At 60.2% G+C, this 56,423-nt stretch carries 52 protein-coding genes, 1 tRNA gene and 2 pseudogenes (1 of these 55 only partly in view); 33 read left to right on the plus strand and 22 right to left on the minus strand.

Annotation, left to right across the window (positions count from 1 at the left end):
- The first annotated feature begins 27 nt into the window (after window positions 1-27).
- From xylF to K0H48_RS11070, 3 genes are read left to right on the plus strand one after another with little or no spacing between them, the layout of a single operon-like run.
- Complete coding sequence (xylF, locus tag K0H48_RS11060; RefSeq protein WP_219267495.1) at window positions 28-1,029, plus strand: D-xylose ABC transporter substrate-binding protein; 1,002 nt, start codon at window positions 28-30, stop codon at window positions 1,027-1,029.
- Window positions 1,030-1,034: 5 nt separating this feature from the next.
- Window positions 1,035-2,579 carry a D-xylose ABC transporter ATP-binding protein gene (gene xylG / locus K0H48_RS11065; RefSeq protein WP_219267496.1) on the plus strand — a complete coding sequence of 515 codons (1,545 nt, stop codon included), beginning with the start codon at window positions 1,035-1,037 and terminating at the stop codon, window positions 2,577-2,579.
- On the plus strand, window positions 2,580-3,716 hold the full coding sequence (locus K0H48_RS11070) for a sugar ABC transporter permease (protein ID WP_219267497.1): 1,137 nt from the start codon (window positions 2,580-2,582) through the stop codon (window positions 3,714-3,716).
- A gap of 170 nt (window positions 3,717-3,886) precedes the next feature.
- Here K0H48_RS11070 and K0H48_RS11075 read toward each other — a convergent pair whose 3' ends face one another.
- Window positions 3,887-6,442 (minus strand): hypothetical protein, encoded by a 2,556-nt coding sequence (locus tag K0H48_RS11075; protein ID WP_219267498.1) that lies wholly within the window; start codon window positions 6,440-6,442, stop codon window positions 3,887-3,889.
- Window positions 6,443-6,741: 299 nt separating this feature from the next.
- Between K0H48_RS11075 and K0H48_RS11080 the strand changes: the two are divergent.
- Window positions 6,742-7,029: pseudogene (locus K0H48_RS11080) on the plus strand (hypothetical protein); the annotation flags it as partial.
- Between the two features lie 203 nt (window positions 7,030-7,232).
- Here K0H48_RS11080 and K0H48_RS11085 read toward each other — a convergent pair.
- Entirely contained in the window at window positions 7,233-8,732 is a 1,500-nt protein-coding gene (locus K0H48_RS11085) for a CoA-acylating methylmalonate-semialdehyde dehydrogenase (RefSeq protein WP_219267499.1), read from the minus strand.
- Window positions 8,733-8,841: 109 nt separating this feature from the next.
- Here K0H48_RS11085 and K0H48_RS11090 point away from each other — a divergent pair, with 109 nt between their 5' ends.
- The 14 genes from K0H48_RS11090 (at window position 8,842) to K0H48_RS11155 (ending at window position 26,753) form a co-directional block, all read left to right on the plus strand.
- Window positions 8,842-9,780 carry a LysR family transcriptional regulator gene (locus K0H48_RS11090; RefSeq protein WP_219267500.1) on the plus strand — a complete coding sequence of 313 codons (939 nt, stop codon included), beginning with the start codon at window positions 8,842-8,844 and terminating at the stop codon, window positions 9,778-9,780.
- Window positions 9,781-10,285: 505 nt separating this feature from the next.
- Complete coding sequence (locus K0H48_RS11095; protein WP_219267501.1) at window positions 10,286-10,594, plus strand: hypothetical protein; 309 nt, start codon at window positions 10,286-10,288, stop codon at window positions 10,592-10,594.
- A 532-nt stretch (window positions 10,595-11,126) separates the two neighbouring features.
- On the plus strand, window positions 11,127-12,992 hold the full coding sequence (locus K0H48_RS11100) for a 3-dehydroquinate synthase (protein WP_219267502.1): 1,866 nt from the start codon (window positions 11,127-11,129) through the stop codon (window positions 12,990-12,992).
- A 5-nt stretch (window positions 12,993-12,997) separates the two neighbouring features.
- Window positions 12,998-13,867: a UbiA family prenyltransferase gene (locus K0H48_RS11105; RefSeq protein WP_219267950.1), complete on the plus strand. Its 870-nt coding sequence runs from the start codon at window positions 12,998-13,000 to the stop codon at window positions 13,865-13,867.
- A complete protein-coding gene (locus tag K0H48_RS11110; RefSeq protein WP_219267503.1) occupies window positions 13,864-14,547 on the plus strand; it encodes an EboA domain-containing protein in 684 nt (227 codons plus the stop codon). The genes K0H48_RS11105 and K0H48_RS11110 overlap by 4 nt, the downstream gene beginning before the upstream one ends.
- Before the next feature lie 32 nt (window positions 14,548-14,579).
- Window positions 14,580-15,464: a TatD family hydrolase gene (locus K0H48_RS11115; protein WP_219267504.1), complete on the plus strand. Its 885-nt coding sequence runs from the start codon at window positions 14,580-14,582 to the stop codon at window positions 15,462-15,464.
- Entirely contained in the window at window positions 15,461-16,681 is a 1,221-nt protein-coding gene (gene eboE, locus K0H48_RS11120) for a metabolite traffic protein EboE (protein ID WP_219267505.1), read from the plus strand. Before K0H48_RS11115 ends, eboE begins: the two co-directional genes overlap by 4 nt.
- Complete coding sequence (locus K0H48_RS11125; RefSeq protein WP_219267951.1) at window positions 16,671-18,107, plus strand: alkaline phosphatase family protein; 1,437 nt, start codon at window positions 16,671-16,673, stop codon at window positions 18,105-18,107. Before eboE ends, K0H48_RS11125 begins: the two co-directional genes overlap by 11 nt.
- Complete coding sequence (locus tag K0H48_RS11130; protein WP_219267506.1) at window positions 18,086-19,225, plus strand: hypothetical protein; 1,140 nt, start codon at window positions 18,086-18,088, stop codon at window positions 19,223-19,225. The genes K0H48_RS11125 and K0H48_RS11130 overlap by 22 nt, the downstream gene beginning before the upstream one ends.
- A gap of 10 nt (window positions 19,226-19,235) precedes the next feature.
- Window positions 19,236-21,599: a hypothetical protein gene (locus K0H48_RS11135; RefSeq protein ID WP_219267507.1), complete on the plus strand. Its 2,364-nt coding sequence runs from the start codon at window positions 19,236-19,238 to the stop codon at window positions 21,597-21,599.
- A 59-nt stretch (window positions 21,600-21,658) separates the two neighbouring features.
- Window positions 21,659-22,582, plus strand: coding sequence for a hypothetical protein (locus tag K0H48_RS11140; protein WP_219267508.1), 924 nt, complete (start codon window positions 21,659-21,661; stop codon window positions 22,580-22,582).
- A gap of 11 nt (window positions 22,583-22,593) precedes the next feature.
- The gene (locus tag K0H48_RS11145) at window positions 22,594-23,880 is read left to right on the plus strand and encodes a hypothetical protein (protein ID WP_219267509.1); all 1,287 of its coding nucleotides are present in this window, start codon (window positions 22,594-22,596) and stop codon (window positions 23,878-23,880) included.
- 3 nt (window positions 23,881-23,883) lie between these two features.
- A complete protein-coding gene (locus K0H48_RS11150; RefSeq protein ID WP_219267510.1) occupies window positions 23,884-25,692 on the plus strand; it encodes a hypothetical protein in 1,809 nt (602 codons plus the stop codon).
- A gap of 11 nt (window positions 25,693-25,703) precedes the next feature.
- Window positions 25,704-26,753: a hypothetical protein gene (locus tag K0H48_RS11155; RefSeq protein ID WP_219267511.1), complete on the plus strand. Its 1,050-nt coding sequence runs from the start codon at window positions 25,704-25,706 to the stop codon at window positions 26,751-26,753.
- A 260-nt stretch (window positions 26,754-27,013) separates the two neighbouring features.
- On the opposite strand, the gene K0H48_RS11160 is transcribed toward K0H48_RS11155, so the two are convergent.
- Complete coding sequence (locus K0H48_RS11160; protein WP_219267512.1) at window positions 27,014-27,310, minus strand: putative quinol monooxygenase; 297 nt, start codon at window positions 27,308-27,310, stop codon at window positions 27,014-27,016.
- 372 nt (window positions 27,311-27,682) lie between these two features.
- Here K0H48_RS11160 and K0H48_RS11165 point away from each other — a divergent pair, with 372 nt between their 5' ends.
- A complete protein-coding gene (locus tag K0H48_RS11165; protein WP_219267513.1) occupies window positions 27,683-28,063 on the plus strand; it encodes a DUF1090 family protein in 381 nt (126 codons plus the stop codon).
- A gap of 121 nt (window positions 28,064-28,184) precedes the next feature.
- Here the strand turns inward: K0H48_RS11165 and K0H48_RS11170 are convergent, their stop codons facing one another.
- Genes K0H48_RS11170 through K0H48_RS11180 form a run of 3 tightly spaced genes read right to left on the minus strand, consistent with a single transcriptional unit; the run spans window position 28,185 to window position 29,245 of the window.
- Window positions 28,185-28,517 (minus strand): hypothetical protein, encoded by a 333-nt coding sequence (locus tag K0H48_RS11170; protein WP_219267514.1) that lies wholly within the window; start codon window positions 28,515-28,517, stop codon window positions 28,185-28,187.
- 17 nt (window positions 28,518-28,534) lie between these two features.
- On the minus strand, window positions 28,535-28,831 hold the full coding sequence (locus K0H48_RS11175) for a hypothetical protein (protein WP_219267515.1): 297 nt from the start codon (window positions 28,829-28,831) through the stop codon (window positions 28,535-28,537).
- A gap of 42 nt (window positions 28,832-28,873) precedes the next feature.
- Entirely contained in the window at window positions 28,874-29,245 is a 372-nt protein-coding gene (locus K0H48_RS11180; RefSeq protein ID WP_200431798.1) for a hypothetical protein, read from the minus strand.
- A gap of 274 nt (window positions 29,246-29,519) precedes the next feature.
- On the opposite strand from K0H48_RS11180, the gene K0H48_RS11185 reads away from it, so the two are divergent.
- The 3 genes from K0H48_RS11185 to K0H48_RS11195 all read left to right on the plus strand — a co-directional run bounded on the left by K0H48_RS11185 (window position 29,520) and on the right by K0H48_RS11195 (window position 33,159).
- A complete protein-coding gene (locus K0H48_RS11185; RefSeq protein ID WP_219267516.1) occupies window positions 29,520-30,965 on the plus strand; it encodes a serralysin family metalloprotease in 1,446 nt (481 codons plus the stop codon).
- A gap of 1,004 nt (window positions 30,966-31,969) precedes the next feature.
- Entirely contained in the window at window positions 31,970-32,401 is a 432-nt protein-coding gene (locus K0H48_RS11190) for a hypothetical protein (RefSeq protein WP_219267517.1), read from the plus strand.
- Window positions 32,402-32,748: 347 nt separating this feature from the next.
- Complete coding sequence (locus K0H48_RS11195; protein WP_219267518.1) at window positions 32,749-33,159, plus strand: VOC family protein; 411 nt, start codon at window positions 32,749-32,751, stop codon at window positions 33,157-33,159.
- Between the two features lie 819 nt (window positions 33,160-33,978).
- Here K0H48_RS11195 and K0H48_RS11200 read toward each other — a convergent pair.
- Window positions 33,979-34,455 (minus strand): hypothetical protein, encoded by a 477-nt coding sequence (locus K0H48_RS11200; protein ID WP_219267519.1) that lies wholly within the window; start codon window positions 34,453-34,455, stop codon window positions 33,979-33,981.
- A gap of 286 nt (window positions 34,456-34,741) precedes the next feature.
- Window positions 34,742-34,832: transfer RNA gene (locus tag K0H48_RS11205), tRNA-Ser, on the minus strand.
- Window positions 34,833-34,984: 152 nt separating this feature from the next.
- Here K0H48_RS11205 and K0H48_RS11210 point away from each other — a divergent pair.
- Entirely contained in the window at window positions 34,985-35,656 is a 672-nt protein-coding gene (locus K0H48_RS11210; protein ID WP_058419884.1) for a Bax inhibitor-1/YccA family protein, read from the plus strand.
- Between the two features lie 74 nt (window positions 35,657-35,730).
- Here K0H48_RS11210 and murB read toward each other — a convergent pair whose 3' ends face one another.
- The 8 genes from murB to K0H48_RS11250 all read right to left on the minus strand — a co-directional run bounded on the left by murB (window position 35,731) and on the right by K0H48_RS11250 (window position 42,585).
- Complete coding sequence (gene murB / locus K0H48_RS11215; protein ID WP_219267520.1) at window positions 35,731-36,750, minus strand: UDP-N-acetylmuramate dehydrogenase; 1,020 nt, start codon at window positions 36,748-36,750, stop codon at window positions 35,731-35,733.
- Window positions 36,747-37,211, minus strand: a complete 465-nt coding sequence (locus K0H48_RS11220) for a low molecular weight protein-tyrosine-phosphatase (RefSeq protein WP_219267521.1) — start codon at window positions 37,209-37,211, stop codon at window positions 36,747-36,749. Before K0H48_RS11220 ends, murB begins: the two co-directional genes overlap by 4 nt.
- Window positions 37,211-37,975, minus strand: coding sequence for a 3-deoxy-manno-octulosonate cytidylyltransferase (gene kdsB, locus K0H48_RS11225; RefSeq protein ID WP_219267522.1), 765 nt, complete (start codon window positions 37,973-37,975; stop codon window positions 37,211-37,213). Before kdsB ends, K0H48_RS11220 begins: the two co-directional genes overlap by 1 nt.
- Window positions 37,972-38,157 (minus strand): Trm112 family protein, encoded by a 186-nt coding sequence (locus K0H48_RS11230; RefSeq protein WP_003174668.1) that lies wholly within the window; start codon window positions 38,155-38,157, stop codon window positions 37,972-37,974. The genes kdsB and K0H48_RS11230 overlap by 4 nt, the downstream gene beginning before the upstream one ends.
- 23 nt (window positions 38,158-38,180) lie before the next feature.
- Window positions 38,181-39,191, minus strand: a complete 1,011-nt coding sequence (lpxK, locus tag K0H48_RS11235) for a tetraacyldisaccharide 4'-kinase (protein WP_069787177.1) — start codon at window positions 39,189-39,191, stop codon at window positions 38,181-38,183.
- Entirely contained in the window at window positions 39,191-39,619 is a 429-nt protein-coding gene (locus K0H48_RS11240) for a biopolymer transporter ExbD (RefSeq protein WP_219267523.1), read from the minus strand. Before K0H48_RS11240 ends, lpxK begins: the two co-directional genes overlap by 1 nt.
- Entirely contained in the window at window positions 39,616-40,251 is a 636-nt protein-coding gene (locus tag K0H48_RS11245; protein WP_016969293.1) for a MotA/TolQ/ExbB proton channel family protein, read from the minus strand. Before K0H48_RS11245 ends, K0H48_RS11240 begins: the two co-directional genes overlap by 4 nt.
- A gap of 108 nt (window positions 40,252-40,359) precedes the next feature.
- Window positions 40,360-42,585: a DNA internalization-related competence protein ComEC/Rec2 gene (locus K0H48_RS11250; RefSeq protein ID WP_219267524.1), complete on the minus strand. Its 2,226-nt coding sequence runs from the start codon at window positions 42,583-42,585 to the stop codon at window positions 40,360-40,362.
- A 134-nt stretch (window positions 42,586-42,719) separates the two neighbouring features.
- On the opposite strand from K0H48_RS11250, the gene K0H48_RS11255 reads away from it, so the two are divergent.
- Entirely contained in the window at window positions 42,720-43,235 is a 516-nt protein-coding gene (locus K0H48_RS11255; RefSeq protein ID WP_138814977.1) for a DUF2062 domain-containing protein, read from the plus strand.
- 3 nt (window positions 43,236-43,238) lie between these two features.
- On the opposite strand, the gene K0H48_RS11260 is transcribed toward K0H48_RS11255, so the two are convergent.
- Window positions 43,239-44,597, minus strand: a complete 1,359-nt coding sequence (locus tag K0H48_RS11260; protein ID WP_219267952.1) for a sensor histidine kinase — start codon at window positions 44,595-44,597, stop codon at window positions 43,239-43,241.
- Window positions 44,584-45,309, minus strand: coding sequence for a response regulator transcription factor (locus K0H48_RS11265; RefSeq protein WP_219267525.1), 726 nt, complete (start codon window positions 45,307-45,309; stop codon window positions 44,584-44,586). Before K0H48_RS11265 ends, K0H48_RS11260 begins: the two co-directional genes overlap by 14 nt.
- Before the next feature lie 218 nt (window positions 45,310-45,527).
- On the opposite strand from K0H48_RS11265, the gene K0H48_RS11270 reads away from it, so the two are divergent.
- The 4 genes and pseudogenes from K0H48_RS11270 (at window position 45,528) to K0H48_RS11285 (ending at window position 50,356) form a co-directional block, all read left to right on the plus strand.
- Entirely contained in the window at window positions 45,528-48,281 is a 2,754-nt protein-coding gene (locus K0H48_RS11270) for a response regulator (RefSeq protein WP_200431811.1), read from the plus strand.
- 176 nt (window positions 48,282-48,457) lie between these two features.
- Window positions 48,458-49,447, plus strand: coding sequence for a 2-hydroxyacid dehydrogenase (locus K0H48_RS11275; protein ID WP_219267526.1), 990 nt, complete (start codon window positions 48,458-48,460; stop codon window positions 49,445-49,447).
- Window positions 49,448-49,518: 71 nt separating this feature from the next.
- Complete coding sequence (locus K0H48_RS11280) at window positions 49,519-49,959, plus strand: hypothetical protein (RefSeq protein ID WP_219267527.1); 441 nt, start codon at window positions 49,519-49,521, stop codon at window positions 49,957-49,959.
- Window positions 49,956-50,356 (plus strand): annotated as a pseudogene (locus K0H48_RS11285) (META domain-containing protein). Before K0H48_RS11280 ends, K0H48_RS11285 begins: the two are co-directional and overlap by 4 nt.
- Window positions 50,357-50,473: 117 nt before the next feature.
- Here the strand turns inward: K0H48_RS11285 and K0H48_RS11290 are convergent.
- Window positions 50,474-50,935 carry a TlpA disulfide reductase family protein gene (locus K0H48_RS11290; protein WP_058419872.1) on the minus strand — a complete coding sequence of 154 codons (462 nt, stop codon included), beginning with the start codon at window positions 50,933-50,935 and terminating at the stop codon, window positions 50,474-50,476.
- Between the two features lie 117 nt (window positions 50,936-51,052).
- On the opposite strand from K0H48_RS11290, the gene arsC reads away from it, so the two are divergent.
- Genes arsC through K0H48_RS11305 form a run of 3 tightly spaced genes read left to right on the plus strand, consistent with a single transcriptional unit; the run spans window position 51,053 to window position 52,408 of the window.
- Window positions 51,053-51,406, plus strand: coding sequence for an arsenate reductase (glutaredoxin) (gene arsC, locus K0H48_RS11295; RefSeq protein WP_219267528.1), 354 nt, complete (start codon window positions 51,053-51,055; stop codon window positions 51,404-51,406).
- Complete coding sequence (wrbA, locus tag K0H48_RS11300) at window positions 51,403-52,017, plus strand: NAD(P)H:quinone oxidoreductase (protein ID WP_219267529.1); 615 nt, start codon at window positions 51,403-51,405, stop codon at window positions 52,015-52,017. The genes arsC and wrbA overlap by 4 nt, the downstream gene beginning before the upstream one ends.
- The gene (locus tag K0H48_RS11305) at window positions 52,001-52,408 is read left to right on the plus strand and encodes a DUF2069 domain-containing protein (protein ID WP_219267530.1); all 408 of its coding nucleotides are present in this window, start codon (window positions 52,001-52,003) and stop codon (window positions 52,406-52,408) included. The genes wrbA and K0H48_RS11305 overlap by 17 nt, the downstream gene beginning before the upstream one ends.
- 124 nt (window positions 52,409-52,532) lie before the next feature.
- On the opposite strand, the gene K0H48_RS11310 is transcribed toward K0H48_RS11305, so the two are convergent.
- A complete protein-coding gene (locus tag K0H48_RS11310) occupies window positions 52,533-53,204 on the minus strand; it encodes a DNA-3-methyladenine glycosylase I (RefSeq protein ID WP_099548017.1) in 672 nt (223 codons plus the stop codon).
- Between the two features lie 67 nt (window positions 53,205-53,271).
- The gene (gene ttcA, locus K0H48_RS11315; RefSeq protein ID WP_219267531.1) at window positions 53,272-54,096 is read right to left on the minus strand and encodes a tRNA 2-thiocytidine(32) synthetase TtcA; all 825 of its coding nucleotides are present in this window, start codon (window positions 54,094-54,096) and stop codon (window positions 53,272-53,274) included.
- Between the two features lie 373 nt (window positions 54,097-54,469).
- Here ttcA and K0H48_RS11320 point away from each other — a divergent pair, with 373 nt between their 5' ends.
- Together K0H48_RS11320 and K0H48_RS11325 are read left to right on the plus strand one after the other, a co-directional pair.
- A complete protein-coding gene (locus K0H48_RS11320) occupies window positions 54,470-55,072 on the plus strand; it encodes a Yip1 family protein (protein ID WP_138814965.1) in 603 nt (200 codons plus the stop codon).
- A gap of 127 nt (window positions 55,073-55,199) precedes the next feature.
- Complete coding sequence (locus K0H48_RS11325) at window positions 55,200-55,694, plus strand: SprT family zinc-dependent metalloprotease (protein WP_056861886.1); 495 nt, start codon at window positions 55,200-55,202, stop codon at window positions 55,692-55,694.
- Window positions 55,695-55,779: 85 nt separating this feature from the next.
- Here K0H48_RS11325 and K0H48_RS11330 read toward each other — a convergent pair whose 3' ends face one another.
- On the minus strand, window positions 55,780-56,423 hold the 3' portion of the coding sequence (locus tag K0H48_RS11330; RefSeq protein ID WP_219267532.1) for a CaiB/BaiF CoA-transferase family protein. 532 nt of this gene lie beyond the right edge of the window; only the last 644 of its 1,176 coding nucleotides appear in the window; its start codon lies beyond the right edge, outside the window; the stop codon is at window positions 55,780-55,782.

Here is a 56,423-nt window from a genome sequence, read left to right on the forward strand (position 1 = left end):
CCAACAACAATAAAAGGACGCACCACCATGAAAGCATTCAAACGCACCCTGCTCGCCACTGCCCTGGCCCTGCTCGCCCTGCCGGTGATGGCCGATTCCGCCCACCCGAAAATCGGCTTCTCCATCGACGACCTGCGCCTGGAGCGCTGGTCCCGCGACCGTGATTACTTCGTCGCTGCCGCTGAAAAACTCGATGCCAAGGTGTTCGTGCAGTCGGCCGATGCCAACGAGCAGAAGCAAATCTCGCAGATCGAAAACCTCATCTCCCGTGGAGTCGACGTGATCGTCATCGTGCCGTTCAACGCCACCGTGCTGACCAACGCCGTCGCCGAGGCCAAAAAAGCCGGGATCAAGGTGGTGTCCTATGACCGCCTGATCCTCAACGCCGACATTGACGCCTATATCTCCTTCGATAACGAAAAAGTCGGTGAGATGCAGGCCAACGGCGTGCTGCAAGCGGCGCCCAAGGGCAATTACTTCTTGCTCGGCGGCGCGCCCACCGACAACAACGCCAAGGTGCTGCGCGAAGGCCAGATGAAGGTGCTGCAACCGGCCATCGACAAGGGCGATATCAAGATTGTCGGCCAGCAGTGGGTCAAGGAATGGAACCCCACCGAAGCCCTGAGCATCGTTGAAAACGCCCTGACCCGAAATAACAACAAGATCGACGCGATTGTGGCCTCCAACGATGCCACCGCCGGCGGCGCGATCCAGGCCCTGGCCGCGCAGAAGCTCGCGGGCAAGGTGCCGATCTCCGGCCAGGACGCTGACCTTGCGGCCATCAAGCGCGTGATCGACGGCACCCAGACCATGACCGTGTACAAGCCACTCAAGCTGATCGCCACCGAAGCCGCCAAGCTCTCGGTGCAGCTGGCGCGTAATGAAAAACCCACCTACAGCTCGCAATACGACAATGGCAGCAAAAAGGTCGACACCATCCTGCTCACGCCAACCCCGCTGACCAAGGCCAATATCGACCTGCTGGAGAAGGACGGTTTCTATACCAAAGAGCAGATTGCCGGGCAGTGACCGCCATGGCCGACTACTTGCTGCAAATGAACGGCATCGTCAAAAGCTTTGGCGGCGTCAACGCGCTGAACGGCATCGATATCAAGGTGCGGCCGGGGGAATGCGTCGGCCTGTGCGGCGAAAACGGTGCCGGCAAATCCACCTTGATGAAGGTGCTGTCGGCGGTCTACCCCTATGGCACCTGGGACGGTGAAATCCTCTGGGACGGGCAGCCACTCAAGGCCCACTCGATCAGTGAAACCGAGGCCGCCGGCATCGTTATCATTCATCAGGAGCTGACCCTGGTGCCGGACTTGTCGGTGGCCGAGAACATCTTCATGGGCCACGAACTGACCTTGCCCGGCGGGCGCATGAACTACCCGGCCATGCTGCAGCGCGCCGAAGCGCTGATGCGCGAACTCAAGGTGCCGGACATGAATGTGGCGCTGCCGGTGTCGCAGTACGGCGGCGGCTATCAACAGTTGGTGGAAATCGCCAAAGCCCTGAACAAACAGGCGCGCCTGTTGATTCTCGACGAGCCCTCCTCGGCCCTGACCCGTTCGGAAATCGAGGTGCTGCTCGACATTATCCGAGGCCTCAAGGCCAAGGGCGTGGCCTGCGTGTACATCTCCCACAAGCTCGATGAAGTGGCCGCCGTGTGCGACACCATCGCGGTGATTCGCGACGGCAAGCACATCGCAACCACGGCCATGGCCGACATGGATATTGCACAGATCATCACGCAGATGGTTGGCCGCGAGATGAGCAACCTCTACCCCACCGAGCCCCATGCCGTCGGCGAGGTGATTTTCGAAGCGCGCAACGTCACCTGCTATGACGTCGACAACCCCAAACGCAAACGCGTGGACGATGTGTCCTTCGTGCTCAAGCGCGGGGAAATCCTCGGCATTGCCGGGCTGGTGGGTGCCGGGCGCACGGAACTGGTGTCGGCCCTGTTCGGCGCCTACCCTGGCCGCTACAGCGCCGAGGTGTGGCTGGACGGGCAACTGATCGACACGCGCACGCCGCTCAAATCGATCCGTGCCGGGCTGTGCATGGTGCCCGAAGACCGCAAGCGCCAAGGCATCATTCCCGACTTCGGGGTGGGCCAGAACATCACCCTGGCGGTGCTCGACCGCTATGCGCATATGACCCGCATCGACGCCGAAGCCGAACTGGGCAGCATCGACCAGCAAATTGCGCGCCTGCACCTCAAGACCGCCAGCCCGTTTTTGCCGATCACCAGCCTGTCCGGCGGCAACCAGCAAAAGGCCGTGCTGGCAAAAATGCTGATGGCCAAGCCCCGGGTGCTGATCCTCGACGAGCCCACACGCGGCGTGGATGTGGGCGCCAAGTATGAGATCTACAAACTGATGGGCGCGCTGGCCGCCGAGGGTGTGGCGATCATCATGGTTTCTTCGGAACTGGCCGAAGTGCTGGGGGTTTCCAACCGCGTGCTGGTGATTGGCGACGGCCAGTTGCGCGGCGATTTCATCAATGAAGGGCTCACCCAGGAACAGGTGCTCGCCGCCGCGCTCAGCCAACACAATAAGAATGGGAAAACCGCGTAGATGAATCAGGTCAAACACCTTTTTACCCGCTACAAAATGCTCGCCCTGGTGATCGCCGTGGCAATCATCTGGGTGTTTTTCAGCTGGCAGACCGAGGGCGGTTTTCTCACACCGCGCAACCTGTCGAACCTGCTGCGGCAAATGTCGATCACCGGGATCCTGGCGTGCGGCATGGTGCTGGTGATCATCAGCGGCGAGATCGATTTGTCGGTGGGTTCGCTGCTGGGGCTGTTGGGCGGGCTGGCGGCGATTCTGGACGTGGTCTACCACATTCCGCTACTGGCCAACCTGAGCCTGGTGGCGCTGTGCGGCTTGATGATCGGCCTGGCCAACGGCTACATGACCGCCTACCTGCGCATCCCCTCGTTCATTGTCGGCCTGGGCGGCATGTTGGCGTTTCGCGGGATTTTGCTGGGGATTACCGGCGGCACCACCATTGCGCCGGTGTCGCCGTCGCTGGTGTATGTGGGCCAGGGGTATTTGCCGCATTCGGTGGGCGTGGGGCTGGGCGTGTTGCTGTTTGCCTTGACCCTGTTCCTGACCTGGAAGCAACGGCGCAACCGCGCGCTGCATGGCCTGGCGGCGCATTCGTTGGTGCGTGACCTGTTGCGCGTGGCTGTGATCGGCGCCGTGCTGGCCGGCTTCGTCACCACCCTCAACAGTTACGACGGCATCCCCGTGCCGGTGCTGCTGTTGCTGGTGCTGCTCGGCGTGTTCAGCTACGTCACCAGCCAGACCGTGTTCGGCCGCCGCGTGTACGCAGTGGGCAGCAATATGGAAGCCACCCGCCTGTCAGGCATCAATGTGCAGGCGGTAAAACTGTGGATCTTCGGCATCATGGGCGTGATGTGCGCCCTCGCCGGCCTGGTCAACACCGCACGCCTGGCTGCCGGCTCACCGTCGGCGGGCAATATGGGCGAACTGGATGCGATTGCCGCTTGTTTTATCGGCGGCACCTCCATGCGCGGCGGCTCAGGCACGGTGTATGGCGCGTTGCTCGGGGCGCTGGTGATTACCAGCCTGGATAACGGCATGTCGATGCTGGATGTGGACAGCTATTGGCAGATGATTGTGAAGGGCAGCATTCTGGTGCTGGCGGTGTGGGTGGATGTGAGTACGCGGGCGGGCAGGCGCTGACAGGGTCGCGCCAATGTGGGAGCTGGCTTGCCTGCGATAGCGGTGTATCAGTGCCAGCCAGTTGGCTGACACTCCGCGATCGCAGGCAAGGTGATCGACGGCTTACGTGAGTGACTTGAACACAAGCACCGACGCCGCCGTAGTGTGCGTGGCTACTGCGCTGTCAGCGTTCAAGAAATGCTGCTCCCGTCGAAAATGTTATACGTAAGCTCGGGAACCTTGGAGGGTTTGGACAGGTAGACAAATAACTTATTGTCTGCCTCTTGGACGGCCAGGACTTGCATAGGCTCACCCGGTGCTACGGCGACATGGTCAGGCAAAAAGCTGGTTGATAAGTTCTTTTTGGGTATCGACTGATCAAACACATACACAACCTGTTGAGTGGCGTTACCGCGTTCCCCTGCTTCCTCCGTAGCCCAACTTTCCCATTCAGTGGCATTACGGACGGTCGCCGAAGCAGACTGTACACCTGAGTCTTTAAACACCTGACCTACGCCATTCTTGATCTTTTCAGCGCCCTCTGGCGTGACGAAAGCAGAACGATAGGCTTTGCCTTCGAAACTGTTTAACTCATCGAATTCTTCAAGGAACATATCCAGCTCAACGGTGCGTTCACCTGTTCGCAACGATTCATTGATAGCATTGCTATCCTTATCTATATATTCCCCCACCTCGTCAAAATCTTCTGCGTTACTTTCGTTAATGAGCTTCGTCAGTGTGTCTGCAAAGGTTTGGCGTTGTGCTTGGGTAACGGGGGCTGCTGCGTTGCTTTGCTCAGTAATAACAGCGTCTAGCGCTTCACTTGCCTGGGCATATTCCAATGGAATGAACGCTGACTCGACACCACCACCCACAACGCCCCTGAGTTGCCAAACGCCCGCCTCATCGGGCTTCGCGATAATGCCACTGTTTACCCACTTCGATGGATCAACCGGGTCTGGATTACGCAACAAATAATGCACGCCATCCCCACCATCAGGCGTGTCAGCGACAAAGTACTTTTGCCCTCTAAACTCAATTTCGCGCATCTGCGCAAAGGTTGCAGGTGCGTCAGTAGTTGGGTTTACTGTTGGCGGTGATTCAACAACTACTTCAGCGGTATTTTGCGAAGCGCTGGGGGTTCGCATCAGTTCCAAGTCGCTGTTCGAAGAGTCCGGACTCCATGTGTAATTTTTGCCCGGCGCTGAGACCTCAGAGGCGTTGGCTACCCCACGCAGTCCCTCACTCAGCGCAACCTCGTGCGCCAGTTGCAAGCTTGAAATCACCGCTGCGGCAGTGCCGCCAAGGCGATCGGATGACGTCTTGCCATAGATGGAGTCATGGATACCAAAGACGATATTGCCCGCGTTACCGACACCAGGCAGATAACCGAAGGTATTGCCCCAAAGGCTTTTTGCGGCCTTCCAGTTTTGCTGCGAGGAACCAAACACTTGAGTTTGGTCGGACCACACCGCGTTTTTAGCATTCACCTCCTGGTAGTGAGCGGCAATACCGGTATCCAGGTTGCCGTATTTCAACCGATAACCGCTGTCGCGCGACTCGGTGTAATTAAATGTCTCCCACACGGGCACAGCCTGATCTTTAACGAGGCTTCGATAGCCAGGGTAGGTGGCATGGTTACCTGCAATTAAATTATCCAGCACATCGCCCGCCTTGGGCCAATGCGCATCTTGGGTACCTTGCCTGTCGCCGGCATTGAAACTGCGCAGCAAATGATTACGGTTTTTTTTAGCCCAACCGGCAAAGTCCCGATCGTTCCATATTTCGGTGACCCCGCCATTCTTCAAATCGATCATCACGCCCTTATGGGGTCTGCTTTCTACATCGCCTTTGAACTCTAAGAACGGAACAAAGGCATACCCTGCCAATGGGTAGCCATAAATATTCGGCACAATGACCTGCCCGTTCCTGCGTAACGTGCGCTTGACGGCCATTTGCGCGGCTTCGCTTAACTGCTCGAAACCTACCTTGTCATTGGCCAGGCTTTGCAAGGTGCCCCGTACGGCATAGGCATCCGCTTTGCCTGAACGCTGAGCCAATGCTCCCGTCGTGTCGCGCATGGGCTGGGATATCTCAAGCTCCCAATGACGCTGAAGTTTGTTGCCCATCGACTGCAGATCCGCGACCTTGCTTCTGTCCTGGGGCTCAATATGCATAGATTGGACGTTGACCGTGCCGCCTTGCTCGACTTGATCGTGCGCAAACGTGCCGGCGGCAATTTCCCACGCAAAGTAGGTACGCGTATTTTCATTGGTTACATGGGAGGCCCCGTTAAGCTCCCTTACTGACGAGGTGAACCTTACGTTGATTTTTTCATGAGGGTCATAGCCTGCGGCCAGTAACCCACCACTGAAGTAGCCCGCAGGTTCGAGAAATTGGCGAGCCTGCTGGAATTTGACGTTGCGTTCGCCATCGCTGCCATTTTCTATATTGTTGATCGCCGCAACGACACGATCAGCATAGGCATCGATTCGCCGCATACGCTCAGGTAGCTTATAGGCCGCAGTGGGCGCAGTAACGTGGGCGGCACCATAAATGAGCGACTTGTAAAAAATATCTTGTGACAGGGGAGCAGCGCTCATTTCTGAATTAAAACTGACAGAGGTACTAATGCCGCCTACTGTGAAACCAACTGTTTGAACATTATTAGAGTCCTGCGTACCGGCCGCTGGTTCAAGAGCAACCGTTATCGCAGATTGTATAAATGGAAACAGATTTAAACTCATATCAGGATACCCTTTCAGAATATTTACCCTCCCAAAACCTTGAGCACGAACATGAGTTAAACAACTATCACTCTCTGTTCAAATCATATGAAGTTGGGAGCCAGTCCCGGGTGTACTTTTGCCCCTTTGGCATTATTTCCACACCAGTAATAAGATGAGTCGTACCGAAGAATGAACGAGTTCCTTCGATAGAAGTCACGTTTGTTACCTGCTGTTTTTGCACCGCACAGCGTGGAAGTTGAACAGGACAGGCTATCGGTGCACTTGATTGTTGAACGCTCGGTGGGTGGCCTGTCGTCATGCTTTGTAAAGGGCCAGCAAGACGTGTCGGTTCCTTGATCAGACAGGTACTAAACGATGAAAAAATTGTCCCCGACCCACCTAACAATTCCGCCAAAGACCGCGCCGCCTTCAACCGCGCCATCGACCATTACCTACCCACCCCCGGCGTTCACAGTGTTATCGAAGACCTGAGCTTCGAAGATGCCCTGCTCTACACCGCCAGCTTGCTCGACAGCGCTTCGGCCACCACGCTCAATTGCAGTGAAATGCTCGCCAGCCCCGAACGGGCGAAGATGCTGGCGGTGTGACATTTGCTCGAGCTGGCAAGGACCACGGTGGATCGCTCCATCGAATGCCTGAAGCCCGCCAGGGCTATGGCTTAAACGCGGTAAAAAAATATGGGAGCTGGCTTGCCTGCGATGGCGGTGTATCAGCCAGAACATCTGGTACTGATATACCGCCATCGAAGGCAAGCCAGCTCCCACAATTGACCTGCGGTGTATTTAAGTTACTTGGACACCGGCATCGCAAACTCCGCGCCCTGCTCGATGCTCTCCGACCAGCGCTGCATGATCGACTTCTGCTTGGTGTAGAAGCGCACGCCTTCCGTGCCGTAGGCATGCATGTCGCCAAACAAACTCTTCTTCCAGCCACCAAAACCATGCCAGGCCATCGGCACCGGAATCGGCACGTTGATGCCGACCATGCCCACTTCGATGCGCCGGGCAAACTCGCGGGCAATGTTGCCGTCGCGGGTAAAGCAGCTGACGCCGTTGCCGAATTCATGGTCGTTGACCAACTTGATCGCCTCGGCAAAGTCATTGACACGCACGCAGGCCAGCACCGGGCCGAAGATTTCTTCGCGGTAGATGCTCATGTCTTTCGTCACGTGGTCGAACAAGGTCGCGCCGAGCCAGAAACCATTTTCCAAACCTGCCTCGGTCGGCACGTAGTCACGCCCATCAAGCAGCAGTTTTGCGCCGGCTTGCACGCCTTGTTCGATGTAGCCGCTGATGCGTTCCAATGCGGCGCGGGACACGATCGGGCCCATTTCAGCCTTCAAATCGCGGCCGTCGGTGATACGCAGGTGCTTGGCGCGCTCGGTCAAGGAAGCGATGACTTTGTCACCCACATCACCGACCAACACGGCGACGGAAATCGCCATGCAACGCTCGCCGGCACTGCCGTAGGCGGCGCCCATCAGCGCATCCACGGTTTTTTCGATATCCGCGTCGGGCATCACCACCATGTGGTTTTTCGCGCCGCCCAGGCCTTGCACGCGCTTGCCGTTGCGCGCGCCGGTCTCGTAGATGTATTGCGCAATCGGCGTGGAGCCGACGAAGCTCATGGCCTTGACGTCCGGGTGTTCGAGCAGAGCATCCACCGATTCCTTGTCGCCCTGCACCACGTTGAACACGCCTTTGGGCAGGCCGGCTTCACGCAGCAGTTCGGCCATGAACAGCGAGGCGCTCGGGTCGGTCGGGCTTGGCTTGAGGATAAAGGTGTTGCCCGCCGCAATGGCGATCGGGTACATCCACATCGGCACCATCACCGGGAAGTTGAACGGCGTGACGCCCGCTACAACACCCAAGGGTTGGCGCATCGTCCAGTTGTCCATGCCACGGGAAACCTGGTCGGAGTGCTCGCCCTTGAGCAGGTTGGGAATGCCGCAGGCGAATTCCAGAATATCGATGCCACGGTCGACTTCGCCCTGGGCATCGGTGAAGACTTTGCCGTGCTCGGCGACGATGATGCGCGCCAGGTCGTCCTTGCGTTCACGCAGCAAGTGCAGGTACTCGAACAACACGCGAGCGCGGCGGATTGGCGGTGTGTCGGCCCAACCGGCGAACGCGGCCTGGGCAGCGGCGACGGCTTCGCCGACGGTCTGGCGGCTGGCCAGGGCGACGCGGCCGGTGATTGTGCCGGTGGCTGGGTTGTAGACGTCTTGATAGCGATCATCGCGGCTCACGCGTTGGTCGTTGATGTAGTGCTCGATCGTGCTGGTCATGGCAGTTGATCCCAGGTGGGTAGCGTTGAGGCACACGATAGGCTTTCAGTTTGTTCCAAACCAGAGCAGAATCCAGAACTTATTGTCCTTGTGAGCGAACAATAGCATCATGGAAAAATCCGAGATCGAAGGGCTGTGGACCCATATTCACTGGTTGTCGGTGCTCGAAGAGCAAGGCACCTACACCGCCGCCGCCGCGCGCCTGGGGGTGAGCAAGTCGGCCGTCAGCCAGCGCATCTCGGACCTGGAAAAAGCCACCGGCACCCGGCTGGTCACCCGCACCACGCGCAGTGTGCGGCTCACCGATGCGGGGCTGTCGTTGACCCGCGAAGTGCGCAGTGCTTACGAGCATATCGCCCGCAGCTTCTCGTCGGTGCGCGACTCGGCCGGGGAGATTCGCGGGCTGGTGCGCCTCACCGCGCCGGTCGCATTTGCGCGGCAGCAATTGGTGCCGCATCTGTCGGCGTTTTTACAGCTGTACCCGCAAGTGCGCATACAGCTGGACGTGTCGGATGCCCTGAGTTCACTGGCAGCCGAAGGTTACGACCTGGCGGTGCGCCATGGCTTCCAAGTGCCCGAGACCCATGTGGCCTGGAAGTTGTGCGACACCGGCTCGGTGCTGGTCGCCACCCAGGACTACCTGCAACGCCACGGCGAACCCCGCGAGCCTGCCGACCTCAGCGCCCACAACTGCCTCTACTACCCACGCGGCGCCGATCAGCCGGCCTGGACATTCGAGCGCGGCGGCAAAAAAGTCGAACGTCTCACCGTGCCCATCGCCGGCAGCTTTTCCACCAACAACAGCGAAGCCTTGCGCGACTCGGCGCTCAACCACCTGGGCATCGCCCTGCTCCCGGATTTCAGCGCCCAGGCGGCGCTGGCCAGCGGCCAGTTGGTGCAAGTACTCAAGGGCTGGACGCTCAAGGGCGCATTTGCCGATGAGATCTACTTGATCCGCCCGTATTCACCCCATGTGCCGAAGTCGGTGAGTGCGTTGGTGGGGTATTTGAAGGACAAACTGTCGGGTGGGTTTCGGTTTGTGGGATGAGGCAGAGCCCGCGAGGCATGTCCTTTCTAGAGGCTATGGCTTAAACGCGGTCAAAAAATGTGGGAGCGGGCTTGCTCGCGAATGCGGTGGGTCAGCCACACATGTGCTGACTGACACTACGCTTTCGCGAGCAAGCCCGCTCCCACATTGGATCTGTGGCGCTGCTCCGTGTGGCTGATCAGTCAGTGGCCTTTCGACATGGTTTGTAAAGGGCCAGCAAGGCGCGTCCCTTTTAATTGCAGGACGTTTCCTAGACAATCCCTGCCGCCTTGTGCCTGTTGGAATCGATGGCTAGTCTGCGATCCGTCACTGCTCATCAGTGATCGGGTTTAGTCGCCCGGTTTCAGAACAGGCGCATCGTCCTCCGAAGTTTATGGTGGCTGTGCGCAGGGCGCCTTCGGGCGCGCCGGGTTCCTGTTCTGACCGGTCGACTAACCTGCGTACAGCTGCCACCCTCGTTTAGTCGCGAAGCGTGTCGGCTCCTTGACCAGACAGGTACTAAACGATGAAGAAAATTGTCCCCGACCCACCCCGCAATTGCGCCAAAGACCGCGCCGCCTTCAACCGCGCCATAGACCATTACCTGCCCACCCCCGGCGTTCACAGCGTGATCGAAGACCTGAGCTTTGAAGACGCCTTGCTCTACACCGCCAGCCTGCTCGACAGCGCTTCGGCCACCACGCTCAATTGCAGCGAAATGCTCGCCAGCCCCGAACGGGCGAAGATTCTGGCGGTGTGGCATTTGCTCGAGCTGGCCCGCACCACGGTGGATCGCTCTATCGAGTGCCTGAAACCCACCAAGGCAATGGCCTAAACGCGGTAAAAAAATGTGGGAGCGGGCTTGCTCGCGAATGCGGTGGGTCAGCCACACCTGTGCTGACTGACACTGCGCTTTCGCGAGCAAGCCCGTTCCCACAATGGACCTGCTGAGTATTTGAGTTATTTGGATGCGCTGCATTAAACGGAATAGTTCTCGACCACTACGAGCGCCTAAACTTGTTATAGCCAGCCGCAATAATTAACCAAACAAACCCCACCGTTATGTAATCAACTTGTTACTTGCAAAGCCCCTCACCAACAGCTTCTTGACGCCGACAAAAAAGCCATACAACTAATTGTAAATATTGAACAATCATCGCCGCTCCTGCTCCACTCAAACGCCCTTTTTAAACTCCCGCCCGCACAAACTTGCAAAACAACCACAACCGGCTACGTTCATGAATACCGTGAAAGCCATCAGCCATTACGCACAAAACCTGCCAGCCAGGTGAGGGGTTTTATTGCTCTAAAAAAAGCGCAAGCACAGACACGGAACTTAAGTCTCAACACTCAAAAGGGATGCTTTGATGAAGCGCAGCCAGTGGTATCGTGCATGCTCGAAAAAGGCGCCAGCCGAACATTTTTGGCTGTCATTGGTGTGCTTTTCTGCGCTGGTGATTGCCAGCTTCCTGTTGTTTGAACAACAGATCCAAGACTTCCTGATTCACCTTAACCTCTACCAACCGTCTACACCTGCCCAGGCGTTTAACCTGGCACTGTTGCTGGTCGCCCTGCTCGCGCTGGACGTGGTGCTGCCGGTGCCGTCGAGCATGGTGGCGTTGCTGGCGGTGGCCATGCTCGGCAGCATTGGCGGTTACCTGGCGATCTTTATCGGGCTGTGCCTGGGCGCAGGCCTGGGGTATGCCCTGGGCGCCGGTTATTTTCGTTTGCTGTCGGGCCGCCTTGGCTTGCATCAGCGCTCGCCCGGGCAGTTGGGGCACCGGCTGGGCACGCTGTCGTTGATTTGCCTGCGCGGTGTGCCGGTGCTGGCGGAAACCTCGGTGGTGGCCGCCGGGATGCAGCGCTATCCGCTGCGGGCGTTTTTGCTGATCACTACCTTGGCCAATGCCGGCCTGGCGCTGGCTTACACGGCCATTGGCACGTTCCTGATCGAACAGAATTCATTGCTGGTCACGGTGCTGGCCAGCATGGTGTTGCCACTGGTATTTGTGGCGATCTACAGCTTGCTCAAGCGCAAGCCCAAAGTCGACCAGCCTTTGCGCGGGCGGTTCGAGGTGACTTACGACTACCCGGTGATCTTCACCGACCACCTGTTCGACCCACTCAACCCGTGCCTGCACCACCAGCTCATCACCCAGCACAGTGCGCCGGTCACAGTGATGGTGTTCGCCGATGAGCAACTGCTGCACAGCGCCCCTGCGTTGCGCGACCAGATCGACGCCTACTTCGCGGCCCATGCCGATCTGCAGTTGCTCGCCACGCCCATCGCGGTGCCGGCGGGTGAACTGAGCAAGACCTCAGAGGTGTTGCAGCAACTCTACGGCGACATGCTGCAACACGGCCTGGACCGGCATTGCTACGTGCTGGCCCTGGGCGGCGGCGCGGTGCTGGATGCGGTGGGTTACGCCTGCGCGACCTTCCACCGGGGCATCCGGCTGATTCGTATTCCCAGCACCGTGCTGGCCCAGAACGATGCCGGTATCGGCGTCAAAAACGGCATCAATGCCTTCGGCCAGAAGAACCTGCTCGGCGCGTTCTACCCCGCCAACGCGGTGATCAACGACTTCCAGCTGCTCACCAGCCTCACCCGCCGCGACCAGATCGCCGGGCTCGCCGAGGCGGTGAAGGTGGCGCTGATCAAGGACGCCGCGTTCTTCGAATGGATGGAAGCCAACGCCAGCGCCCTCGCCCACTTTGACCACACCGCCAGCCGCTACGCAATTCGCCGTTGCGCCGAGCTGCACCTGGGGCATATCACCGGTGCCGGTGACCCGTTTGAGCGCGGCAACGGTCGCCCGCTGGATTACGGGCACTGGGCTGCGCACAAGCTGGAAAACCTCAGCCACCACCGGCTGCGCCATGGCGAAGCAGTAGCCGTGGGCATGGCCCTGGATGGGCTTTACGCAAACGCACTCGGCCTGTTGAGCGATACCGAGACCGAGCGCGTGATGAACCTGCTGGACACCCTGGGCTTCAACCTGTGCCCGCCGGAACTGAGTGCGACCGATGCCCAGGGCCGCTCGCCGCTGTTGCTCGGCCTGGAGGAGTTTCGTCAGCACTTGGGCGGGCAACTGTCGATCCCCATGCTCACCGGCATCGGCCAGTCGGTGGACCTGCATGAAATCGACAGCGTGAAGATGCACGCAGCGCTGCAACGGCTGGCGGCCCACAACAGCCCGGCACTGCCTGCCACCGAGGGCTACGCGCGATGAGCCCGATGAAAACCTGGATGACCCTCGGCCGCGTGTCCAACCTGCCCACGGTGTGGACCAACACCCTCGCCGCCGCCCTGCTCGCCAGCAGTGCCGGGGCCCTGGCGCCGCCCTCGTCGTTGGTGTGGGGGCTGCTGCTGATCACCTTGTCGCTGCTGTACCTGGCCGGGATGTTCTTGAATGACCTGCTCGACGCCGACTGGGACGAGCAACACCACAACCCGCGCCCGATCACCCTGGGACTTGCCAGCCGCCAGCAAGTCGGTTTGGCCACAACCTTGCTGCTGGTACTTGCGGCAGCGGCGGTACTGGGCCTGAGCCGTTTGATCGACACGCCGCATTGGCTGCTCGGCGGCGTGGTGCTGCTGGTGGGTTGCATCTTCGGCTACAACCTGCTGCATAAAAAATACGCCCACAGCGTGTGGTTGATGGGCGCCTGCCGCTCGGCGCTGTACCTCACGGCCGCCGCCAGCCTGGCGGTGCCGTCGGAGCCGATCTGGCTGTGCGCAATTCTGCTTGGCGTGTACATCAGCGGCCTGACCTACCTGGCCCGCCAGGAGCATCGCAACCAACTGATCAGCCGCCTGCCATTGCTGTTGATGCTCAGCCCGCTGGCGCTGGCGCTCTACTCCAACAACCTGTGGTTCTGGCCGGTATTGCTGCTGTGGCTGGGCTGGTTGGGCTGGCATTACTGGAAACACCTGGCTCACCCGCAACAGCGCCAGGTGCGCGCGTTTATCGGCGCAGGTTTAGCCGCACTGCCGTTGTTCGATGCACTGGTGCTGGCAGTGGCCAACCAGCCGTTGGGCAGCCTGTTGTGTGTGCTGGTGTTTTTCCTGCTTCCCCACTTTCAGCGCTGGATCAAACCGACATGAACATGCGCCCGGATTCTCTCGCCGACCTTCGCTTGAGCCTCACCCAACAGCTGGATGCCACGCAACTGCATTGGTGGTTGCAGGCACATGCACAGCTTGAAGAACAACCGCATGCTTCCACGGCGGCGCTGCTGAGCGGCCAGTGCAAACGCCAGTTGCCTGCCGCCGTTGTCGCGCCAGCCCGGGCACTGGTGGTGGCCAAGGCGCTGGAACACACGCCGGCAGACGATCACCTGCCGCTGCTGCGCCAACTGTTCCTGTGGGGCGATGACCAGGAAAAAATCGCCCTGCTCAGCGCCCTCGACTGGCTCGACCGCGACGGGTTGTGCCTGGAGCTGGCGTTGCAGGCCGGGCGCACCAGCAACCCCCAGGTGTTTGCCGCCCTCGCCCTCGACACCGCCTACCCGTCACGTCATTACCCGGAACGCGCCTTTCACCAGCTGGTGCTCAAGGCACTCGGCATGGGGCTCGACATCGGGCGCCTGGTCAATCTTGCTCACCATCACAGCGTGACGCTCAACCAGCTCGCCCTCGACCTTCTCGACGAACAACTCGCGGCCTCGCGCACCGTGTCCCCAGGCTTACCCAAAGCGATCGCCTTTGACCTGCTCAGCCCGGCGCAGTTACAGCGCCTGCGCGGCCTGAACCTGCCACCCGAATGGCACGCCTACCTGAACTGATGCACATCGCCTTCCCTTGACGAGGATTCACCATGCTCAAGTACTTCGATCCGCATATCCATATGGTCAGCCGCACCACCGACGACTACCAGAACATGGCCGCCGCCGGCATCACCGGGGTGATCGAGCCGGCGTTCTGGCAAGGCCAGGCGCGCACCAGCCTGGGCAGTTTCGTCGACTATTTCGACACGCTGCTGGGCTGGGAACGCTTTCGCGCGAGCATGTTCGGCATCCACCACTTCTGCACCATCGGCCTGAACCCCAAGGAGGCCAATGACCTGTCGATTGCCAACGAAGTGCTGGAGATTCTGCCGCGTTATCTGGTCAAGGATGGCGTGGTGGCGGTGGGGGAAATCGGCTATGACGACATCACTCCCGAAGAGGACCGCTTCCTCGCCGCACAACTGGAGCTGGCCAAGCAATTCAACCTGCCGGTGCTGGTGCACACGCCGCATCGCGACAAGATTGGCGGCACCAAACGCACCCTCGCCGTGATCCGCGAAGTGGGAATTGCCGAACACCTGGTGATTATCGACCACCTCAACGAACTGACCTTGCCGCTGGTGCTCGACAGCGACTGCTGGCGCGGCCATTCGATCTACCCCAACACCAAGATGTCGGAGCAGCGCATGGTCGCGCTGTTGCAGGAATACGGCACCGAAAAAATGGTGGTCAACAGCGCAGCAGACTGGGGCATCAGCGACCCGCTCAAGGTGCCCAAGACCGGCCAGGCGATGCTCGCGGCCGGGTTCACGCACGCCCAGGTCGAACAAGTGCTGTTCCATAACCCAGTGGACTTCTTTGCCCAGAGCGGCCAGCTCGACAAAGCCCTGGTAAGCACGCCGCTGCCCATCGACCAGCGCAAGCAATGGCAAGAAAACTCGGCCCTGCGTGGCCAGGACCCGGTGATCAAATGAGCGCCGTCAACGGCTGGACGGCCAGCCAGATCGGCTATTGCAGCAACGTGCACCCGGCCCGCGACCTGGCCGCGCTGCGCGCTTCCATCACCGAGCATTTCCAGGGCGTGCGCAGCTTGCGCGGGCTGGCCCAACAAGACAGCGGCCTGTGGATCTGCGCCCAGGCGGCGGCGCAATTACAGCACGCCTCGGCGCGCACGCAGTTTGTGCAGTTGCTTAAGCAAAGCGGCGTGCGCTTGACCTCACTGAACGGTTTCCCCTACGGCGATTTCCACCAGGGCGCGGTGAAGGCCGAGGTGTATTTGCCCAGCTGGGCCGACCCGCAACGGCTGGCGTACAGCCTGGACCTGGCGCGCATCCTTGCCCATGCCCTGCCCGACGATTGCCGCCAAGGGGTGATTTCCACGGTGCCGCTGGGCTATGCCGCAACCTGGAGCAAAGCGCGGCAACTGCGCGCCGATGAACACTTGACCCAACTCACGGAGGCACTGGCCACGCTGCACCGCAGAACCGGCAAGAAAATTGTGTTCTGCCTGGAGATGGAACCCGACTGTGTGCTGGAAAACACCGAGCAGACCCTCGCGTTCTTTCAGCGCCGACAGGCCATGGACCCGAACCATGCCTACCTGGCGCTGTGTTTTGATGTGTGCCACCAAGCGGTGATGTTCGAGGATTGTTATCAATCCCTGGATCGGCTGCGTGCGGCCGGTGTGCCGGTGGGCAAGGTCCAGCTGTCCAATGCGATGATCTGCCACTTGCCGCCCGACGATGCCGTTCGGCGCAAAGCCGTGCTCGACACCCTCGCAAGCTTTGCCGAAGCCACCTACCTGCACCAGGTCAAGGCACTCGATGCACAGGGCGGCCGCGTGGCCTGGCCCGACCTGCCGGCAGCCTTGCAAGGGTGCGCCGGGTTCAACGAGCTGCGCATTCACTTCCATATCCCGCTGTTCAGCGAACACCTGTTGTTGCCCGAACTGCGCGGCAGCCAGGTGGCGCTGGCGCAGACCTTCGACTACCTGGCCGCCCACACCGAGTTCCGCCCGGTGCTGGAGGTGGAAACCTACAGCTGGGGCGTGCTGCCCGCGCAACTGCGACCCACCACGCAACAGGCGCAGCTGGAAGGCATCGCCGCCGAGCTGCGTTGGGTAGAAGGCCAATTGCGCCAGCGCAACCTGCTGCAAACTTTGATGCAGGAGGCGTATGCCGATGCGCTCTGAGCAACCGCTGCTGCTGATCAATGTGGTCGGGCTGACGCCGTCGCTGTTGGGTGAGGCGACGCCGCAGATCAACGCGCTGCTCAAGACCGCCCAGATGGCCAGCCTGCAACCGGTGTTCCCCGCCGTGACGTCCACGGTGCAGGCCTCGATCCTCACCGGTGCGCCGCCGTCACAGCATGGGATTGTCGGCAATGGCTGGTACTTTCGCGACCAGGCCGAGGTGCGTTTCTGGCTGCAACCCAACGCGCTGATCCAGGGCGAAAAGGTCTGGCACACCCTCAAGCGTGAAATGCCGGGCTTTCGCTGCAGCCAGTTGTTCTGGTGGTACAACATGTACGCCGATGTGAGCGCCTCCATCACGCCGCGCCCGCATTACCCGGCCGATGGGCGCAAACAATTTGGCCTGTACTCGTCGCCGCCAGGGTTGCATGAGCAGATCGAGGCGCAGATTGGCGAGTTCCCCTTCCACGGTTTTTGGGGGCCGGCGGCGGGCATCGCGTCGAGCCGCTGGATCGTCGATTGCGCCATGGCCGAGTTCCAGATCAGTCACCCGCACCTGCAGTTGATCTACCTCCCCCATCTGGATTACAGCCTGCAGCGCGTGGGGCCTGAGCACCCGTCGATTGCTGCTGAAGTGCGTGCCATCGACCACGAAGTCGGGCGCTTGCTGGCCTTCGCCGAGGCCCAGGGCGCGGCGGTGATGCTGCTGTCTGAGTACGGCATCGAAGCCGTCACGCAGTCGGTGTCGATCAATCGCGTGTTGCGCGCCGAAGGCTTGTTGCAGGTGCGCCAATCCTTGAGCTGGGAATTGCTCGACCCCGGCGCCAGCGAGGCGTTTGCGGTGGCGGACCATCAGGTCGCGCATGTCTACGTAAAGCACGCGCAGGACATTCCGCGCGTTAAAGCCTTGTTGCAGCGCCAGCCCGGCATCGAGCAGGTGCTGGACAAGGCCGAACAACGCGCCTGGCAGCTCGACCATCCACGCAGCGGCGAGCTGGTGGCCGTGGCTGCGGCCGGGTTCTGGTTCGATTACTACTACTGGCTGGATGAGCGCAAAGCGCCGGACTTTGCGCGCACCGTGGACATTCACCGCAAGCCCGGCTACGACCCGGTCGAGCTGTTTATCGACCCGGCGATTCGCTTGCCCAAGCTCAAAGTGGCGCGCCGCCTGCTGCAAAAAAAGCTCGGCTTTCGCTACTACATGGACCTGATCCCACTGGACACGGGGTTAGTCCGTGGCAGCCACGGCCGCCTGCCCGGCAGCACGCAGACCGGCCCACTGCTGATCTCCAATTGCGACCTGGCGTTGCCGCAGCAACTGGCGGCGACGGCAGTCAAGCAACTGCTCCTGGAGCACTTCCTGGGGCGCCCTCACCTCGAACTGGCGAATGCCAAGGAGCTTTCATGCGGCGAGCCTTATCTATAACGGTCCTGAGCGCACTGGCCGGATTGGCCCAGGCACAGGACACCAACCCCTTCGACTGCAGCAACTTTTTGCAGTTTGGAGGCAATCTCGACGCCACCCGGGCCGCCTTCACCCAAGGCCCCGACACCCTCGCCTGGAACTGGTTTGCCTGCCTGAACCAGCCTGCCGGCGCGCAAAGCCCTGACCGAGTCTGGGAAACCCTGAAACCGTCGGACCAAGTCTACCTGCCTAACGGCGCCCAACCGCTGCCCTACGGCCAAAGCGTGCCACCACCCGCCGCCGTGCTGACCCAGGCCCAGGCGATGGGCATGAACCCCAACCGCATCTTGCATAACCTCAACGCCACGCAACAGGTGGACGGGCTGATCCTGCAAATGGGCGGCCAGGTGCCGGCGGCCGAAAAAGGCCAGGCGGTGCGCTTCCAACTGCTGATGGGCCAGGACACCTTCAACTACATCGTGCAGCAGAAGGTTTACAACGTGAATGGCCAGGCCGCACTCACCAGCGACCTGAACTTCCCCTCCACTGCCTGGGAGCTGAAAGCCGCGTGGCTGTGGATCGGTAACGACACGGCCTACCAGCAACAATTGGCCAGCCAGGGTTACTACATTGCCCAGGCCTACTACCAGCAGGGCAAGCAGTATCAGGTCGGCTATGCGGCGCTGAGCGGCTTGCATGTGATCAACAAGCTGAACCCGGACTGGGTGTGGACCACCTTCGAAAACCGTAACAACAGCCAGTACACGGTGACCAACGCGGCACCTGCCGCGCCGATGACCAACAGCACCGGGCCAACAGCGGCGGCGCAGCCGGTGAACGCCACCTTCCAGGCCCAATACCCGGCGTTGGCGCAGTACGAACTGATCGGCGTGCAATCCAACACCACGCCCACTTTGCTCGCTAACTCCCAGCTGGAATCAGCGTTCCAAAGTGAATCCTCCTGCTTTGCCTGCCATGGCACCGCGGCCTATTCGCCCAAGCAGGGCTACTTCAATTTCGCCTTGAACAAAGACGGCGGCATCGTCTACCCCACCGCGCCGCTGCCCGCCTCCGACTTTGTCGGTTACCACAAACTGGACTTTGTCTGGTCGCTCAAACGCGCCCAGTGGCAACGTTAAGGAGCCTCACATGAGCGTCTTGAATTTCCCGCGTATCTACCTGGGCGGCCATATGTTCTGGAACCCGCCGACTGCCAACAACAACGACATGTACCCGCTGTACGATGCGGTAAAAATGCAGATGAACTGGCCTTTCTTGAAGGCCTTCGACATCACCCCGCTGAACGCCGTCAGCACCTTGTTGCCCTGGACCATCGCCCCGCTGCCGCCCGCCAGCGTGCCCGACTACGTGATGCAGGTGCCGGGCAATGCCGGGCAGTTGACCACGTCGATGATCCCCGGCGAGTGGAACCTGTTCGGCGACAATGCCTGCGGCACCGTGAGCTACAACCAGACCCAGTCGGTGATCACCGGCGGCGAGTTGCCGGGCGGCGGCTATGTGGGCCAGGACCCGCTGATCAACCAGAGCTTCCAGCTGCTCGGCAACCCCTTCGGCGGTGCGCCCAGCTCGCCGGCGCGCTTTGTCGACGTGAGCCCCTGGCAGAACACTTTTACCGCGCTGTACTTCGACAAACTGGTGCTGGGCAATGCCGAGTGCGGCCTGACGCTTAATCGCCAGTTCCGCATGCTCGACCGTTTTCTCAACTTCAACTGGGCCAACCTCGGCGGCCTGGCCTACGTGACCACCACCTGGCAAACCTGTTTCCCCAAAGAGAACCTGGAATGGGTGATCGGCAATTCGGTCTTGCTGCAAAACCTGCAAACCCAAATGGCGCAACAAAATGCCAAGGGCTTGATGTTCCGTTTTTCGACCTATCTGACGTGCTACGACAAGAACGGCATCCTCAACAACTACCCGCCGATCGACACCCACTCCTCCAGCACGGCGGCCCAAGCCCAGGTGCAGGCCATGTACCAACAGGGGCTGGATAACGTCGGCGATATCTTCTTCAACCCGGCCTATAGCCGCACGGTCGGCACCCTTGGCCTGTGGCTGGAAGATGAGTTCCCTACCGCCCCCGCAGGACGGCGCCTGGTGCCGGCAGGTGCAGTGCCCATCTACAAGACCTCGCCGGGCACGGCTACCCAGGCGCAGCTCGGGGTGATCTCGGCGCAGGCCCATAACAACACCTTGTCGCTGGACCTGGGCAATGCCTTCCCGTTCTACCCGATCGACAAGGCGGCGGACATCCCGGTCGCGGCCAAATTCCAGGCCGGCAATTACCAGATCGGCATCCGCCAGGGCACGCAATTCAGCCCGCTGGCCAGTTTTGGTTATGACGATTATCAACAAGCAGCCTTCGACAAACGCTCGGGCATTCTCGACCTGCCGTTGGGCGTGGACGCCCAGGCACTCCTGCAAACCGGCACCCTGGAATTGCAACAGCCCGGCACCACGCCCGTGATCGCCGCGACCCAGCAGATGTGGACCGCCGAAGTCGTCGAGAGCGCCAGCTTTATCGACGTGGGCGACACCAGAACCCTGCAAGTGATGGTGCAATACGACGGCCTGCCCGCACCCGCCGGCACCACCTTGTGGGTGGCCGAATACGGCAATGCCTACATGCTGTGTACCACCGACTATTACCTGGCCTTCAGCAACGCGGCTAACTTCACGCTGTTTAACAACGACCCGGCCAACCCGGCGAATAACAGCGCCAACTGGCCGCAATTCCAAGGCGCGACTACCCTGCGCAGCCACGTGACCGAGGGCACCGGCCGCCAGTTGATGGCGACACGGCTGGCGGTTTCGGCCGATCAAATGACGCCGATGACCTACCAGGAATTTTTGCCCACACCTGCCGCCGTGGCTTTGAGCCCGACGCTCACGTTCGCCAACCCGATCGCCATGCAAGGCACCTTGCAAGACCCGCTCAACAGTACGGTGCAGTACAGCCTTGCGAAGATCCAGACCGACGCCAACGGCATCGCCAACCTGACCGTCACGGCCCAGGCGCCGGGCTTTCCGACCTTGCGCTTCTTTGTGCAGGAAGGTCAGCAAACCCCGACGATCCCGTTCAGCTTCCCGCTGCCCACGGCCTTCACCGACTTTCTCGCGCCGCTGCGGGTGCTGCCGCTGGAGCCGCAGTTGCAGCAGAACTTCGTCGACGCCTGGAACCTGATTTATCAGCGCGAAAACGCCGGCCAACTGATCTGGGAGACCTTCATCTACCCCTTCATCCTGCAGCCGTTCTATTACCTGTACCCGATCATGAGCAAGTTCATGCCGCTCAATTCCTTGTCGCGCATTGAGGGCGCGGTGGACCAACTGATTGTGTTGATCAGCAAGCCCTATCAGGAAGAAAGCACCCTGGCGATGCCCATCACGCGGGACATGCCGCAAAGCCGTCGAGCCGTGCTGGAGCTGTGGGCGAACGCCCTGGTGAAACGCAACTACCCACCCGTGCAACTGAGCATGAGCGACTACCACTGAGCCACACACAGGAGCGCCGGGTGGCCCCGCGGCTGCCCGGCACCACACAGGAGTGTCCCATGAACACCAGCCTTTTGAGCCGACTGTTGCTGCTGCTTGTGCTGCTCAGCCCCGCCGCATTTGCCGCCGACGACAGCGGCGCCGTGTACTTCACCAATGGCGTGCACAACAACGAGGGGTGCAACCCACAGAACGGCAATTGCATCGCCAAGCGTTTACCGGGCGAGCCATCCGATCCGTTTTTCCCGGCGCAATGGATCAGCGACTGGACGATGTACCGGGTGATCAATAACTACGCGAAAAACCCGCCGCCCTACAGCAACCCGCCTTCAACCCTCACACCTGCCGACTACACGGTCTCGCGCGGGACAAGCTATTACGACACCACCTATATCCCGCCAGATGGCGACGGCTTCGGCGCGATGATGGAGCACTACGAGAAGTACTGCCTGCCGATCTTCCCGATCAAGAACAACAACTACACCTGCTCGTTCGTGTCCCTGGGCAACAAGGCGTACTTTTTGACTTACCCGCAGGACCGCCCGAAAGACATGCCCGCGTGCTGCATGTTTTCGCCGATGAACCACCCACCGCGCCAGGACTTTATCGAGCACCTGCCCTACAGCGCCGAGCGCAGCAAAAACCTCAACGCCAGCGTGCAGGCCTATGCCCTGGACCTGCAATCACCGGCGGGGCCGATCCTGTTTGGCTATGCCTTCAACAAGCGCCAGACCGGCGCACCACCCTACCGCTGGCCGCAGTCGTTCTTCTTTTCCGGCGACACCAGCGTCGCCAATGCGCCGATCGTGAGCCAGAACTACACCAATTTTCGTATCGCCAAACCCGACCCCAGGCAGACCTGGGACCAAGTGGCCGCGATGTGCCCGTCGAACCCGCCGCCGTGCCAGTTGTTCGAGCCGCCGGCATCCCAGAGCAACGGCCATAAGGCGCAATGGAACCAACTGATGCAGCGCAAGCCTTGAGGAAGATCATCATGAAAACCCTACTGAGTGTGATGCTGCTGGGGCTGGTCAGCCTGCCGGCCTTGGCACGCGAAGAACCGCAGCCGTCGATGCTGGCCACACAGCTCAACTGCCAGCCGCCCACCAGCGCCCCGGCCGCCAATGCGCCGCAGGACCAGTTCGATCAATACAGCTGGCAGATGTTTGTCGCCCTGAACTGGCCGGCCCAGGACGGGCAGCGCGGCACGCCCAACTGCAACAAGCAGCCAGGCGATGCGGGCTACACCGTGTGGCAAACCTACAAGACTGTCAGTGAGATCTTCCTGCCGGGCGCCGCCAACCCTGGGCCGTGGAACAGCCCGCTGACGGCGCGCAGCCTGGGCATTATCAATATTGCTGCGCTGAAGAACAGTTCGCTGGTCAACTCCATCGACCAGGCGGTCGGCGGCTGGCTGATCGACCAGGCGGGCAACCCGACCTACTACGATATCTCGGCCAACCAGGCGTCCTATAACTACATTGTCGGCAACCGCTTCTACAACGCGAATGTGGTGTCCAAAGCCAATAACATCAGCTTCCCCAATGGGGTGATCGAGATCAAATCGAGCTGGCGCATCCTCACGCCCAAGGACAATGCCAGCCATTACCTGACCCAGATTGCGCGCGTGGCCACGTTCAATAATCAGGGCCAACGCACCGGGGTGACCGAAGCGTATCTGGGGCTGGTGGGTCTGCATATCATCACCAAGGTCAATGGCTACCCGCAGTGGATCTGGTCGACCTTCGAGCAGATCGAAAACGTGCCGCCCAAGGCCAAGGTCAATGGCCAGTGGGTCGATCAACCGGTCTCCGGTACGGCGTATTCCTACTACAACCCGTTGGCCCCGGCCGCCACGCTCAACCAGTCGCCGTGCAACTGGCAGACCCAGGGCACGCAACTGGTCTGTGTGCCCAAGCCCGGCACCACGTTCCAGACGCCGAACCCGCTTAACCGCGTCACGCCGATTGCCGACGCCACACGCTGGGTGAACGCCAATTACCAGGCCAACCCCGGCCTGCAACGCAGCGTGTTGAAGTACTACCAGCTCATCACCACCCAGCGCCCGCTGATGCCCAACAACCCGAGCAACCCGTTGGGCCAGCCGACGCCGGCGCTGTCGGCGAACGTGACCATGGAGAGCTACATCCAGCCCAACAGCAGTTGCATGAACTGCCATTCCATGGCGACGCCGGTGAAGAGCCCGTTCAAGTCTGATTTCTCTTACCTGTTCAAATTCGCCAACCCGCCCGTCACCCCACACGCCACGGACAAGGAATAGACCATGAGCATCCTCAATGGACCACGACTGAATTTCTGGGGTGGCATCCGCACGGACGTGAGCTTGCCGAATAACTCGCCGACCATCCCGTTCAACGGCAACCCGAACTGGCCGCTGTTCGACCTCACCACCTCGACCCTGGCGCCGGGTACGCAGCCCTACACCGATGACCAGTTGAACAGCATGATCAACGCGCCGGCGGGCAACTACTACACCGCCGGCGGCTGGAACCACTATGGCCAGCATGTGGTGGACATGCAGAACGCTTTGATCAGCTCCCAAGGTGTGCCGGGCAACATCAGCACCACCGGCGACATGATTGGCCAGCCGGTGTACCTGCTCGGTTCGGTAGACCCGGTGACCGGCCAAGGCCCGGTCTCCGGCCCGATGATGGTGGACCTGGACCCCAGCGCCTCGACCACCACGCAGATATTTGTCGGCGGCCTGCAAATTGGCGGCAACGATAATATCCAGTTGCTGATCCGCAACAATGCGGTATGCAGCAGTTACGACGTGACCGGCCGCGTGCTCGACCCGGCAAAAATGGACGCACCGGGCTCGTTCCATGCCAGCGGCACGTTTCAGCTGACCTTCCCGCTGAGCAGCATCGTCAGCTGGAACCAGAACAGTGCCGGCCTCAGGGCGATTATTCAGGCGCCGGGCGCGACAGGCATTGTTTTGCGGTTTGTGATGTTCGAGATGTGCCCGCAGATGACCACAGCGCAGTTGGACGCCGATTACGCCGCCGGCAAGTACACGCCTAACCCGAGCATCGGGCGGGTGATCGGCACCCTGGCCCCGGCGTTTGCCGGCGAGCTGCCGGGTTGCCAGCCGGGCCGCCAGATCGTCAACCAGGCCACGGGCAACGCCGCCTATGCGGCGCTGGGCAACAACGGCTTGCTGAGCCTGGATATGGTCAATGTCATCCCCAAGCAAACCTTCCGCGCCGTGCGCGATGACATCACCAGCCCCATCGGGCCGAATGCCAATTACGGGCCGGTGACCATTGCCGCCGGTACAGCACCGCTGACGACGCTCAACCCGACCGCCAGCCCGCTGGTCAATTACTACGTGTACGGCGGTATCGTCGACCTGCCCCTGAATGCCAGCCAACAGCAAGCCGTGAGGACCACGGCGTTGAACATCACCGCGCCCAATGCGGTGAACGGTAAAAAACTCAATGCCACCGAGGCGACGTACCGGGTGTCTGCCGACCAGCGTAATGTGTACCTGGAGGATTACCCCAATGGCCTGACCATCACCCTGCGCGTCAGCTACCTGGGTGGGCCGGTGCCCAGCGCCACCAAGGTGAGCCTGGGGGCCAGCGCGCCGGGTGTTTACGATCAAAAGCAGTACATCGACTTTCTCAACTTCCCTGCTTCACTGACCGTGAATGCCGGGCAACAGACGGTGAGTTTCCCGGTCACGCTCAAAAGCGGCAGTGCCGGCCAGGCAGGTTTTGTCGCGCTGACCTGCACGGCCAATGGCGTGGACGACGGCGCCTTCTTCACCAACCTGCGCAAATACGCCCAGACTGATTTTGGCATCCCCAAGGGCAGCACCATCACCTGGGCGCAGGTTTACCCGAACGTGCTGCGCTTTCACTACCTGGCCTTCCCCGCCATGTCGCGCTACGTGCCGCTCAACCAGCCCGACGCGATCATGGCCGCGAAAAACGCGATTCTGGCGCGCACCTCGGATGCCTACAAAGGCACCACGCTGTTCATGCCGGTCGTGCGCTCGATGTCGCCAGCCCAGCGTGCGTTGCTGCGCGCCTACCTCACCGGCAGCCCATGGCAGCCGCCTCAATAGGAGCACACCCTATGACCTTGCATATTCCGGCGCGGCCCATTGAAGCGCTGCACTCCAGCACACTGATTGCCGATGGCCTGCTCAACCCACGCGGCCTGTGCCTGCAAGACGATGGCAGCCTGCTGTTGGCCGAAGCCGGCTCCGGCCTGGCGGATCAATCCTTCAGCGGCCGCATCAGCCGCTTGCAACCCGACCCTGCGCGGCCTGGCGACCACTTGCCCGGCGAAGTCATTGCCCAAGGCTTTCGCAGCATGAACATGCAGGCGCGCATGCTGCGCGATGAAATCATGGGCATATCGGACATCGCCTGCGGTGATGGGCGTTGCCTGGCCAGTCTCACCGATTATGTCGGCGGCTCGCAACTGCTCGACCTGCAATACAACCCACCTGAGCCGGTGTTCCACAGCCGGGGCAATTTGAATGCGCTGTGCTACCACCCCACCCGCCACAGCTGGCTGGCGGTAAAGCCGGATACCAATCAACTGGTGGAATTCACTGATGGCCGGGACGAACGAGTGCTGGCGCAACTGCCGGAACTCGATCAAGGCCAGGAAGCCGTGCCCGTGACCCTGGTGTACGAACCGCACACGGACGCGGTGCTGATCAGCCTGTTCTCTGGCGAGCTGCACGGCGACCCGGTGCGCAAGGGCCTCGATTTTGCCGATTTTGCCGGTCAAGTGATCCGCGTACACCCGGCCAGCGGGCAAATAGAGGTGGTGATACGCGGCCTGCAATTGCCCACGGGCCTGGCGTTGTGCCCGCGCGGCAGGTTGCTGGTGCTGGAGCTGTGCAGCCACCTGCAACAACCGCTGCTGCCGGACTGGAACGGCGAGCCGCTGCACGGCGGTTTTACCCGGTTCAGTGGACGCTTGTTGCGTTGCAACCTGCACACCCGGGAAGTCGAAGAGCTGGTGCGCGGCCTGGATACGCCGTCCAACTTATGCGTGGTGCCGGGCGCTGTGCTGATCAGCGAAGGCATGGGCCTGGCCGGTCGGCCAATCCCCACGCCCTACAACACTGTGGTGCCATTGAGCGGCAAGATAAGGCGGGTGCCGCTTTGAAACCATGCCCTACGCAGTCAAGCAAGTCGAATCAGGTATCGAGCTGAAGAAAAGCAAACCGTGGCGAGCAGGCTTGCCCTGCGTTGGGCTGCGCAGCAGCCCAAGCCCGCTATAACTGGCTCACCGAGTCGCCTGATTTGGGGCGGCTTCGCCACCCAACGCAGGGCAAGCCTGCTCGCCACAGTGACAGTGTTCATCCTTGTTTAAAGGGTACCGCCGGTTACTCAAAGACCTTGAAAGCGCTGGCTCCGAAAGCCGCCTTATACCGCGTCCTCCAACAGCAAAACGGTCGCAGGCCCGGCACGAAATGACGGATTGTGCTGGGCCGCTGCGACCATATGAGGGGCGACATGGTGGGCATCCAATGCATCTTTTGAGGCCCACTTTTCAATGAGGACAAAGCTGTCGGGGTTGCCCACCACGGGATGCAGGTCGTAGCGCAGGCATCCGTGCTCGGCCCGCACCTTAGGCGCCAGCGCCTGAAACGCTGCCAACTGCTGCGAGCCCTTGCCGGGCTGGGTATTGATCATCACGACAAGCTGCACTTCATTGGACATGAACACACCGTTGCTTAGGTTGGATAAGGAACGAGCACAGTACTTGAGCCTGATGCCTGGGTGCAAAAAACATAATACACACGCGGTTTTCACGCGGTTTTCACAGTGGCGCGCCTAGCCTGAACTCAGCTCCTAAGTGAACACCTTTTAAGCCCGCGCCCCCATCGTGGGCTTTTCTTTGTCTGATTGGCGGGCGGAACACGACCCGCCAACAACGTGAAGGCATTCACACTTCTGCAACGCCAGTGTTGAAGCACAAAAATTGCCCCAATAGTATTTCCCTCCACCCGGGCGCTCACTCTTATACGGATATTGCTCTGCGCCAGCTCGGGCGCTGACACCTGTGCAGGCAATCAAACATTGAGGTTTGCCATGCGTCTTACCAGACTCGCACCCGCCGCCGCCCTGTTCAGCCTGTTTACCCTGCCCTCCCACGCCGCCGACCTGACGGCCCTGACGGGCGCTCTGTCCTCCGCCCTGGGTGGCAGCAGCAACAACACCGTCAACACCACTACCAACAACGCCTCTTGCCAGCAGCAGATCCGCGACCTGCAGACCAACATCAATGCAGCCAACGCCAAAGGCGACACCTTGCGCGCGACAGCCTTTCAGGCGGCCCTGACGCAAACCAATAAAAGTTGCAGTAACGCGCGTTACAACACACAGGCGCAGGTGGATACCAACCCACAACACCAGCAAAACGTGAACAAGGCTGCGGATGCGATTAATGCTATTGGTGGTTTGTTTAAGTGAGTTGCAAAGTGATGTGAGATGAGCCCGCGGTTGCGGGCTTTTTACGCAGGTGAAACCGATACTCTCTATGCTCGCCATCGTAAGGTTAATCCAATACCCGACGTCCCTCTTCAAGCGAGCATTATTTCACACTTGTCTTTACAAGACCTATGCGCCTGTCATTACCGACATTCAATTTTGCATCCGTCGGAAGCACACTTTTCTTATAGTTTCTGAGGATAGCTTGAGCTGTTTCATTCTCGGGCTCGCGCTCTAGTTTTTTAATTTCTTCCCATCGTTCGTAGGCTTCTTTGATTGTCAAAAAAACCCCTACCAGCCTATCCCCAATGAACAATAGAAATAGCTTCTCTGGAGTTATGTTTGATCGATCGATAGCGCCTACGGCGCAACGTTGTACCGAAACATCCGCCTCAGCGAAATTAATTTCTACGATCGATAAATTTCCATCACTCATAGGTGTCAATCCTTTAGTTATTCAAACGAGGCACCATCGTCATTGATCGCAAGAATATGCGCGCCCTGCTTCAGGCCAAACCACCTCACTTCGGCCTGGCCAAATTCTGCTGCCAAGGTGCCGTCTATGCAGAATTTAACGTTAAGGCCCACGGGATACAAGGCGTTGTTACGCGTAACGACCAGCTCGGCGTCGCTTTTTGTGTAGCCGCATAAACGCGGCTGGCGGGCAGAGAGTCGGCCTAGTCTGCTGATATTGGATTCTGTCGAGGCACGGACATGAATATATAAAGTAGCGACATGACGATAAATCATTGGCTCGAACGATAACGAGCGACCGCCAACCACGCTCTGTGATTACTGGGCGTGGGCGCTAGGAACCCATAGAGTGCATGATGTCGCAGCTTGGGCGATAAGCCAATCATGCTCGCGCTTTGCGAAAGGCCGAGGCATCGTGTAAGAGATCCGAAGCGCAAAGTTATAGGCACTCCTGACTTCGTTTTCGGTAGGCGTTGCTTCTGCCAGTTTTGTGTTGGTTTTGAGTCCTTGTACCGCTCCATGTAGTGCTATCGCCTGTTTGCCGGTGTCAGCGCTTTCCTCCAGGATCTGTACCGCGATAAAGGCCGCGTTCGAGCAACGGTCCATCTTTTCCCACTGCTTCATCTGGGCTTCATCACCGAGTGCGACAGCTGAGGTGAGTAGCGCTAATGAGCCAATCAAAAAACGCATGGTTTTGATCCTTCAAATAAGTGTGTGCACTGATACACCCATCAGGATCAAATTGCCAATACGAATTGCCACCCGCTCACATTTATCAAACCACTCATCCGCTTGCCCCCCTGAAAATATTTAAGGATATTTCAATATGTTATATATAATATTTAATTTTTAAATAACACTAAACGCCTTACTCCTTTATAAGAATGAACACAACAAGAAAACAACGAACACGTGATAAGCCTAGAGCACTCCACACTCAATGTACTCGAAGGAATGTAAACTTATGACTGTCTCAACGAAAAACCTTGTCAATCCAACCACCTCTTCGGCTGGCTTCCAAACAAGTGAAGACTACCAAAGCCTCCAGCATTTTTCACACGCTTATGATCGAGGAGGATTTTATATAAATGGAAAGCCGTCTTACACTGTTGCGCAGGCCGCTGATGAAATAACCCGAGGCGGTTACTATTGGGGTGATAATGACCATAACGGCAAATACAATTTCACCTACAGCTTTCTGACCTCAGAAAGTAAATCCTACGCCGCTGAGAAAGTTTCTGGCTTCGTCGCTTTTAACGCACAACAGAAGTCCCAGGCGGCCCTCTCGTTCCAATCCTGGTCGGACGTCGCCAATATCTCATTCCGTGAATCTAAAAGCGGAGGCGATGCACATATATCCCTGGGCAACTATAGTAATGACCTGCAGCATGGCGGTGCGCGGTCGGCTTTCGCGTTCTACCCAAACAACAGTGGAAACAGTGACGCACTGTTTTATACCAATAAAAACTACCAAGAAAACTTAACGCCCGCGAACGGCAATTACGGCCGTCAAACGCTAACCCATGAAATTGGCCACACGCTGGGACTGCAGCACCCAGGCGCATACGATGCCAGTGTGGGTAAGCCGTCCTATTCGGATGCGAAATATGCCGAAGATACACACGCTTACTCCGTGATGAGTTACTGGAGCGAGAGCAACACCGATCAAAACTTCAGTAAAGGCGGGAGCGAAGCCTATGCAGCCGGCCCGCTGATCGACGACATTGCCGCGATCCAGAAGCTCTACGGCGCCAACTACGCCACCCGCGCCGGCGACACCATCTACGGGTTCAACTCCAATACCGGGCGGGATTTCTACAGCGCCACCTCCAATGCCGACAAGCTGGTGTTCTCGGTATGGGACGGTGGCGGCAACGACACCCTGGACTTCTCCGGTTTTACCCAGAACCAGAAGATCAACCTCAATGAAGCCTCGTTCTCCGACATCGGCGGTCTGGTGGGCAACGTGTCCATCGCCAAGGGCGTTACCCTCGAAAACGCTTTTGGTGGCGCAGGCAACGACCTGATCATTGGCAACAACGCCGCCAACATCATTAAAGGCGGTGCCGGCAACGACATCATCTACGGCGGCGGCGGTGCGGACCAACTGTGGGGCGGCGCCGGCAACGACACCTTTGTGTTCGGTGCCAGTTCCGACTCCAAGCCGGGGGCGGCGGACACGATTTTTGACTTCATCTCGGGATCCGACAAGATTGACCTGTCGGGCATTACCAAAGGGGCGGGCTTGAGCTTCGTCAATGCATTTACCGGGCACACCGGCGATGCGGTTCTGAGCTATGCCTCGGGTACCAACCTGGGCACCTTGGCGGTGGACTTCTCCGGGCATGGCGTGGCGGATTTCCTCGTCACCACCGTGGGCCGGGCAGCCATCAGCGACATCGTGGCGTGATCTAAAGCGCGGCGCTTCGCCGCCGCGCTCCATGACGGAGCAGAAGCTGCTGCGCCTCTCTCAATTGACCGCCGGTGCTTCCCAGGTATTGTTCGTGTTGGCAGGAACCTACGTAATTGTGGGGCTAGAAGTGATTCTGGCCTTTAGACTAATTGTCGTAGAAGTACCACATTACAGATATCACTGTGGCAACCCATCCCAGGGTAAGCAAAAATGATAGACCTGCGAGCCGCTTATCCATGGTGCCCTATCAAAAGTCAGATGAACGCAATACGAACGCCTCCAGTCAGAGTCGTTCAGTGTTCTCAGTGTGCAATGGCACATACCTGGCACACCCGCTGACGATCAGTCCCTGATCGACAGCGTTGGTGATTACCATAGCTCACTCAGGGCGACCCTCAGGAACCTTTTGAATAATCTGGAATCATTGCTGCTTGCTTTTACATCAATCATTCAGCGAGCGCCCCGCATGATCCTGAGAAACACCTTACTGTGCATTGCGCTTGTCGCCGCAGGCTTCCTTGCCGGGTACGCAGCGAAACCCACCCGCGAACTTCAAGTAACAGCCGGCCAACTCATAGAGTGCGGCCGGGTAATCATGCCTACTCTGGGTATGTAAGTGTGATCTCTGCATCAGAAAACTTGACCTTTTCCCCGACCATCGTCCAAGACCAGGCGGTCGAACTGCCGATCAGCCACGCTCCCGTTCCTCATGGGCATCCCAGGCGCTAGCGACGAAGGCTGGCTGGGGGCTCATCCAATCGCAAGCGAGTCTTCAGCCCTGGCTTCGCTGCGCTGTGCGTTTTAGTGGCTGTGGTTGAGCTGATAGCGCTTAACCACTTCTACGGTGTGCGAGGATGAGGTGAAGGCGGTACGCTTATATCTTGTTACAACCATTCGCCCGCAGGACCCGCCCGCAAAGAACTTCAAACTTTTGGACGAGTCCCAATGACAGGCGTGCTTTAACCGTGAGCGCCTGCTGACAACCCATAGAGGTTCACAAAATGAAAATGACACTGCCCGCCCTATTTGTGGGCGTCCTCATTTCGCAAGGAGCGATGGCTGCCGGAGATGGCACAGCCGCCCTTGGAGGCGGCGTTGGTGGTGCACTTGGCAACATCGTAGGTCAACAGCTCGGCGGCTCAACGGGCGCGGCGGTAGGCGCTGGCGTAGGTGGTGCTGCCGGCAGTGCTGTCGGTGCGCAAAAAGGCAATAAAGCGGAAGCTGCATTAGGTGGAGGGATCGGCTCAGCGGGTGGCTCATTGATTGGTAACCGCCTCGGCGGTACAACCGGCTCGACTATCGGTGCAGGTCTCGGCGGCGCTGCGGGTGGCGCACTAGGAAACAACCTGGCGGATGATGAAAGTAATCATCGATCCGATGGTAGAAAGCACAAAGGCAACAACAAACATAAACACAAGAACAAGCATCGTTAGTTTCTGACGCTGTTACATCGAAGCCCGGCCCAGCGCCGGGCTTCTAGTTTCTGGCAGGCGCCTTACTGGCATTTGTCTGCACACAGGCTGTATCAGGCGACAACGTCAAGGCAATCGCGACGTCCTACTGAGCGCAACCTTTCACATCCCTTTCACACTCGGGCGCTTATGGTTACCCCAGCTCCTAGAGAACATCCCTTTAAGCCCGCTACCCCCATCGCGGGCTTTTCTTTGCCTGCGATTTGGAGGACCGAGACTCGCCCTCGCCGCCTTACCCGACGACCGCTATACACGCCCACCTTCAAAATGACACGATAACGCCTCGCCTTCGTAAGCAGGAATACAGGATGTTCAGTCACGTAACCGTTGGGACAAACGATCTTGATAAGGCGTCTACCTTCTACGACGCGGTGCTGATCCCCTTGGGGCTCTGTCGTAGGCCTGTAACCCCAGATGGCGGGCCACCTTCGGCGTGCTGGGTTAAGCCAGACAGCGCGCTCCCGCGCTTTTATGTATACAACCCTTATGACCGCAATAAGGCCGGAGCAGGAAATGGCGGCATGGTGGCTTTCACTGCACCCTCTCCAGATGCGGTAGATACCGCCTATGCAGCTGGGCTTCTTGCGGGTGGATCCGATGAAGGTGAACCTGGCCAACGCCCTCACTATGGTGACGGTTACTACGGTGCGTATCTGCGTGATCCGGATGGCAACAAGGTGCATATCGCTCATCGTGGAGATTTGCATGTGGCGGGATAGGCGTCGCTCACAGTATTGGCTTGAAGCCCGCCATTGCGCGGGCCGAATGTGCTGAATTGACTGTATGACCAGGTGCGCATGGAACACGAGCACATCGCGCAGGACTTCAAGACCGTGCTTCAGGACAAGATTGCCGACCGTGTTCGGCCAATCCGTTGGCACCGACCGCGCCATCCTCCGTAAAGTCTTTGGCTATCCCATGCACCACTCCATTAAAAAGCGACATTGAGCCCCCGTGACAATGGCGCTCATAAATGCAACTACAAATAGCCCCTATCAACGAATCACGCGCGCCGCCATCGCTCTATCGCCCACGTTTCGTATCGGGAATAAGCCAACCAACTAAAAAAACGCTAGCAGGCCCGACGATCCAAGTAACGTTCGTTCCCGGAAAGACAAGTGGCACCACGATAGCAATTGCAAACAGGCCTACTGCTGTCCATAGCTTCCTACTCGGCGTGAACCACTCGCGAAACGCTTCAAGCTTTTTGTTGGCCATTCCGATCTCCCTGACAATCAATCCGAAAAGATTAACACCTCTCTCAAGCGATCGTACCACCGGGTCAACCAGGCGCCAGGCATGACTTGATTGGCCAGAATGTGAAATCGAAGAGGTAGGCCACCGCCGAAGAAGACCAACAGCCGAAGGACTCAGAGCGTGGCGCATGACAGACGATGGTGGTTACTCAGATGACGGCGAATCCGCATGGCATCAGTTCATTGATCTGTGGCGATCTATCGGCGGTAGCGGGAACAACAACCTGTGGGTCTGGGTGGTCGATTTCGAGCGGGTGATATCATGATCCCAGTAGCCCGCTCTTATTCACACACTAGACTCAAACCTTTACCCTGCCCTAAAGCTGCCGTTTGAACCCTTCTACACGCACCTCTATCACGCGCATGCATGTTGTCGATGCTTGGGTTGCCAGTTTTTTCCATCTCGCGCATCGCGGGTCTGCCAGGGTGATTGAGCGCTTCTTCACCTTCGAGGTGCAACTCACGTGGCGTAGTTTTTGCCGCTGGGGGCGATGCTGGTTTGGGCAACTCATTAATGGCATCACCAAAGCGCTGAAGCAACGGCCCTTGCGGCAGTTCCTCAGCTACCACGAACGTTGATATGGCGACGGCCAACATTGCAACGGTGTATTCCTTGAACACTGCAAACATCTCCTCGTTGAGCAGCCTGACCAGATAGCCGAGCAATAAATAACTGATGCTTAGGCTGCCTCGGCGCGACCGAATATCAAATTTTCTGCGAAACACTTCAGCGCTGTCACTTGCGGGACTGTTATCCAAATGTAACCCAAAGTCCCTACATGCCTGCCGGTGAGCAGCGGGCGAGATATCCCCATGCCCGAATTAACGTACGTATCAGTCAGCGGCTGCTGGTTCTTCTGGATTGGCCCTGTCCTGCTCATGGATGGCGAGACGCGGCGGCCGGCCGCTGTTTACCGGAGGAATGGTGCGAGGGGAAAGACGTCCAAATAGACAGAGTTTCGGAACGCCTGGCTTTTCAGCCGATGCCCAGCCCAAACCCCAGAAACGCAAAAGCCCCGCAATCGCGGGGCTTTCGTGTAAATCTTGGCGGGAAACCAGGGATTCGAACCCTGGAGACGCTATTAACGTCCGCCGGTTTTCAAGACCGGTGCATTCAACCACTCTGCCAATTTCCCTTTTGCATCACAGGATTATAGTAGCCCATCCCGTGTCAGCGGGCGCCATAATACCCGAATGAAACACACTGTCAAACTCTTGCCATGGCTTGTTACAGAGCGTCTGTTATGATCCTTGCGACTGAATGTTTCAAAACTGAAGGAGTGTCGCCATGCGCGAACAGAATTACGCACTGAATGGTAACGCGCAGGCTGAGCAGCTTGAAGTCAGCCGCGTGTTGCGCAACACCTACGGCTTGCTCGCCCTTACCCTCGCGTTCAGCGGCGTAATGGCGTATGTGGCGCAGCAGATGCGCGTCGGCTACCCGAATATCTTTGTCGTGCTGATTGGTTTCTACGGTCTGTTCTTCCTGACCAACAAGCTGCGTGACTCGGCCTGGGGCCTGGTGTCGGCGTTTGCCTTGACCGGTTTCATGGGCTTTATCCTTGGCCCGATCCTCAACCGTTACCTCGGCATGGCCGGCGGCGCGGAAGTGGTCAGTTCGGCATTTGCCATGACCGCCCTGGTGTTTGGTGGTCTGTCGGCCTATGTGCTGATCAGCCGTAAGGACATGAGTTTCCTGGGTGGCTTCATTACCGCAGGCTTCTTCGTGTTGCTGGCGGCAGTGGTTGCCGGCATGTTCTTCCAGATCAGCGGCTTGCAGTTGGCGATCAGCGCGGGTTTTGTGCTGTTCTCCTCCGTGTGCATCCTGTTCCAGACCAGCGCCATCATCCACGGCGGTGAGCGTAACTACATCATGGCAACCATCAGCCTGTATGTATCGATCTACAACCTGTTCATCAGCCTGTTGCAGATCTTCGGCATCATGAGCCGCGATGACTGATTTCTGACGCAATAAAAAATGCCCCGTATCGAAAGATACGGGGCATTTTTGTTTTCACGGGATTACTTCCTGGCTCAGTACTGGTTCGGTTCCATTTCCAGATCAACCTTGAAACGCTCGGCAATGTCACGCTGGATGCGCAGCGCCAGGTTGGCAATGTCGTGCCCGGTGGCCGCACCATAGTTGACCAGCACCAGCGCCTGCAGTTTATGCACGCCGGCATCGCCGTCGCGAAAGCCTTTCCAGCCGGCTTTATCGATCAGCCAGCCAGCGGCGAGCTTCATCTGCCCATCGGCCTGCGGGTAGGCCACCAGGTCCGGGTACTGCGCCTTCAGCTCAGCCGCTAACACCTGGGACACCAGTGGGTTTTTGAAGAAGCTGCCGGCATTCCCCAGTTCTGCCGGGTCGGGCAGTTTTTCGCGGCGAATGCTGCAAATAGCGCGGCTGACATCGCTCGGCGTCGCCTCAGTGATGCCCTGCCCGGCCAGGCGCTGCTGCACCGGGCCGTAATCGAGCTTGAGGTGGCTGGCGCGGCTCAAGGCAAAACGCACACGCAGGATCAGCCAGCGCCCGGTTTCGTGCTTGAACAGGCTGTCGCGGTAGGCGAAGTTGCATTCTTGCAGGCTGAAGTCGCGCAGTTCGCCGGTGTGGCGATCCAGCGCGGTGAGGCCGGCAAACACGTCCTTGATCTCTACGCCGTAGGCGCCGATGTTCTGCATCGGCGCAGCACCGACGGTGCCGGGAATGAGGCTGAGGTTCTCCAGGCCGCAGAAGCCGTGGTCCAAGGTCCACAGTACAAACGGGTGCCAGGCTTCGCCCGCTTCGGCCTCGACCACCACGTGTACACCGTCGTCCTGCAGCACCCGAATGCCCTGGGTGGCCATGCGTAACACCACCGCCTGGATATCCTGGGTCAACAGCAGGTTGCTGCCACCGCCGATCACCAACAGCGGTAACGACTGCGCCGCCGCATAGGCCAAGGCTTCACGCACATCGGCGTCGCTGTGGGCCTCGGCAAACCACTGGGCGCGCACGTCGATGCCGAAGCTGTTGAATGGCTTGAGCGATACCTGCGCAAGCACTTGCAAGGTCATAACCGCCCCTTCAATTCGATCACCAATAAATCACAGGCCCGTTCGATCAGGTCCAGGACCCGCTCGAAGCCTTGCTCGCCTTCGTAGTAGGGGTCTGGCACTTCGTCCACTTCGGCGTCATAGCGGCGCAGGAACAAGTCCAGCTCGGCTTTGCCTCGGCCTGGGTGCAACGCCTTGAGGTTGCGCAGGTTGCTGTGGTCCATGGCCAAGATCAAGTCATATCGAGCAAAGTCTGCACGCGAAACCTGCTGGGCACGCTGGGCCGACAAATCGTAACCGCGTACCCGCGCCGCACGCTGGCTGCGCTGGTCCGGCGGGTTGCCAACATGCCATTCACCCGTGCCGGCAGATGCCACTTCAACCTGGCCGGCCAGCCCCGCTTCGCGCAATTTATGGCGCAGCACACCTTCGGCGGTGGGCGAGCGGCAGATATTGCCCAGGCAGACGAACAGAACCTCCATCAGGCCCCCAGCAGGCGGCGGACGCGCTCAAGGTCTTCCTGGGTGTCGACACCGGCCGGCGGTGCTTCCAGCGCGTCGCCCACGTGGATACGCACGCCGTGCCACAGGGCACGCAACTGTTCCAGGGACTCGGTATTTTCCAGCCAGCACGGCCCCCAGCTGACGAAGTCATGCAGGAAACCGGCGCGGTAGGCATAGATGCCGATATGGCGACGGTACGGCACGCCCTGGGGCAAAACGTCGGGCTGTTTGGCGAACGCATCCCGTGCCCAAGGCAGGGTCGAGCGGCTGAAGGTCAGCGCAAGGCCATTGATATCGCTGACCACTTTGACCACGTTCGGGTTGAACAGGGTCTCGATGTCTTCGATGGGCTCGGCCAGGGTCGCCATGCGCGCCTCGCCATGGGCGGCCAGGTTGGCGGCGACCTGATCGATCACGCAGGGCGGGATCAGCGGCTCGTCACCTTGCACATTGACCACAATCGCATCCGGCGCCAGCCCCAGCTGCGTGGCGACTTCGGCCAGGCGGTCGGTGCCGGAATTGTGGTCTTCACGGGTCAGCACCGCTTCAGCGCCGAAACCTTTGCAGGCCTCGATAATGCGCGGGTCGTCGGTGGCAACCACCACGCGTTCGGCGCTGCTTTTGCAGGCCTGTTCCCACACCAGCTGGATCATCGGCTTGTTGCCGATCAATTGCAGCGGCTTGCCCGGCAGGCGCGTGGAGGCGTAGCGCGAAGGAATGACAACGGTAAAGGCGGTGGTCATTTATCCAGGCGCTCATCGGTGGTCAGGGTGCGGGCTTCGCTTTCCAGCATCACCGGGATGCCATCACGGATCGGATAAGCCAGGCCGGCGCCCTTGCTGATCAACTCGGTTTTGTCGGCGCTGAGCTTGAGCGGGCCTTTGCAGATCGGGCAAGCGAGGATGTCGAGCAGTTTGGTGTCCATGAGTATTTCCTGGAAAAAGCGGTTTAAGGCAAGAGTCGGGCAGGCAGCAGGCGCATCAATTGCGTGTCGAACCAGGCCACAAACGCCGGTGACGGCAATGCATCTACTGCAAGGTACCACCAGTCGGGCTGGGCAAAGGCGCGGCACTTCACCGCGTCTTTTTCGGTCATCACCAACGGCAATGACGGTGTGAAATTCAACACCTCTGCGCTATAGGGCGCATGGTCGGCAAACGCATGGGGAATCGGCTGCCAGTGTAGCGTTTCGAGGGTATTGAAGAAACGTTGCGGGTTACCGATACCCGCGACGGCATGGACCCGCTGGCCGGCGGCAAAATGCTCGACCGATTGGCGCTCACCGGTTTTCAAGTTGATCAGCGCCGTGGGTTGCAGGCGAAAGGCAAACCCATCCTCGCGATCGGCCCCGGCACCGTTGTACAACAGCGCATCCACGCTGTGCAGGCGCTCCACCGGCTCGCGTAAAGGCCCGGCAGGCAGGCAGCGGCGGTTGCCCAAGCCACGGGCGGCATCGATCAGCACCAGTTCCAGGTCGCGGGCCAGGCGGTAATGCTGCAAGCCATCGTCGGAGAGGATCAGGTCAAGGGGTTCACTGGCCAGTAAGGCTTTGACGGCGCGGCTGCGGTCTGGGTCGATCATCAGGGGCACGCCACAGCGCTGAACGATCAGCAACGGCTCGTCGCCCGCCACTTCGGCGCTATGGCTGGCCTCGACCCGCCACGGCAACTGCGGTGGCTTGGCACCGTAACCACGGCTGACCACACCGACCCGCAGGCCGCTGCGCCGGCAGTGCTCAATCAGCCACAGGATCAACGGCGTCTTGCCGGTGCCGCCGACGGTGATATTGCCCACCACCACCACAGGCACCGGGGATTGATAGATCTCACCCTCGCCCGCCAGGAAACGCGCGCGCTTGCGCTGCACAACGCGACGGTACAAAGATTCCAGCGGCCGCAGCAGCGCGAGTGCCGGATGGCCCTCGTACCACGCCTTGAGCAAACGATCGGACATGGCCATCAGGGCGGGCTCGCCGCCTCGACGGTGGTCATGCGCAGATGGCTGAAGCCCAGCTTGCCGGCGGCATCCATGGCGGTGATCACGGCTTGATGCTGGGTTTTGCCGTCAGCACTGATGGAAAGCGGCATGTTGGTATCGCCGCCGGACTCTTTCTCCAGGGCGACCATCAGGCTGGCAAGGTCATTTTTTTCGAGCAATTGGTTATTCACCGAAAACACCCCGTCGGCGCTGATGGCAATGTCCAACTGCTTGGTTTGCTGGTCTTCGGCCGGTGAGCCACTCACGGCTTCGGGTAAATCAACACGCAGTTGGGTTTCGCGGGTGAAGGTGGTCGTCACGACAAAAAACAGCAGCAGGATAAAGACCACGTCGATCAGCGACGCCAGGTTGATATCAACATTCTCCCGTTGCTTGCGGCGAAATTTCACGCTCGGCCCTCAACGAAATCGACATCACGATCGCCCTGCACCACTTCCACCAGCTTGATGGCTTCCTGTTCCATGCCGACCACCAGTTCATCGATGCGACGCTGCAGGAAGCGGTGGAAAAACACTGAAGGAATACCGACCATCAGGCCCGCTGCCGTGGTGATCAAGGCCTTGGAAATACCACCCGCCAGGACGGCGGCGTTGGTGGTCATGCCCGAGCCCATGAACGAGCTGAAAATGTCGATCATGCCCAGCACCGTGCCCAACAGACCCAGCAACGGCGCCATGGCCGCGATGGTGCCGAGTGCATTGATATAGCGCTCCATTTCGTGGATGACCCGGGCGGCAGCCTCTTCGATGCACTCTTTCATGATCTCGCGACCATGTTTGGAATTGGCGAGGCCCGCCGCAAGGATTTCACCCAGCGGCGAGTTGGCGCGCAGTTCCTTGAGTTTTTCTTTATCCAGCTGTTTGTTCTTGATCCAGCCCCAGACCTGCCCCAGCAGATGCTCGGGGGTTATGCGACTGGCGCGCAGGGTCCACAAACGTTCGGCAACGATGCCGAGTGCGGCGATGGAGCTCAAGATAATCGGCAGCATCATCCAGCCGCCGGATTTGACCAATTCCCACACAGTGAATGTCCCCTCGAAAAAGTGCGCCACTTTACCATATAGGTTCACCGGCGTGGTTCGTAGGCGCCAGCCCGCCTGTCACAGGCCCAGGTGCTGGGTAAGCCTTTATCACGGTAACGCTTCGCGCCAGAATCGCCGTTGACTGCGCGCAACAACCGGTGGTTTAAAACTGCCCAGTTGCACACGCACGGCACCTTGCTCGGCGCTGTCGTAGACCCGGCTGCCCAGCGCCTGATAACGCGCGGTCACCTGTGGATGGGGATGCCCGAACGCATTGCCACGGCCACGGGAAATCAGCACCGCCTTGGGCGCAAGCCGCTGCAAAAACGCCCAGGATGAGGAACTGCGACTGCCATGGTGTGGCGCTTGCAACCAATCGGTCGGCACCGCCAAGGGCGACGCGAGAAAGGCTTTTTCGGCCGCCTCATCAATATCGCCCGTCAGTAGCAAGCGCTCGCCACGGGCCTGTACCTGCAAGACGCAGGATTTCGGATTGCTACTAGTGGCGCCAGGCCATTGCCACAACTCAAACGAAACGCCATCCCACTCCCAGCGCTCGCCATTGCTACAGGGCTGGGCCGCGATAAAAGCCGGCAGCCCTTCGATCTCCCCGCTGATAACCCGCCCGACGGGCAGCGCACCGGCAACCGCTGCTGCACCGCCGGCATGGTCGGCGTGGGCATGACTGATTACCATCGCATCCAACGCCGCCACCCCAAGTTTTTGCAGCGATGGCAGCACCACGCGTGCGCCCAGGTCAACCGCCCCTGAGCGCGGGCCTGCGTCGTAGAGCATGGCGTGATGGCGCGTGCGCAGGATCACCGCCTGCCCCTGGCCGACATCCAATTGCACCACCTCCACCTGCCCGTGCGGCACCAAGGCTTTAGGTGGGAAAACCGACAACAACAGCATCGGCCAGCCCAGCAGCCGCAGTGGCACGCCTTTGGGTAAGAGCAATAGCACCGCGCCCGCGAGACTGATCAACCAGTAACCCAACGGCACGTCGGCGGGCAGCCACGCGGCGCGAAACCCGGCCAGCAGCGCCAGGCCTGTGAACAGGCCGTCCAACGCGCCACCGGCCAACCACAACAAGCCCTCTCCCACCCACGGCACCACCAACAGTGTCGTGCCCAGCAGCGCCAACGGCAGCACCACCAGGCTGAGCCACGGCACGGCGAACAGATTGGCCACCGGCGCACTGAGGCTGACAGGCAACCCCAGCACCAGCAACACCGGAAACAGACCAATGGCGATCAACCATTGGGGGCGGGTCCAGGCCTGCCAGATACTCCACGCGCCCAGACGCCCGCTGAACGCCAATACCAGCACGGCCACGGCGGCAAACGACAACCAGAACCCTGGCTGCAAACTGGCCAGCGGTTCCAGCACCAGCACAGCATTGAATGCCAGTAATAACGGCCACCACACACCCAAGTGGCGAAACCGCAAACGCCACAGCAGCACCAACCCGACCATCACGCAGGCCCGTTGCACCGGCACACCGAAGCCCGCCAGCAAGCCATAGCCCAGCGCGGCGGCAAATGCCAGGCCGCAGGCCCACGGCAGCCAAGGCAGGGCCCGGGGCCAGCAGCCGTAGCGGGCCAGCCCGGCGACCAGGGCGTAGATCAAACCGGCCAGCAAGCCAATGTGCTGGCCGGAAATCACCAGCAGGTGCACCGTGCCTGTGTCCTGCAACACTCGCCAATCCTCAGGCGCGAGCCCCGAGCCGTCGCCCAGTACCAAGGCTGCCAGCCTCGCCTCGCGGCCCTGGGCATCCACCGCCAGCAGGCGCTGGCGCACGCTGTCACGCCAGGCATGGCGCGCCGGAACCAGGCGCTGACCATCTTTCACTGAGCCGGTGGCACCGATGCGCTGGGCCAGCAGCCAGGCCTCGTAGTCAAAACCCTGAAAATTGAGCAGGCCCGCCGGCCGCTTGAGCGTGACCGCCAGCCGCCAGCGCTCGCCACTGTTAACCGGCGGCCCGCCATGCCAGGACAGCCGGATACGCTTGGGCAGCCGGGCCTTGCGTGACCGGCTGTCGGTCAATTCGAAGCGCACGCCGGTGCTGGTGTTTTGCGGCAACCCGATGACGCGCCCCTCAATCCAGCGAGTCTGACCGTCCAGATTGGGCCTTAGCCGGTCGTCCAACGCCCATTGCGCGCTCATGCACGCCCAGCTCACGCCCATCAGCAAAAACGCCAGCGGATAGGTTCGAAACGGCAGCAGCATCAAGGCCACGACCAACATGGCCAACAGCCATGGGGTGGGCGGCAATGCGGGTAAAAATCGCAGCGACAATAAGCCCATTCCGAACGCGAACATCCCTGTTCTCATGAATCATCCTTTTCCAGTGATCCACTAGTCTTAGTCGGATACCTCGCGCGGCCTCTGATGTTTTGTCACAAAGTCTGAATTTTCTGTTTATAGAATGCGGGCATACTTGCCCCTCGAACTGACCTGGACCCCTTATGCCCCGGCGCTTATTCAAACGGTACATGCCCGACCCCACGAGTATCCGGGAACACAAGTCCTTACGATTTCTCGGCAAGTTGCTGCATGACCCAAACCTCTGGCACCTGAATCGCCATTCCGTCGCTCGCGCAATGGCAGTGGGCCTGTTCGCGGCGTTTATCCCGATTCCGTTGCAGATGTTATTGGCGGCGGTCCTGGCGATCGCCGTGCGCGGCAATATGCCGATTGCAGTGAGCCTGGTGTGGCTGACCAACCCGATCACCATGCCGGTGGTGTTCTTCTGCACCTACCTGACCGGCGCCTGGCTGATGAACACGCCGCCGCGCAGCCTGCCCGACAACCTGACCTGGGAGTGGATCAGCAGCCAGCTGGGCACGTTGTGGCAGCCGTTCCTGTTGGGTTCGGTGGTGTGCGGGCTGGTGTTGGCCGCACTGGCTTACTGCCTGACGATGGGTTATTGGCGCTGGTGGGTCGCGCACCAATGGAAGAAGCGCAAGCAACGGCGCGGCTGAAGGCTAGCGCGCCGGCAGCCGCAGGTGCACGCACAAACCTTGCGCGGTGTTTTGCGCCCACAACCTCCCGCCCTGGCGCTGTACGGCATTGCGCGCGATGCTCAAGCCCAGGCCAAAACCGCCATCACCGGGCCGCGAACCTTCCAGGCGGGTGAACGGCGCAAAGATGCGTTCCAAGTCCTGCTCATCAATACCGCCGCCCTCGTCTTGCAGCCAGATATGCCAGGCATCGCCCTCGCGACAGCCGTCCAGCGTCACCCGCCCCTGGGCGGGGGAATGCCGGATGGCATTGCGCAGGATATTTTCCAGGGCCTGGGCCAGCGCATTCAGGTTGCCGCGCACCCAGCAGTCGGCGGGCAACAGGCACGGCAAACGCGCTGCTGGCCAATCACTCTCATAACAGGCGTTTTCCCGCAGCATGTCCCACAAGGCCTGAAGCTGGATGGCTTCCTCGGGTAACGGCGTTCGCTCGCTGTCCAGCCAGGCCAGTTGCAGGCTGTCTTCCACCAGGCGCTGCATGGCGTCAATCTCGCGGCCCAGGCGCTCGCGCAACTGCGTCAGGTCCTGCTCACTGTCACAGGCCACGCGCAAACGGCTCAACGGCGTGCGCAGTTCATGGGACATGTCCCGCAATAACTGTTGCTGCAACTCCACGGTGCCCTGCAAACGCTCGGACATGTGGTCGAAGGCGCGGCCCAGCTCACCCAATTCATCCTGGCGGCTGGTGGCCTCGCGGGACATACGCGTGTTCAATTGATCGGCGCGCCAGGCGTTGGCCTGCTCGCGCAACTGGTTCAAAGGCATGATCAACAGCCGGTAAAGCCCCACGCACAGCAACAAGGTAAACAGGCCGGGGATCACGCCGTTGGTCACCACGCGCCAGAACACCTGATAGCGCCCCGGCATAAAGCGCTTGGGCAATTCGATCACCAGCGAGCCGGCGCCAGGATCGACCGGGAACGGGATTTTCACCCAGGGCAGGCCTTTGACATGCCGACTGACCGGCCACTCCAGCCCGCGCAGAAAGGTCAGGCGCTGGCTTTCCTTGTCGCTCAGCGGCATGTTGCTCAGCGACTGCAGGTCGTTGCCGATCACCCCGATCCAGGTGGATTCGCGCGTGCCCATCAGTTGCAACCAGGCGTCCACGCCCGCACTGCCCTGGGTACTCCAGGCCAGTTCCGCGCCTGCGGCATAGCCGCGCAGAATGTCGCGCGATTCCTCGGCCACGTAGGCGTTCTGCTCTTCCATGTAGCGGCCCCAGGACCAACTGAGCCAGATCATCAGCAAACAGAAGGCGATCAGCAGGCAAGCGAGCTTCCAGAATAACGAATGCCGGCCGGGCAGCCGTTTAAACCCCTTCATCATGGCCACTCAGCACATAACCTTTGCCCCACACCGTGCGCACTTCGCGCTCGCTGTAGCCGATGGCCTTGAGCTTGCGGCGGATCTGGCTGATATGCATGTCCAGGCTGCGGTCGTGGGGCGCGTAGCCGCGCTGCAACACATGCTGGTAAAGGAAGGCTTTGCTGAGCACTTCGTCGGCGCTACGGTGCAAGGTCTCGAGCAGGCGATACTCGCTGCGCGTCAGCCCGGCCGAGTGTTCTTGAAAGAACACGTCGTACAGTTCATCGTCAAAACGCAGGCTGCGCGCATCGTCGCCTGTCGGTAAACGCAGCGGCAACGGCCGTCGGTCCAGGGCCACGCGGCGCAGAATGGCTTCAATGCGCACGCGCAGTTCGATCATGCTGAACGGCTTGGGCAGGTAGTCGTCCGCGCCCAGGCGAAAACCGCTGATGCGGTCGGCTTCGGCGCCCAGCGCCGACATGAGGATGACCGGCATCGCATGGTCCTGGCGCAAATGGGTAAGAATCGACAAACCGTCCATGCCCGGCAGCAGGATATCCATCAACACCACGTCGAACGCCTGGTCACGTGCCATCTGCAGGCCCTGTTGGCCGTTCTGGCACCAGGTGACCTGAAAGCCACAGCGGCCCAGGTGCTCATGCACATAGGCACCCAATACCGGGTCGTCTTCAATGGTCAGGATAGTGGGTAGGCCAGCTGCGGGATTCATTAGCGTCTGCAAGTCATTCTCAATCGCTGATTATTCAAGATTAAACAGTGACAGGCAATCGCCACCCGGCTGCCGATGGCTCGGGGATTGCTCTCGGAGATTGACGTCGATCATTAATTTGCGAGGTTCCACACCGCGCAAATGGCTACACTGCGCAGGTGGCGCGGACCGGATGCCCGCGCAGATCATCGAAAACAGTGTGGTAGCAGGAGAGTGGCGTGCTTAGAAGAATGGGGATAAAAGGCCGCGTACTGTTGCTGACCTTATTACCGACCAGCCTGATGGCCCTGTTGTTGGGGGGCTATTTCACTTGGATGCAGCTGTCGGAGTTGCAGACCCAATTACTGCAACGCGGCGAAATGATCGCGGAGCAATTGGCGCCGCTGGTGGCCCCGGCGTTGAGCAGCAAGAACACCGACCTGCTTGAACGCATCGCCACCCAGTCGCTGGAGCAACCGGACGTGCGCGCAGTGTCGTTCCTGGCACCGGACCGCTCGTCCCTGGCCCACGCCGGCCCGACCATGCTTAACCTCGCGCCGGTCGGCAACAGTTCGCACCTGTTGCAGCGCAGCGGCAATGACGCCACGCGCTACCTGCTGCCGGTGTTCGGTCGGCATCGCAACCTCGCCGGCGAATTGATCCCCGACGAAGCCGACCGCCTGCTGGGCTGGGTCGAAGTGGAACTGTCGCACAATGGCATGTTGCTGCGCGGCTATCGCAGCCTGTTTGCCAGCCTGCTGCTGATCGCCATCGGCCTGATCTGCACGGCCGCCCTGGCGTTGCGCATCAGCCGCACGATCAACTCGCCCATCGGCCAGATCAAGCAAGCCGTGGCCCAACTCAAGGACGGCAACCTCGAAACCCGCCTGCCACCCTTGGGCAGCCAGGAACTGGACCAACTGGCCTCCGGCATCAACCGCATGGCCGAAACCCTGCAAAATGCCCAGGAAGAACTGCAACACAGCATCGACCAGGCCACCGAAGACGTGCGCCAGAACCTGGAAACCATCGAAATCCAGAACATCGAGCTGGACCTGGCGCGCAAGGAGGCCCTGGAGGCCAGCCGGATCAAGTCGGAGTTCCTGGCCAATATGAGCCATGAAATCCGCACGCCGCTCAACGGCATCCTGGGTTTCACTCATCTGCTGCAAAAAAGCGAGCTGTCGCCGCGTCAGTTGGATTACCTGGGCACCATCGAAAAATCCGCCGACAACCTGCTGGGCATCATCAACGAGATCCTCGACTTCTCGAAAATCGAAGCCGGCAAGCTGGTCCTCGACAGCGTGCCCTTCAACCTGCGCGACTTGCTCCAAGACACCCTCACGATCCTCGCCCCAGCCGCCCATGCCAAACAGCTCGAGCTGGTCAGCCTGGTGTACCGCGACACGCCGCTGGCGCTGGTAGGCGACCCGTTGCGCCTCAAGCAGATCCTTACCAACCTGATCAGCAACGCGATCAAGTTCACCCGCGAAGGCACTATTGTGGCCCGCGCGATGGTCGAAGACGAACAGGAAGACAGCGTACAACTGCGCATCAGTGTGCAGGACACCGGCATCGGCCTGTCGAACCAGGACGTGCGTGCGTTGTTCCAGGCCTTCAGCCAGGCCGACAACTCGTTGTCGCGCCAACCCGGCGGCACCGGCCTGGGCCTGGTGATTTCCAAGCGGCTGATCGAACAGATGGGCGGTGAGATCGGCGTGGACAGCACACCGGGCGAAGGCTCGGAGTTCTGGATCAGCCTGAGCCTGCCCAAAACCCGCGACGACGCCGAAGACCTGCCCTCGCCGCCGCTGCTTGGCCGTCGCGTGGCCGTGCTGGAAAACCACGAGCTGGCGCGTCAGGCCCTGCAACACCAACTGGAAGATTGCGGCCTGGAAGTGACACCGTTCAACACCCTGGAAAGCCTGACCAATGGCATCACCAGCGCGCACCAGACTGAACAGGCCATCGACCTGGCGGTGCTCGGCGTCACCGCCAATGACATTCCGCCCGAACGCCTCAACCAGCATCTATGGGACTTGGAACACCTGGGCTGCAAGGTGCTGGTGCTGTGCCCGACCACCGAACAGATGCTGTTCAACCAATCGGTGCCCAACCCCAACAGCCAATTGCAGGCCAAACCTGCGTGTACGCGCAAACTGCGCCGCGCATTGGCCGACTTGATCAGCCCGCGTCCATTGCGCAGCGAACCCGGCGAACCGCTGTCCAGCCGAGCGCCGCGCGTACTCTGCGTGGACGACAACCCGGCCAACCTGTTGCTGGTGCAGACTTTGCTCGAGGACATGGGCGCCAAGGTGCACGCGGTCGAAAGTGGTTATGCGGCCATCGACGCGGTGAAGCAGGAAACCTTCGACCTGGTGCTGATGGACGTACAAATGCCCGGCATGGACGGGCGCCAAAGCACCGAGGCGATCCGCCAGTGGGAAAGCGAGCGCCACGGTACGCCGCTGCCGGTGGTCGCCCTCACCGCCCACGCCATGGCCAACGAGAAACGCGCGCTGCTGCAAAGCGGTATGGACGACTACCTGACCAAACCCATCAGCGAGCGGCAGTTGGCCCAAGTGGTGTTGAAATGGACCGGCCTGGCCCTGCGCAATCAAGGCCCGGAGCGCGCGACTGACGGCTTGGCACCCGGCGTGCAACTGCTGGTACTGGATCATGAGGAAGGCCTGCGCCTGGCGGCCAACAAAGCCGACCTGGCCGCCGACATGCTTGCGATGCTGCTGGCTTCGCTGGAAGCCGATCGCCTGGCGATTACCGCCGCCCGTGAAGCCAAAGACAACAATGCGCTGATCGAACGCGTGCATCGCCTGCATGGCGCCACCCGCTACTGCGGCGTGCCGCAATTGCGCGCCGCCTGCCAGCGCGCGGAAACCTTGCTCAAGCAAGACGACGCCAAGGCCATCGCCGCGCTGGATGAACTGGACATGGCGATTGCGCGGCTGGCCAGTGAGGCGCGGGTCAGTGCCTGAGGCTCCTCCAGGCTGGTGTTGACCTGGCTTGTGTGGGAGCTGGCTTGCCTGCGATGCGGGCAACTCGGTCTGCCTGCTCACCGCGTTGATGCTATCGCAGGCAAGCCAGCTCCCACAAAAAGCCCGGCGCCCACATCGGCCTACTTAAAACTCAGTGACTGCAGGGAGCATTTTTAATGCGCGTCATTCTTTTCAGCAGCCAGACCTACGACCGCGACAGCTTTCTCGGCGAGCCGCTGCCCGCAGGTGTCGAGCTGCAATTCCAACCGGCCCGCCTGAACCTCGACACCGTGGCCCTGGCCGAACACCACGAAGTGGTCTGCGCCTTTATCAACGATGACCTCAGCGCACCAGTGCTGGAACACTTGGCCGCCGGCGGCACGCGCCTGATTGCCTTGCGCTCGGCCGGTTACAACCATGTCGACCTGGCCGCCGCCCAGCGCCTGGGCCTGAGTATCGTGCGCGTACCGGCCTACTCGCCCCACGCGGTGGCAGAGCACGCCGTCGCGCTGATCCTGGCCCTCAACCGTCGCCTGCACCGCGCCTATAACCGCACCCGCGATGGAGATTTCAGCCTGCACGGGCTCACCGGTTTCGATTTGGTTGGCAAGACCGTCGGCGTGGTCGGCACGGGGCAGATCGGCGCCACCTTTGCCAAGATTATGGCCGGGTTCGGCTGCCAGTTACTCGCCTACGACCCCTTCCCCAATCCGCAGGTCCAGGCCCTTGGCGCCCGCTATGTGAGCCTGCCCGAGCTGCTGGCCCAGGCGCAGATCATCAGCCTGCACTGCCCACTGACCGCCGACAGCAAACACCTGATCAACGCACGCTCCCTGGCACAGGTGCAGCCTGGCGCCATGCTGATCAACACCGGACGCGGTGGCCTGGTGGACACGCCTGCGCTGATCGACGCCCTCAAGAACGGCCAACTCGGCTACCTGGGCCTGGATGTGTATGAGGAAGAGGCCCAGTTGTTTTTCGAGGATCGCTCCGACCTGCCGTTGCAAGACGACGTACTCGCACGCCTGCTGACCTTCCCTAACGTGATCATCACCGCCCACCAGGCGTTCCTGACCCGTGAAGCACTGGCGGCGATTGCCGGCACCACGCTGGCCAACATTGCCGCGTGGGCTGACGGCCAGCCGCAGAACCTGGTGCAAGGTTGATCAGCGGTCATATACCAGGCTCATGATAGGCCGGCACCCGTGATAGGATGCCGCGCCTATTTGGAGGATCCATGGCCGAACACGATTTCCGCTTCAGCTTGCTGAGCCCGCAACACACCCTGATCGAATGCCGCGCCCTGGTGCCGGGCCGTTACCAGGTCACCGGCAACGGTGGTTCGATCAAACAGGGCGACGTCTTGATCGTCACCCTGCGCGGCAGTAAAACCCTGTCGATGCGCCTGACCGTTGAAGGTGACGCGCGCTATTCCATCCGCCCGGCGGGCCAGTGGGTCGCCATGGCCCTTGGGCCGAAATTCGGCGAGTTGGAAATTCACACTTGGAAGGTCAACTGCGACAGCTGCGACAGCGTGCTGGAGTTTGAATTCGCAGTGGAAACCAAGCTTGCCAAAGAACCGCTGCAACCGGCCGCCAACGCGCGCATCAAGGAACTGGGTTGGGCCAGCGAAGGCGACAAACACCGCTGCCCGAAATGCCAGCAGGCTGCGCAATGAAAGGCCTGCTGCTCGCCGCGCTCGGTGTGGCCCTGACGGCTGTGCCGGTGACGCGGTAAAGCTGCAGCAAGACCACAGCTACGTGGTGGAGTGGATTGGCGAACGGCCGTTGATGGATTACGCGCACCTGACCGTCACCCTCGGCGCCGATGGCCGCGCCTACGGCAATGGCGGCTGCAACCACTGGTTTGCACCGTACACCGTCGAAGGCCGGACGCTCAGTTTCGGCAAGATCGGCAGCACCCGCAAACTCTGCGCCGAAGCCCTGATGGAGCAGGAACACCGCTTCTTCCAGGCCCTGCAAGGTGTGCAGCGCTGGGATATATCACCGATCGAGCAAACACGATTCTGGCCGGCTGAAGGCAAGCCGATTCGCCTGTGGCTGGAAGAAGGCTGATCCAAAGTCAGACTGGATCGGCTTTTCTGTGGGAGCCGGCTTGCCTGCGATAGCATCACCGCGGTGTACCTGATACACCGCGCCAGCCGCATCGCAGGCAAGCCAGCTCCCACAGGTTTAACCGCGTAACGCCTTGAGCTTGGCCAGCACACCTTCTGCCGTCTGTTCACCCATCAACTGTTCACGCACCTTGCCTTTGTCATCAATGATGTAGGTCACCGGCAGCGCCTCACTGCGTGGAATATCGAAAATCTCTTCCGGGTTCTGCGCCAGCACGGTGAACTTGATCCCCAGTTTCTCGCTGGCGGCCTTGAGTTCTTCACCCTGCACGTTGTCGAAATTGACCCCGAACACGCCCACATTCTGGCCTTTCAATTGCTCGGCCAAGGCATTCAGTTCCGGGATTTCCGTGCGGCACGGGCCACACCATTCGGCCCAGTAATTGACCACCACCCATTGTTTGTCCAGGCGTTCGGCCGCCACTTTCTTGCCATATTGGTCAACGCCGTAATCGTTACCGCAGCCGCTGAGCAGCAGGGTTGTGATGATCGCCAATGCACCGATCAGTCGCCTAGTCATGGGGTAATCCTTCGCAAAAAAATGAACGTTGGCTGCGACCTATCGCCTCTTACGGTTTAAGGACCGGTCGCCGCGCAGGTAGAATACCCGCCACCTTACGCAAGATGCGACCCGCACATGACCGATCTGACGCTTTATCACAACCCGCGCTGCTCGAAATCGCGCGGTGCGCTTGAACTGCTGGAAGCCCGCGGCCTGAACCCGACCGTGGTGCGCTACCTCGAAACCCCGCTGGACGCCGCGCAACTCAAGGCTTTGCTCAGCAAACTGGGAATCAGCGCACGCCAACTGCTGCGCACCGGCGAAGACGAATACAAAACCCTCAACCTGGCCGACGCCAACCTCAGCGAAGCGCAGTTGATTGCCGCGATTGCCGAGCACCCGAAGCTGATGGAACGCCCGATCCTGGCAACCGCCGACAAAGCCGTCATCGGCCGCCCACCGGAAAACGTGCTGGAGTTGCTGCCGTGACCGCGCCTTATGTGCTGGTGCTGTATTACAGCCGCAATGGCTCGGTAAGCGAAATGGCTCGGCAGATTGCCCGGGGCATCGAGCAAGGCGGCCTCGAGGCCCGCCTGCGCACCGTACCGGCAATTTCCACCGAGTGCGAAGCCGTGGCGCCGAGCATCCCGGACGAAGGCGCGTTGTATGCCAGCCTGGATGACCTGAAAAACTGCTCGGCCCTGGCCCTGGGCAGCCCGACGCGCTTTGGCAACATGGCCGCGCCGCTCAAGTACTTCCTCGATGGCACCAGCAACCTGTGGCTCACTGGCGCACTCGTCGGCAAGCCAGCCGGCGTGTTCACCTCCACCGCCAGCCTGCACGGCGGCCAGGAAACCACGCTGATGTCGATGCTGCTGCCGCTGCTGCACCACGGCATGCTGATCACTGGCCTGCCCTACAGCGAACAAGCCTTGCTCGACACCCAGGGCGGTGGCACGCCGTACGGCGCCAGCCATCATTCCGGGCCGGATGGCAAACGCATGCTCGATCAACACGAAATCACCCTGTGCCGGGCCCTCGGCCTGCGCCTGGCCACCACCGCCATGCTGCTGGAGAACGGCCGTGGCCAGAAAGCCTAAGGTCCTGCCGCCCCAGGCGTGGCTGGAACCACGGGTCAAGGTGGCACGCGTGCTGAGCTTGTTGGCTTTTCTAGGGCTGGTGGGTTTGCTGTGCGTGTATTACCTGTTCATCGCCGACCTGCACGGTGCGCGCCCGTGGGTGATCCTGCTGATCGAACTGGTGCCACTGCTGGTGCTGGCGCCGGGGATGCTGCTGGGCAGCGCGCGCGGGCATTCGTGGATGTGCTTTGTGGTGAACCTGTATTTCATAAAGGGCGCACTGGCGGCGTATGACCCGAACCGGCAGTGGTTCGGGGTGCTGGAGATGCTGGCGAGTCTGGCGGTGTTTTGTACCGCGCTGTTGTATGTGCGGTGGCGGCATCAGTTGAATCGGCAGCTGGCGCAAGTCTGATAGGAATTTGGCGCCGGACAGTCAGTCTTCGCGAGCAAGCCCGCTCCCGCATTTATCCGCGTACATCCTTTGGAATGCGGTCGAATGTGGGAGCTGGCTTGCCTGCGATAGCCTCACCTCGGTCTCAATGATTCACTGTATAAGCCAGCATCATCGACAACTGGCACATCGGCCGCCCACTCTCGGCGTGCCATTGGTTAAACGCGCCCTGCACCGTCGCCAAGTCCCGCAGGCTGGTCGGCGCCTTGTCGACGATCTTCTGCGCGTTCAACGCCGCCACCACGTCATCGCTCGGCACAAAAGTATCCTTGCCCACCATGCGCAAAAAGCGCGGCGCCGACAGCCCGCCCAACTGGTGGCCGTGCTTGCTCAGGTACTTCCACAAGCTGACGATATCGGTCACCGGCCAGTCGGCGATAAACGCACCGAAGCTGCCTTTTTCCTGCTCAATGTCCAGCATCATCTGCGCGTTGCGCGGCACGCTTTTGAGCTTGCCCAGGTGGCGGATGATGCGCGTGTCCTGCATCAGGCGCTCCAGGTGCTCGGCGCCCATCAGCACGACTTTTTCCGGGTCGAAGCCGAAGAATACCTGCTCGAACGCCGGCCACTTGGCATCCACCACGCTGTGCTTCAAGCCCGCGCGAAATACGCGCAGCGCCAGGGTCGACAGGTAGCGATCATCACTGATCTTGCGCAATTGCGCCGGGGTCTTGGGTACAGGCAGGTGGGCTTCCAGTTCGGCCGCTGAACCAAAGCGGTTCAGACAATATTCGTGCAGCCACTTGTAATCGCGCATGCCCTCTCCTGGCAGTTGAATGGAAAACGGCGCCCGTGAGCGCCGTCTTTCAGAGCGTTGAAACGTCTTAGAGGTTCACCACATTGACGAAGCGCGATGCGGCGGTTTCGTCAATTTTAAGGCTGCTGAAATCGAACAGGTTGCGGTCGGCCAGCTGCGAAGGCTGCACATTCTGCAAGCTGCGGAAGATGCTTTCGGTGCGGCCCGGGGTTTTGCGCTCCCAATCCAGCAGCATGTCCTTGACCACCTGGCGCTGCAGGTTTTCCTGGGAGCCGCACAGGTTGCACGGGATGATCGGGAATTGCTTGAAGTCGGAGTAGGCCTGGATGTCTTTCTCGTTGCAATACGCCAGCGGGCGGATCACCACGTTGCGCCCGTCGTCGGCACGCAGCTTGGGCGGCATGGCCTTGAGCGAGCCGTTGAAGAACATATTGAGAAAGAAGGTCTCAACGATGTCATCGCGGTGGTGCCCCAGGGCCATCTTGGTTGCACCGATCTCATCGGCAAAGGTGTAAAGCGTGCCGCGGCGCAGGCGTGAGCACAGCGAGCAGGTGGTTTTGCCCTCAGGGATCAGCTCCTTGACCACCGAGTAGGTATCTTTCTCGACGATGTGGTACTCCACGCCCAGCTCTTTGAGATAGGCCGGCAGCACGTGTTCAGGGAAGCCCGGTTGTTTCTGGTCCATGTTGACGGCGACGATCTGGAACTTGATCGGCGCGACCTTTTGCAGGTGCAGCAGCACGTCGAGCATGGTGTAGCTGTCTTTGCCGCCGGAGAGGCAGACCATGACCTTGTCGCCGTCCTCGATCATGTTGAAATCGGCGACCGCTTCCCCGGCCAGGCGACGCAGGCGTTTTTGCAGTTTGTTCTGGTTGACCGTAAGAGTGCCCATGGCGCTTGGATCCGCTAGAGGTGTGTGACGAAAAGCGCAGCATTTTACGCAAAAATACTTCAATGGGCGACGCCGATCCAATGTGGGAGCTGGCTTGCCTGCGATAGCGGTGGGTCAGTGATGTATTAGCTGCTGACACACCGCTATCGCAGGCAAGCCAGCTCCCACAGTAGAACCCGTTATCGCTGACAGACCTCACCGCGATTAGCGCCAGTGTTTACAGCGCAATTTGCTCTAAAGCCCTACAGTTTTTCCGGTCATCACTTCCTATACTGCGACGTAAGGTCGCACAACTATCCAGGACCTTATGTGGCCATTTGGCCCGTGGGCGCTCCGATGGGGGGCGATGGTAATAACGACAGGAGTGACTGGCATGATCCATCACGTCGTGGGGCTGTTTACCCATCCCGACCAGGAATGGCGGGAAATTCGTGGCGATAAGGAAGAAAGTATCGGCCACATGTACCTTACTCACACTTTGATTCTTGCGGCGATCCCCGCCGTCTCGGCATTTATCGGTACCACCCAGGTCGGCTGGGTCATCGGCAGCCGCGCCCCGGTCATGTTGACCCAGGAAAGTGCGTTGTGGATGACCATCATGTCCTACGCAGCGATGCTCGGCGGCGTGGCGGTGATGGGTGCATTCATCCATTGGATGGCCCGCACCTACGACGCCAGCCCCAGCATGGCGCGCTGCGTCGCGTTTGCCACCTACACCGCGACCCCACTGTTTATCGGCGGGCTGGCGGCGCTCTATCCGCATATGTGGCTGGGCATGGTCGTGGGCACGGCGGCTATCTGTTACACGGTGTACTTGCTGTATGTGGGGCTGCCAACGTTTATGAACATCGACCCGGACGAGGGCTTCCTGTTTTCCAGCTCGGTACTGGCCGTGGGCCTGGTGGTACTGGTGGCAATCATGGCGTTTACCGTGATCGTCTGGGGGCTGGGCGTAGGCCCGATCTACACCAGCTAAGCGGATAAACCGCACGTAAAGCCACCGCAAGGTGGCTTTGTGCGTTATGCATGACCATTCGGCGCCTGACAGATTCGGAAACACCTGCTTTTGCGGCATACTGGACGTCTCTGGAGATATGGTCAGCATGCCCGAGCAACTCAATACCCGCGTCGAAGATTGTTTCCTACAAGCCGAATCCTTTTTTAAACGAAGCTTCAAACGCCCCCAGGTCAGCCTCAAGCTGCGGGGCCAGAAGGCCGGTGTCGCGCATTTGCACGAGAACCTGCTGCGCTTCAACCCACAGTTGTACCGCGAAAACAGCCAACACTTCCTCAAGCAGACGGTGGCCCATGAGGTGGCGCACCTGATCGCCCACCAATTGTTTGGCGAGCGCATCCAGCCCCATGGCGAGGAATGGCAGTTGATCATGCGCGGGGTTTACGAACTGCCGCCGGATCGTTGCCACACGTATGAGATCAAACGCCGCCAGGTGACCCGGTATATCTACCGTTGCCCGTGTGCCGACAGTGATTTCCCGTTTTCGGCCCAGAGGCATGGGCTGGTGAATCAGGGGCGGCGGTATTTGTGCAGGCGGTGTCGGCACACTTTGGTGTACACAGGGGAAACTCGGGTGGAGTGAGGGCGCTATCGCAGGCAAGCCAGCTCCCACAGGGGAATGCATTCCAAATGTGGGAGCTGGCTTGCCTGCGATGACGCCAGATCAGTCACCCAACAACCTTGGCCCGCCGCAACTCAGCTATCCGCTGAGCACTAAACCCCAACCCCGCCAGCACCTCATCACTGTGCGCCCCCACAGCAGCGCCAATATGCCGAGGTGCTGGCAACCCCTCGGAAAACTTCAACGGACAGGCCAGTTGCGCCTGGCTCGTACCATCACCCCGTGGCACCTGGCTCACCAGCTCGCGCGCCTGCAACTGGGGATGCTCCAGCGCTTCGCTCAGGCTCAGCACCGGCTCAACACAGGCGTCCACCCCGGCGAACAACTCACACAGTTCATCAAAGCTGCGCTTCTCAAACTCGACCTGCAGCGCCAGTTTAAGGGCTTTTTGCTGCTCGGGTTTCAGGCTTTGCATGGCCAGCTCCGGCCTTCCCAAGGTTTCGCACAATTGCCGCATAAACGCCGGTTCCAGACTGCCCACCGACATCCAGCGCCCATCACGCGTGCGGTAGTAATCGTAGAAACTGCCGCCGTTGAGCACATGGCTCTCCCAATCAGGCTCGACCCCACAGGCCAGGTAGCCCGCACCGGCCATGGCATTCAAGCTGAACGAGCAGTCGGTCATGCTCACATCCAGGTATTGGCCAACGCCACTGTGCTGGCGGGCAATCACGGCGGCGAGCAAGCCCA

This window comes from Pseudomonas sp. Xaverov 259, from assembly GCF_019352915.1.
GTDB lineage: Bacteria > Pseudomonadota > Gammaproteobacteria > Pseudomonadales > Pseudomonadaceae > Aquipseudomonas.

What these genes read in the sequence shown, in the direction of transcription:
- arsC (WP_219267528.1), top strand. Translation starts at nt 51,053, where the DNA reads ATGACCGATCTGACGCTTTATCACAACCCGCGCTGCTCGAAATCGCGC.
- K0H48_RS11095 (WP_219267501.1), top strand. Translation starts at nt 10,286, where the DNA reads ATGAAGAAAATTGTCCCCGACCCACCCCGCAATTGCGCCAAAGACCGC.
- K0H48_RS11135 (WP_219267507.1), top strand. Translation starts at nt 19,236, where the DNA reads ATGAGCGTCTTGAATTTCCCGCGTATCTACCTGGGCGGCCATATGTTC.
- K0H48_RS11210 (WP_058419884.1), top strand. Translation starts at nt 34,985, where the DNA reads ATGCGCGAACAGAATTACGCACTGAATGGTAACGCGCAGGCTGAGCAG.
- K0H48_RS11180 (WP_200431798.1), bottom strand. Translation starts at nt 29,245, where the DNA reads ATGCGTTTTTTGATTGGCTCATTAGCGCTACTCACCTCAGCTGTCGCA.
- K0H48_RS11170 (WP_219267514.1), bottom strand. Translation starts at nt 28,517, where the DNA reads ATGAGTGATGGAAATTTATCGATCGTAGAAATTAATTTCGCTGAGGCG.
- K0H48_RS11100 (WP_219267502.1), top strand. Translation starts at nt 11,127, where the DNA reads ATGAAGCGCAGCCAGTGGTATCGTGCATGCTCGAAAAAGGCGCCAGCC.
- K0H48_RS11230 (WP_003174668.1), bottom strand. Translation starts at nt 38,157, where the DNA reads ATGGACACCAAACTGCTCGACATCCTCGCTTGCCCGATCTGCAAAGGC.
- K0H48_RS11265 (WP_219267525.1), bottom strand. Translation starts at nt 45,309, where the DNA reads ATGAATCCCGCAGCTGGCCTACCCACTATCCTGACCATTGAAGACGAC.
- K0H48_RS11275 (WP_219267526.1), top strand. Translation starts at nt 48,458, where the DNA reads ATGCGCGTCATTCTTTTCAGCAGCCAGACCTACGACCGCGACAGCTTT.
- K0H48_RS11320 (WP_138814965.1), top strand. Translation starts at nt 54,470, where the DNA reads ATGATCCATCACGTCGTGGGGCTGTTTACCCATCCCGACCAGGAATGG.
- ttcA (WP_219267531.1), bottom strand. Translation starts at nt 54,096, where the DNA reads ATGGGCACTCTTACGGTCAACCAGAACAAACTGCAAAAACGCCTGCGT.
- K0H48_RS11165 (WP_219267513.1), top strand. Translation starts at nt 27,683, where the DNA reads ATGCGTCTTACCAGACTCGCACCCGCCGCCGCCCTGTTCAGCCTGTTT.
- K0H48_RS11085 (WP_219267499.1), bottom strand. Translation starts at nt 8,732, where the DNA reads ATGACCAGCACGATCGAGCACTACATCAACGACCAACGCGTGAGCCGC.
- K0H48_RS11075 (WP_219267498.1), bottom strand. Translation starts at nt 6,442, where the DNA reads ATGAGTTTAAATCTGTTTCCATTTATACAATCTGCGATAACGGTTGCT.
- K0H48_RS11185 (WP_219267516.1), top strand. Translation starts at nt 29,520, where the DNA reads ATGACTGTCTCAACGAAAAACCTTGTCAATCCAACCACCTCTTCGGCT.
- K0H48_RS11105 (WP_219267950.1), top strand. Translation starts at nt 12,998, where the DNA reads ATGAAAACCTGGATGACCCTCGGCCGCGTGTCCAACCTGCCCACGGTG.
- K0H48_RS11160 (WP_219267512.1), bottom strand. Translation starts at nt 27,310, where the DNA reads ATGTCCAATGAAGTGCAGCTTGTCGTGATGATCAATACCCAGCCCGGC.
- K0H48_RS11070 (WP_219267497.1), top strand. Translation starts at nt 2,580, where the DNA reads ATGAATCAGGTCAAACACCTTTTTACCCGCTACAAAATGCTCGCCCTG.
- K0H48_RS11110 (WP_219267503.1), top strand. Translation starts at nt 13,864, where the DNA reads ATGAACATGCGCCCGGATTCTCTCGCCGACCTTCGCTTGAGCCTCACC.
- K0H48_RS11250 (WP_219267524.1), bottom strand. Translation starts at nt 42,585, where the DNA reads ATGAGAACAGGGATGTTCGCGTTCGGAATGGGCTTATTGTCGCTGCGA.
- K0H48_RS11255 (WP_138814977.1), top strand. Translation starts at nt 42,720, where the DNA reads ATGCCCCGGCGCTTATTCAAACGGTACATGCCCGACCCCACGAGTATC.
- K0H48_RS11155 (WP_219267511.1), top strand. Translation starts at nt 25,704, where the DNA reads ATGACCTTGCATATTCCGGCGCGGCCCATTGAAGCGCTGCACTCCAGC.
- K0H48_RS11190 (WP_219267517.1), top strand. Translation starts at nt 31,970, where the DNA reads ATGAAAATGACACTGCCCGCCCTATTTGTGGGCGTCCTCATTTCGCAA.
- K0H48_RS11310 (WP_099548017.1), bottom strand. Translation starts at nt 53,204, where the DNA reads ATGCGCGATTACAAGTGGCTGCACGAATATTGTCTGAACCGCTTTGGT.
- K0H48_RS11290 (WP_058419872.1), bottom strand. Translation starts at nt 50,935, where the DNA reads ATGACTAGGCGACTGATCGGTGCATTGGCGATCATCACAACCCTGCTG.
- K0H48_RS11195 (WP_219267518.1), top strand. Translation starts at nt 32,749, where the DNA reads ATGTTCAGTCACGTAACCGTTGGGACAAACGATCTTGATAAGGCGTCT.
- murB (WP_219267520.1), bottom strand. Translation starts at nt 36,750, where the DNA reads ATGACCTTGCAAGTGCTTGCGCAGGTATCGCTCAAGCCATTCAACAGC.
- K0H48_RS11130 (WP_219267506.1), top strand. Translation starts at nt 18,086, where the DNA reads ATGCGGCGAGCCTTATCTATAACGGTCCTGAGCGCACTGGCCGGATTG.
- xylG (WP_219267496.1), top strand. Translation starts at nt 1,035, where the DNA reads ATGGCCGACTACTTGCTGCAAATGAACGGCATCGTCAAAAGCTTTGGC.
- eboE (WP_219267505.1), top strand. Translation starts at nt 15,461, where the DNA reads ATGAGCGCCGTCAACGGCTGGACGGCCAGCCAGATCGGCTATTGCAGC.
- kdsB (WP_219267522.1), bottom strand. Translation starts at nt 37,975, where the DNA reads ATGACCACCGCCTTTACCGTTGTCATTCCTTCGCGCTACGCCTCCACG.
- K0H48_RS11090 (WP_219267500.1), top strand. Translation starts at nt 8,842, where the DNA reads ATGGAAAAATCCGAGATCGAAGGGCTGTGGACCCATATTCACTGGTTG.
- K0H48_RS11125 (WP_219267951.1), top strand. Translation starts at nt 16,671, where the DNA reads ATGCGCTCTGAGCAACCGCTGCTGCTGATCAATGTGGTCGGGCTGACG.
- K0H48_RS11260 (WP_219267952.1), bottom strand. Translation starts at nt 44,597, where the DNA reads ATGAAGGGGTTTAAACGGCTGCCCGGCCGGCATTCGTTATTCTGGAAG.
- K0H48_RS11140 (WP_219267508.1), top strand. Translation starts at nt 21,659, where the DNA reads ATGAACACCAGCCTTTTGAGCCGACTGTTGCTGCTGCTTGTGCTGCTC.
- K0H48_RS11280 (WP_219267527.1), top strand. Translation starts at nt 49,519, where the DNA reads ATGGCCGAACACGATTTCCGCTTCAGCTTGCTGAGCCCGCAACACACC.
- xylF (WP_219267495.1), top strand. Translation starts at nt 28, where the DNA reads ATGAAAGCATTCAAACGCACCCTGCTCGCCACTGCCCTGGCCCTGCTC.
- K0H48_RS11115 (WP_219267504.1), top strand. Translation starts at nt 14,580, where the DNA reads ATGCTCAAGTACTTCGATCCGCATATCCATATGGTCAGCCGCACCACC.
- K0H48_RS11325 (WP_056861886.1), top strand. Translation starts at nt 55,200, where the DNA reads ATGCCCGAGCAACTCAATACCCGCGTCGAAGATTGTTTCCTACAAGCC.
- lpxK (WP_069787177.1), bottom strand. Translation starts at nt 39,191, where the DNA reads ATGGCCATGTCCGATCGTTTGCTCAAGGCGTGGTACGAGGGCCATCCG.
- K0H48_RS11145 (WP_219267509.1), top strand. Translation starts at nt 22,594, where the DNA reads ATGAAAACCCTACTGAGTGTGATGCTGCTGGGGCTGGTCAGCCTGCCG.
- K0H48_RS11220 (WP_219267521.1), bottom strand. Translation starts at nt 37,211, where the DNA reads ATGGAGGTTCTGTTCGTCTGCCTGGGCAATATCTGCCGCTCGCCCACC.
- K0H48_RS11150 (WP_219267510.1), top strand. Translation starts at nt 23,884, where the DNA reads ATGAGCATCCTCAATGGACCACGACTGAATTTCTGGGGTGGCATCCGC.
- K0H48_RS11175 (WP_219267515.1), bottom strand. Translation starts at nt 28,831, where the DNA reads ATGATTTATCGTCATGTCGCTACTTTATATATTCATGTCCGTGCCTCG.